The organism is Desulfopila sp. IMCC35008, from assembly GCF_010646885.2.
In the GTDB taxonomy this organism is placed as follows: Bacteria; Desulfobacterota; Desulfobulbia; order Desulfobulbales; family Desulfocapsaceae; genus Desulfopila.
This window is the reverse complement of the sequence record NZ_CP050700.1, coordinates 1,593,527-1,651,197: the sequence shown is the minus strand read 5'-3', so window position 1 is coordinate 1,651,197 and position 57,671 is coordinate 1,593,527. Positions and strand designations below refer to the sequence as shown.

Sequence of the window (57,671 nt, the reverse complement as noted above, 5' to 3'; positions counted from 1 at the left end):
CCGGTGTATGCTTCGGTTATGTATAATACCCTGCAGGATATTCTCGGTCTGACAACAGCCTCCAAGCCCTATACCGCCAGGAAAAAAGATCAGCTTACCGCGCTTAAGAAGATCCGGGGTGCCCGGATACTGTTGGCAGATGACAACAGTATCAACCAGGAAGTGGCCACCGAATTCCTTAAAGACGTCGGCATGGTCGTCACTGTAGTCTCTCATGGTCGCGAATGTTTGAACGCCCTGTCCTGCGGTTCCTATGATCTGGTGTTGATGGATATTCAAATGCCGGTTATGGACGGCCTTGAAGCTACCAGGCGAATCCGTAAGGACTGCCGGTTCAGGGATCTTCCTATCATTGCCATGACGGCACATGCCATGGCGGGCGACCGGGAAAAATGCCTGGATAGCGGAATGAACGGGCACATCACCAAGCCCATAAACCAGGATCTACTCTACCAAACCCTCATGCAATGGGTACCCAAACGGCATCCGGAGAAAATCGGTTTGCAGCACTCTGTGGAGTCAACCACAGCCACAACAGAGGAACAGTCTTTTCCGTCTCTGCCCGGCTTAGACCTCTCATCCTCCCTCGCGGCCTTAGATAATAAGACTGGTCTCTTTCTGAAAATCCTGCAGGACTTCAGAAAATCCTACACCTCGCTTCCGGCTGTCCTACGGGATCTGTCCGGAGCCGGCAACTGGTCTGAGATACAGGTCAAAGCGCATACGGTAAAAGGGGTTGCCGGGTATATCGGCTCTACCTCACTGCAGAAGACTGCATCAACCCTTGAGGATGCTATTGCCAATAATCGACAACAAGAAGCGGTTCCTCTTCTTGCCGATTTTATAGGAGACCTTGAAGAGACCCTCGACTCACTTACAAAACTTCCAGAATGCAAAGATGATCAACAACCAGCGAAGGCAGTCATCACTGGCGATGAAGGCACGACTCCTACTCCTCAGGCCAAAGAATCACTTCGCCTCCTCATCGACCAGCTGCATCGGGGGGAGGTAACCGCGGAAGAGCAGATCGAAAAAGTAAAGGAACATTTGGCAGGAACCGGAGTTGATGGAGAACTCATGAGGATTTCCGGCCTGATTGATGACATAGAATATCTGAAAGCTGCGGAATTTGCGGAAAACCTCTTGACTCATATGAGCTAAAAACGACAGAATTGAGTATGCGTAAAAAAGAAAAAGCACGGATTCTGATCGTTGATGACGAGAAAATCAATCTCAAGATACTCGCCAGTCTCCTAAAAGACGAATACCTGCCGATACTTGCCCGAAACGGTGAGCAGGCATTACAGCATGCTTTCAGCGACTTACCGCCAGACCTGATTCTTCTTGATGTGGTCATGCCGGAGATGGGTGGATATGAAATTATCAAAATACTGAAAGATGATGAGCAAACTAAGAATATACCCGTTATTTTTGTAACCGCTCTCAACTCGATCGAGGACGAAGAGCGAGGTCTGCTGCTGGGAGCGGCAGATTACATTATTAAGCCCTACTCCCCGCCTATTGTCAAAATGCGCCTTCGCAACCAACTGCGCATTGTGCATCAATACAAGCTTCTCGATCAGCTAGCCTATCTTGATGGTTTGACCGAGATATCCAATCGACGACGATTTGAAGAGGTTTTCCAGAAAGAATGGTCACGCTCATCCCGTAACGGCAGCCACTTCTCCCTGGCGATGGCCGACGTTGATTACTTTAAGCAGTATAATGATCATTATGGTCACGCCATGGGTGACACTGGTCTGCAGAAAATTGCCAAGGCCCTGGACGGCGTTCTGCGGCGACCAGGCGACCTGATCGCCCGTTACGGTGGCGAGGAGTTCGTCCTGCTGCTGCCGGAAACGGATATGTATGCCGCACAGGAAGTCGCACAGCGTTGTCTGAAAGAAGTCAACGATCTCAAAATCCCGCACAAATATTCCCTGGTTGCGAATCATATCTCGATCAGTCTCGGGATAGTTACCAAAGACAATGATACTATCACCTCACCCCAGGATTTTGTCATGAACGCCGACAGGAACCTGTACCTCGCCAAGGAAAACGGACGAAACCAGATCGTCGCAAGCATGATCGGTGACAACCGTTTACTTTTTCACTCAGCCTTTGCCGAGAGTGAAGTACCCCACGCTCCGTCACCACCTAAGCAAACCACGGAATAATAGGTGCCGTTCAAACCACATTCCTCTTGCATGTCCCTGCTCAATAGTCTCTTTCTGGTTATCACCGTCATGGAACTGCATACACGGTAGCGGCGAAAGCGTGAATAATCTCAGATCGTCGCGGCTTCCTGCCAATATCTGTCGATAGTTTTCTGAATATTCCCCAGAACGGCCTCTTGTTTTTGCGGCTCAAAAAGGTGTCTGAAACGGCCCTGTTTTTCAAGGTAGGATTCTGCCGGCAGCAACTGCCTGAAGGCCTTGGTATGGCGTACTTTACCGTCGGCGAACTCTTTCAGTGGCCATACTCCGGTACGTACCGCCATCTTGCCGATAGTCATGGTTTCCTTGGGATCGAAATCCCAGCCAGTAGGACAGGGGGCCAGGGTGATAATAAAGCGCGGCCCGGAAATCGACTTGGCTTTTTCTATTTTCTGTGCCAGGTCGAGCGGTTCAGAACCTATGGCCGTTGCGACATAGGCGGCACCGTTGGCTGCCAGGATCGAAAACAGATCCTTTTTGAACCCCTTGTGTCCGTATGTGCATCTGCTCGTTGCGGTCCTGGCGGCGTGAGGCGTTGCCGCTGAGTACTGTTGGCCTGTGTTGCCATAGCCTTCGTTGTCGTAAATAATGTAGAGGTAATCGAGACACCGGTCTATGGTGCCGGAGGTGGCGGAAATGCCCATGCCGTAGCCGCTGCCGTCACCTGTGAGAACTACCACGTCGAGGTCTTCGGCGACCTTGATTCTGCCTTTGTCCATAAGAATATCCAGTGCGTCCCGTACTCCCTGTGCACCTGCCGGGGCCGCGCCCATGGCGGTGTAGAGCCAGGAACCGGGGAATGGCGTGAACGGGTAGACCGACAGCAGAGTCATACAGCCAGCGGCGTTGACAAAAATTGTATTTTCGCCGAGGACATCATAAGCGATATGGATCGCCTCCAAACCGCCGCATCCGGCGCACATCGGCGTGCCGGCGCTGAGCAGGTGGCTTTTGGGAAGGTCTTTCAGGCGTTGAAATGCAGTTTCAGTCATGATGCACCTCCTCAAAAGGAATGCGGACTCCGGCTATTGCCTGGAGCTTGCGCATCTCCATCATCTCTGTTTCGGTGTAGAGCAGCCGGGGTGGTGGTGTGACGCCATTGGCCGCGCTGTCCCTCAGCGTTTTGGCAATTTCAAAGAGCTCCTCAAACGGCAGATCCCGGCCCCCCAGGCCTCCGATAAAGCTGGCCAGGACCGGTGGAGCTCCTGGTTTCCCATAAAGAGCGGAAGCGAGTTCGGTGTACAGGACACCGCCCTTGCCCATGGAGATGTTCTGGTCGATGACCGCGATCGCTCTCTTGTTCCTGGTTAGCGCATAAATCCGCTCAGCGGGAAACGGACGCAACATATGGGGGCGAATGAGTCCGATCTTCCAGCCCGCTTCACGTAAACTGTTCACCGCTTCTTTCCCCTTGGTGGCAAAAGAACCGATCATAAGAAAGAGATATTCGGCATCTTCGTGGCAGTATCCTTCAACAGCATCGTAACACCTGCCAAAGGTTCGGGCAAATTCACCGGCAATCTCTTTGTAGACTTGCAGTCCTCGCTGTGCAGCCAGGTGCTGGCTGTAGCGGAAATAGGAATACGTGGAGCCGCCAAGCACGGCCGAGGCATGACTCAGTGGTGCACCGGCCTTGAAATTGATTGATCCGGAGTCAAATTCACCCACAAAGGCACGGCTCGCTTCACTATCAGGAATGGCCACCGATTCCCGGGTATAGGAGAGGTAAAAACCATCGAGGTTGACAATAACCGGCAGCCTGATTTCCGGATGTTCCGCCAGCCGGTAGGCCATGAGGATTGAGTCGAGCACTTCCTGGCACGTGGCGCAGTGCAGCTGCAGACAGCCGGAATCCCGAGCGGCCATGATGTCGTTATGGTCTGATTCCAGGGTAAGTGGCGCGGCAAGCCCTCTGGAAACGTTGGCCATGACAAAAGGCACACGCCAGCCCGCCACCGTATAGATGATCTCCATGCCATGCAGCAGTCCCTGGCTTGAGGTGGCGGTGAAAGTACGGACGCCGGTTGCTGCGGAGCTCCCTGCCGCGGTCATCATGGAATGTTCCGATTCGAGCGTAACAAGCCTGGCGTCAAGGTCACCGTTGTCTATCCAGTATGCCAGGGTCTCCAGGATTTCGGTCTGCGGAGTAATGGGAAAGGCCGGAATATAATCGATAGCGGCAAGCCGCGCACCCCAGGCCGCCGCACCATTGCCGGTTAACAGAGTTCGTTTCATGACGGCACCTCCTGTAGTGTAACCTTATCCGCGTCCTTCTCCGCTATGGCAAGAATAGCATGCGAAGGGCACTGCATCACACAGACCATGCAGCCCTTACAATGGTCGTAATCAATCGTAGTATAGCGGTTCTCGGTGACCGAGATGGCGCTGTCCGGGCAGAAGGTGGAACAGATCCACCAGCATTGACGGCATTTGTCATATTGAATGACGGGCCGCATAGTTCGCCAGAGCCCGGTCTTGACCTTGTGACTGGTGCCGCCACCGTATATGGCCGGGGCACTGATCGCTGCCGGTTCAGCAACCAGTTCGAGCCATTTTGGTGGCTGATACTCCATGGCCCTAAACGGGGTGCCTTCCTCTACAATAATGTCATGTTTCGCCAGCAGGGAAAAGCTGGCGCCCGCGTGATCGATATTGGTGGAGATAGTAAGAGATGAGCGGTCCGCCATTTCCTCTTCAATCGCTGTTTTCAGGGTGGCCTGGTCAATGATGCCCGTCAACCGGGCCGCTCCACCCACGCAGCTCACCCCGGCGTACCGGCGCTGCAGCGGATCGGCCGCCTGTTTGTCAACGGGGATGGTGAGCAATCTGTTTTCAAGGTTCAGCCTGTGCTGCCAGCTCTTTTCGTCGGTGTCTGAGTATAACAGGAAAATGGTCCGATCCGTTATTCCTGCCAACACTCCTGCCGATGGCAGGCTGATAAGGCTGTCGTCAGCGACGACCACGAGGTCCGGGTGCTGGATAATGCCCCGTTCGTTGATCGCTGTTCGTGCCGCCCGGACATAGGCGAAGATAGGGGCACCGCGGCGTTCCGCGCCATAGCGTGGAGCATCCTGCACCTCGTATCCTGCAAGAAAAAAAGCCCGGCCAAGAATGCGGCTGGCAGTTTTCAGGCCTTGGCCCCCCCGTCCATGAAAACGAATGCGATACATAATCACACCTCCCCATGTTGGTAGGATTCGGAACCGTGGGTAACTTCTGCCGGAGGTCTCCGGGTTCCGGTACTCGGTCCCGTATCAATCTGTAAAGACGTTCCACGACTCGCTCTGTTCAGATGCTCCCAGTATTTTTATTATACCATTTTTGTCCAGGTAATAGGAAATGCAGGCTTGTACTCTTGAATTATTCAAGAACGTTGCGTCGATCTCGACCAAAGCCGCTGGGTATAAGATGATAACTACCCGGCATTTCGAGCATAAAACCACCCTGTCTGATGATAAATCCTGGCTAATCCTGCTTGTGCGGAAAATCAAAAACACCACTACCCAGAATTATCATCTCTATCTCTTCGGTAATCTCTTCCTGACGCAATGATCTGGCCCGGGAGTTCAGAATGGTCAGCCTTTCATCAAGCCGCCGTATGGCTCCACCCAGATGCTGGGTGCGGTACCTGTTTTCCACCATTAGAGAATCTGAAATCAACTGGGTCAGCCCCAGGAAAAGATAGTGCTGCAGGAATTTACTGAAAAATGTCTCAGGATCCAGATATAAGAGAGGAGGAAAAGTTCTCTTTGTTGATACACGAACACCTTCAGGCGGCAGTAATTGCCGACATATCATCTTACGATGTTCATCACTATGGTAGAGAACTCTTAGTGTTACAGAGTTGTGGTGCATAAGCTGCTTTTTAGCTGCACGTACCACCCGTGACAGAAGAGACGTGATCTCCTCACTGGCGCAGGCACCAGCTATACCTTCATGGCCGGGCAGCATCTCATCGAGGCGACGACAAAGTTTATGCCCCACTGCCAGGACTCGCTGCTGTTTATCAACACATTCCGGCCACTCATGGAACAAACGGTCAACCAGCAACTCATTGAATCCCCCACATAATCCTCGCTCAGAGCCTACAAGAAGCCATATTGTATTGTCTTTTTCGGTTGGCGGCCTTGGGAAATAAGTGAGAAAATCGATTACTGTTTGCTCAAGCACTTCCACCATACCACTATGGCTCCGTGTCAACCGGGAGAGTTTACGCAATTCCAGTTGTGAGAGAGTCTTCATTGAGGTGATGATCGACTGGAGTTCCCTCAGTTGACTCAGATGCAGTTCAACCTTGCGATATCGGCTCATTTAGCTGCTCATCGTGTTCACTCTCACTTTTCACTGTAATCCATGACCGGAGGTGTGAAAGCCATTTTTCTCTATCATCCTCAAGACGCAAACCGCTCAATTGCACCTGCTGTTGCAAATGCTGCATAATTCCGGAGAGTACATTGAGCTCTGCAGAATCAAAAAGCCCAGAATTGTAGGCCACCAGCCAGGCCATCTGAAATTCAATCGGCAGCGGATGCAGTTGTTCCTGTTTTAAGATTTCACGAAGTATCCGCCCCCGATATATTGCTTTTTCCATTGATGGTTCAAGTCTGGTACCAAAACGGGTGAACACCTCCAACTCCAGAAATTGCAGATAGTCCAGTTTCATTTTGCCGGCTTCAGCCTTGATTTTTGGGTGCTGGGCCTGTCCTCCGATTCGGGATACTGATCTGGCTATGTCTATAGCTGGACGTAATCCCGACGCAAACAGGTTCTGATCCAGATAAATCTGCCCATCCGTTATGGAAATCAGATTGGTGGGGATATAACTTGCGATCTCTCCCTGCTCGGTCTCAACTATAGGTAACGCGGTCATTGAGCCGCCACCATGCTCTAAGCTCAGAGTCGTGGATCGCTCAAGTAATCGTGCCTGGATGGAAAAAATATCTCCGGGATATGCTTCACGGCCCGGAGGATGTCGAAGCAGCAACGACAACTCGCGATATATTTTGGCGTGCGTACTCAGGTCATCATAGATTACCAGTGTATCACTCCCCTTGTACATCCACTCTTCAGCCATGGCGCAACCGGAAAAAGGTGCCAGATACTGCATTCCCGGCAAAGAACTGGCTATAGCCACCACGACAGCTGTATACTCCAGAGCACCATACCGGCGAAGCGTGTTAATGGTGTTGATAACCGTGGAGCGCTTCTGGCCGACGAGAACATAGATGCATTTAACCGACCCACCGCGCTGGTTGAGAACAGTATCAATAGCCAGGGCGCTTCGGCCGACTCCTTCATCTCCAATCAGCAACTGACGCTGTCCCTTGCCTATTGGAATAAGGGTATCGATTGCTTTAATGCCGCTATAGAGAGGTTTTTGCACAAAATCTCGTGCAATTATCGGCGGAGATTTCTGCTCAATAGCCCGATACCTGATATCAACCAGATCGCCCTGACCATCAAGAGGTCGCCCCAGCGAATCCACCACGCGACCTGTCACCCCCTTACCGCAAGGCACGCATAGTTGTTCATGCGCAAGAAATACCGGCATCCCTGACGTCAGGGTATTACTCTCGTCTAACAATACCGCTCCCACCTTATTATGTGCCAGGTCAAATACCATTGCCCTGCTGCCATCAGCAAAAACCACCAAGCCGTTCATCCGGGCAGATGGCAGTCCGGAAACCCAGGCGATACCGTCACCTACGGAGACCAACTGTCCCTGCTCGGTAAATCGCATCCTATAGGCATAGGTATCGAGCCATGCCTCCTGCTTGTCTAAAATGCTTGTAAAAGAAGATTTACCTTTCATGGACGATGGAAGCAAAGGTCTTGAGTTCATCATACAGGTTGGCGTGAATAACCCAGGGACCGACAGTTATACGTAACCCGGCAAGCAATGTTCGGTCAGTTGCATACTCATACATGAGTGAGTACGCCAGGAGCGAGTCCAAATAGTTTTGCAGAGTTTGCTGCTCCTGTTCATCTAAAGGATAAGCACTTAATACCTTAACTATTATATCCCTTCCATTTTCCGTCATGGCCAGCAACGCTTCTTCACGATCAACCGGCAGCTGCTGCAGCTCAACCATCAGAAATTCGACTAACCTCTTTTGCATTTCCCTGGAGGCAACACTACTCAACAGTTTGGCTGAAAATCTTGCTCCGATTTCCAAAGCCCTGTCTTCACTTTGCCGCTGCTGTTCTTCCGCCTGTCGTGCCATCAGAACCTTATTCTTTATTCTTTCAGCATCCAGCTCCTGCTGCAGCCCGTCCATCAACTGCAGTCGTTCCTGCTCAATCTCATGCTGCAGTTGTGTTCTCGCACTCCGACGTTCGTCCTCCCAGTCGATAAGGCGGTTTTCATATTTCTCGCGGAGCACCTCAGCTTCCTGCTGCATATTTCCGGCCATCTGCAATTGTTCTTCAATGCCCTGTTGACGTTGTTTGATAATATCCTTCACAGGTTGATAGAAGAAGCGTTTGAGCAGCCACACCAGCACCAGAAAATTGACAATTTCCAGCACAAATGTTGTCCAGTTCAGTTCCAAAGCAACTCTCCAGCTCACATGCCGATAAGATATTCAAGCAGCGGATTTCGGAACAACACAATAAGTACGACAACCAGAACATATATTGCCAGCGATTCGATCATTGCCAGCCCAATGAACAGCGAACGCATAATTGCTTTTTCAGCTTCCGGCTGACGAGACAGGGCCTCAAGCGCGCTGGCAATGGCCTTGCCCATCGCAAGGGCAGGCATCTGCACTCCGATGGCAAGGCCGATAATCGCTCCGAGTGTCGATACGAGTACAATTACATTCATGTCAGACATGCTGTTCTCCTTATACTGTCTGTCGCTCTTCCTGTGATTGAATGCCACCCGCTACATAAATAAGTGCCAGCATCCCAAATATATACGCCTGTACCAACGCTTCAACGATATGCAGCATCATTAGAGGTATTGGTACCAGAAAACCTGCCACCATAAGAACCAGCAGTGCAGCCATTTCCAGGCTCATCAGGTTTCCGAAAAGACGTAGTGCCAGCGCCACAGTACGCGTGACCTCACTTATAAGATGAAACGGCAGCAAGATCGGGTTTGGAGTCAGGTAGTGGGCCAGATATCGGCGGAGTCCTTGCGTCCTGATACCAAACCAGTGTACCGATAAAAATACTGTGATTGCCAGGGCGGTGGTCACCGACAGGTCGCGTGTGGGCGAATCAAGTCCCGGTACCAGCCCCAGCAGGTTGGCAAAGACCAAAAATATCCAAAGACTTGCAATAAAAGGCATAATACGTTGCGTATGATGACCGGCAACCTGGGCAACAGCCTCTTCAAGAACTGAAACAATTGCTTCAACCATCGCCTGCAAGGTAGATGGTGATCGACTCAGATTTCTGGTCAACAGCCACCCCACAGCACTGACAATTATAGTTAAGCAGATACTGGTCACCAGGCTGATACTGATATGCAATGGTCCCAGTACCGCTATATTTTCAACACCCAGACCGACATCGTTCATCTACTTCTCTCTTATAAGTAGATAGGCATTAACCCCGCCAACAATAACTCCAAGAAACAACAGGCTTAATGTCCACCGAATCGAATACCCTTCAACCAGACCGTCAAGCCAACGCCCAAGATAAGCCCCTGCTACGACAGGGAGGACGAACACCAGGCCCAGAGTCCCAAGAAATATGGTTTGGGCGAGCACAGTCGGTCTCTCCTTCTCGGCCTTTTTCATTCGTTTGACCTGTCGCTCAACATCCTTTTTTAACAGCTGCCGATCATTCATGATAACGTTATCCCCTGCCGCCGTATTTTCCACATTCGCTTGAGCAACGCCTCCTCCATCCTCTTGAGACTCTGACGAACTTCACGAAGTTGTTCCTCCTCCGCAAGCAACTCTTCTGAAAGCAGTCTCGATATATGATCGTAATTTTCATCAATCATGCAGTGCCTGCAAACCAGGTTCAATATATTGTCAGAAAAATAAAGTACTGCTCCGGGCATTGCTAAATACTGCCGCAGTTTTTTCCCACACCGAAAGCTGGCCAGGCCCAGCACCAGCACAGTCATAAACCGGGCGTGACCGGGCAGAATACCGAAACTGCCGCTTTCATCTTCTCCCACAAAAGAGGTGACTCCTTGTATCTGTATGTCTTTCTGGCTGTCAAAGACCTGCAGAGTAAAGCTGTTCATGGTCGAATCTCTTTCATTGTTCCTCGGAAGTAGCATTCCTTTTCCGGTATATCGTCATAATCACCTTTTAAAAATCCCTGGCAATCGTCAAGGGTATCAGACAGGCAGACCGACTTTCCTTCCATCCCGGTAAAGGCGGCAGTTACGGCGAACGGCTGGGTAAGATACCGCTGCAGTTTACGTGCTCGCATGACTATCAGCCGATCCTTTTCAGTAAGTTCTTCAATACCCAGCATAGTTATTATATCCTCAAGCTCAGTATAACGCGCCATTGCCTCGCGAACCCCTTCTGCAATCGTATAATGAAAATCCCCCAGAGTATGGCGATCCATCAATTTGCTGGTGGAACACAACGGGTCGACAGCAGGATAGACCCCTTTGGCGGCCTGTTGTCGTGAAAGAATAACCGTGGTATCGAGATGTTTGAGAATAGCGTTCACTGCTGGGTCACTCATGTCATCAGCAGGCACATACACAGCTTGAACCGACGTTATTGATCCTTTCCGGGTAGAAAGTATTCGATCCTGCAATTCAGCAACTTCAGTGTGCAGAGTTGGCTGATAGCCTACCGTTGCGGGCATTCGCCCAAGCAGGCTTGAAATTTCGCTACCAGCCTGAACAAAACGGAAAATGTTGTCCATTACGAACAACACCTCTTTCTGCATAGTATCACGTAAATACTCAGCGTAGGTAAGAGCCGACAGCCCGACCCGAAAACGCACCCCCGGCGATTCATCCATTTGACCAAACAGCATCACCGTCTGCGGCATAACACCGGCCTTACGCATCTCATGCCATAACTCATGCCCTTCGCGAATGCGTTCGCCAACTCCTGCAAAAACAGAAACCCCGTGATGAATTGCAGAGATTGCATGCATAAATTCCATCACCAACACGGTTTTGCCAACTCCGGCACCGCCAAACAAACCGGTTTTTCCTCCGGCGGCAAATGGACAGAGCAAATCAATCACCTTAATACCTGTTTCCAGGATTCCGCTGGTCTCAAGTGTATCAGAAAGCCCCGGTGGGGGGGCGTGGATGTTTCTAAATAGTTCAGCAGAGAGTGGCGTACCGCCATCAAGCGGTTCACCAAAGATATTGACCAGACGTCCCAGGCAATCTGATGTGACCGGTACGTGAAGAGATGCACCACTGTCGTATACCATCATGCCACGGTAGAGCCCGCTGGTCTCATGCAGGGTAATTGCACGGATATGATGCTGATCTATATGCTGATGCACCTCAAACATATAGATTTCACCATCTAATTCTGCACTCAGGGCCTGACGCAGCGGCGGCAATCGGCAACAATTCACCTCAACCACCGGCCCATGCACTTCAGATATAGTGCCAATGGCAGTTGTTAAATCAGGTGTATCTTCGACGTAATTCATTTCCACGATGACTCCTGTTCAGAGAAATTAGGAAATCGGGAAAATGCGAATTGAATGTTTTTATGTGTCAGAAAAACAGACTACGTTTTATTTTATCATTATGATGTAAAAAAAGAAAAGGATGAGCCCTTTCTCATCCATATACCGACATACATATCCAGCAGATTTGACACACCAGCCTGCTCCATTTGCCAGTCGTTCCCGACATGTGATAAAATAAAAATGACAAGAGATGTTCATCTGCCACCGCATAAATACTACCACCTTAACACATTATGTAAGGAGGGATTATGCAAGATCTCGCACTCATTGTTGTCCCTGTTGACCTGGACCAGCACACTCAAAAACTAGTAGACTTTGCCATAGACATGGCTAAAAAACTAAATTGCAAAATAGCTTTTTTCCATTGTGTTGAATCTGTTACATCTGTCCCCATGGGGGCAATGGCAATGGCACAATTCAAACATGAAGATTATGATTCAGCACATGTAAAGAAAGCTGAAGAAGTCCTTGATGGGATCATCAAGAAAGCTGCTGGAAAGTGTGATACATGTCGAGGCAAGGTCGTCGTAGGCGATCCTGTCGACAAAATTCTTACATATGCTGAAGGCCAAAATGCCGATATGATCATTATCGGAACCCATGGAAAAAGCGGACTTACAAAGATCCTGCTTGGCAGTGTCGCTCACCGGGTACTCAAGCGAGCCCACTGCCCAGTTCTGGTGATGAATCCATATCGGTAAGGTGCTGACAACCAACACCTTACCGATACTTCTATCACATGGGCGGGCCAGAACCAGAGTAAAGATGCCGGTCTGACTCTATTGCTGGGATGTATGCAGCCGAAGCTACTCAGCTGTCATTTTGTCAGGACAAAGATATCCAAACGCACTTCACGCAGATTTCCATATTGCCTGCACAAGGTGGAAAACTCCGTGGCAATGGATAAGTCACTGTTTCAAAAAATGATTCACGACTGTCGCCCAAATGACGTACGTATACTCACAGCCGCGGGTCGATATTGCCCGGCCCGCCGCAATCCGGAGTGTAGCATGTGATATTTTTAAAATCACACTCCTGCCCGCACTCGGGACAAATCTCGGGTGGGTTTGGTGAGGTGATGATAAAGCTGCAACTACTGCACCTCCAATAGGTTAAGCCACACTGCGGGCAAATATCCCCTACAAATTTTCCTGAAGCCGTGTAACCGCAGAGTACACATTCCATAGCGTTCTTTTTCTGATCCATTTCTTTATCTCCTCAGTAAATCTTTATGTATCTCTCTGAATATAATAGGAGTAATTTTCACTCCAGGCCTGTATTCAGATTTCACGAGGTAAACTGCAAGATGGATGTTTGTATGGTGAATATTTTGGAAGATGTCTGCAAACATTGGATTGAAACCCTTCACCGCATCATTAACGATTCAACCCTCCCTCTTCTGATCTTATTCTATCACCCCAAGGGCGTCTAAATCAATGGAGCTATGTGGCACAGCAAGTGGTAGGCATTAATGCGGGTACCTTGAGAGGCTGGATAAGATACTTTTAATTGGAGAAATACATCTCGAGTACTTATGGAAAAATGATGCTGATTTATTCATTCCATTTGAGCCGGTATTAATTGTACCGGTAACAGGGTACTTATGAGCAGGTAATACTACTCATCGCAACATAGAAATTTAAATGTTATATTTTATTCCGATATTCAGTCAGATAGAGACACTACTGGCAAACCAAAATCTATTATCATTTTACCCCTAAGCTCATCAAGAAATTAGGCTCCAAAACGGTTGATATTATCATTACTCAGCCTGCTATCAGTTGTTACAGCCTGCGCCAACAGTAACAGGGAAGATCGGGGGCGCGGAGGACAACAAGGACCGCCACCAGAGGCGATCGCAGCCTGTGAAGGAAAGGCAGAGGGTGACAGCGTAACCTTCAAGGGAAGGAGAGGGGAATCAATGAAAGCCACATGTGAAGTAATCAATGATCAACTCGCAGCCGTCCCTGAAAAACACAAACGCGACTGATCCTGATTACCTGGAGGCTAAACGGGGTTTTCATCAGTTCAGGTGGTGCCGTTTTCAAGGTGTGTGGCAGTAAGTAATATGAGACTATCTCTGCCACCAAAACACTTTCGAAGACGGCACCGGCTGAACTGACCTTTTATGAACATTCTGCACGATTTAGTTACATATACCAAAAAACTGATAGCGATATCATGCGACGACCAGCACCATATTGGTACAGTGATTATAAAATAACAGGGCTAACCTGTCTCTGGATACACCACCGGCATAACATTTTATAGGCGTAACACATCGAACAACTGGTTGAAGTAATACAATAACAACGACTTCACTAACCACTTAAAAACACTGTACTAATTAAATAATGGTGAAATATTTGGCATCTATACTGGCCTTGGGAGTAAAGACAGGTTGACTCAATTTTCGGTTCAATCATCCTTGCTGTATCTATTTAAGAATTCTTCTTGTCAAACTACTAATCTGCACTTGTGTTAGATAAGCTTTGTTTTTTCTATATTATCCATTATAATACCAGGCAAACGTCCGAAACGTATACCCACCGCATAGGCCTCAAACCCTTACCTTTGCAGTAGAGATTCCTTTTTCGATTTCGGCATTAAGAAAGTCTGTACACTGATAAACTAATTTATCTGGACATTCAGACTTCAAGTCGATGTGTCACATGATGCCTCGACACTATAACAAAACGGTTCCCAAGGGACCAAAGTACACAGGAGTATTTCACGATGGCTGAAGGCACAGTAAAATGGTTTAACGATGCTAAAGGTTTTGGTTTTATCGAGATGGATGGTGGCAAAGATGTATTTGTTCATCATTCTGCAATTCAAGCAGAAGGTTTTAAGTCCCTCACAGAAGGTGCACGGGTAACCTTCGATGTTGTAGACGGCCCCAAAGGACCTGCTGCTGAGAACGTTGTACAACAGTAAGCAGACCTTGATATAGACCCTTGTAAAGACCTCGCATTATGCGAGGTCTTTTTCGTAGTAAAACACGCAGTAAAGAGAAAGAGCATAATCTTGGCCAGAACAAACTATTCATTTGAAAAACGCCAGAAGGAATTGGCAAAGAAAAAAAAGAAAGAGGAAAAAAGGCAGAAGAAGCTCGAAAAAAATAATAAAGACGCTGCCGCTGAAGCAGACAATCCTCCTCCTCAAGACGATTAGCAACCCAACTTATTATCATTAAACTCAGTCCGATAAGGGCGCTCATTCATTTCGAATTTGCCTGACATCATGTCTTCGGTACTAATGTAGTCTTCTATCACATCAGCACATTATAGCAAAAACCGGCTTATGAAAGCCATTGTTCAGATACCTGCCTGCATTTGCAGGCCGAATCACATCCATATAATTATAGGTGCTTTTTTGCAAACAACAGTCAAAAAATGGTTCCGTGACAAGGACACCGGATTTCTCGATAATGGTAATGGCCCGGACATCAGGGTGAGTAAGGCGGACCTTACTAACTGTCAATTCTTAAAAGTCGGTGCAACTGTTGAGTTTGAATGTCACATAAATAAGCAGAAACTCACCGCGAAGAAGGTCAAACTCATCGGCCAGAATAAATTCAAGAACTCAAAGAACAGGAATCAGGGCGGTCAAAATTTTCCTTTCGGAGTAATGACGTAAGTTGACTCAAACAATAACTCCTGAGACCATTCCCCTACGAGAATATACTTCCTGATTTTATTCGGGATGCTGCGGCATGGTGTTCCCCCCGCGAGGACCTCAGCAAATATCAAATTTGCACTGGTGCACCTGATACTTTCAAACCCCGAAAAAACCATTTAGCTGCAACGCAGTCTCTTAATACTATTCCAGGGTCAGGACGAGAATTATTGCATCAAAAGCCCTATCCTGATATATCTTATCCTGCCCTAATCATTTCCACCTTTACTTGTCAGGATTAAAGGGTTCTGGAAAGTTCTTCGGTGATCAGGTAGTATCAGTACCGTTTGCTGCGATCTGAATACCGGAAGCAATGGTAAGACCTCTGGCAAGTGCCGTTTCAACATAATTCATGACAAGATAATACAGAATAGTGAGGGATGATTATGGATATAGGTGCGCTGGGGATCACACTTAATGGATCCTACACCAGGTTTTCTCTATATATTGGTCTTGCTATCTGTGTTTCGATACTGGTCGGATTCATCACCATCCTTACCAGAATGAGTAGAATCCGTAGAGAATGCCGGGAAACACTCGCCGTACGATATGACTCCGGTGATATTGTGTGCCATGACAACCTGGCACATTATCTCGGTATAGATTCGGTGCAAGGCAAACAAATCAGGGCAAAAGGTGTGCTTGTCTTAGCCCAGAATGAACTGTTTTTTCTCCGCCTGCACCCTCGGCTAGAACTTTGTATTCCCCTTAAAAAAATAAAGCGCATAGTAAATCCGACTCATTTCCTGGACATTTCAGCCTCCACCCCTCTGTTGCAGATAGATTTCCAGGAAGATGAAGGTACCCTCAGCTCAGTGGCCTGGAAGATACGGGATATCGCCTCGTTTACGGAATCACTAAGGGCCCAGCGAAAAAAGATCCAACCGAAAAAAAAGAAGTAATGGTGCGAGCACACTACAAAAGAGAATATAAACCGAGAGACCTATAAAAATTCCATGTGAAAGGAGACAGCTATGGCTACGATATGGCATCCAGGTGAACTGCTGAGTACCTCCAGCGCCTACTGGCGCGGTTGCACCTTGCAGGCTTCAGTCAGGCTCCGGATCTATTCAAAACTTGCCGATGGACCATTAACCGGAACGAAACTCGCGGCAGAAATTGGGAGTGACACCAGGGCAACCCTTCTCCTGCTCGATGCCCTCTCTGCCATGGGGTTATTGATAAAAAAGGACGACACCTACGAGAACAGTCAGGCATCCGGGAATTTTCTTGTTGAATCATCTCAGAACTACATGGGACACATCATTCTTCATCACCACCATCTGCTTGATGGTTGGGCACAACTCGGTCACGCAGTTCAGACCGGCGAGCCGGTGTCCAGGCGCTCCTATGGCCAGGAGGTTGAAAGGGAAAGCTTTCTCATGGGGATGTTTAACCTGGCTTCGCAAATTGCCCCCCAGATAGCAGCTCAAATAGACCTGTCCGGCTATCATCGTCTTCTTGACCTGGGAGGCGGACCTGGCACATTTGCCATACATTTTTGCAAGGAAAACAAGGATCTCGAGGCAGTTATTTTTGACAGACCCACAACCGAGGTATTTGCCCGAAATACAATATCGAAGTTTGATCTCGCTGATCGCATCGAGTTTTTAGCCGGAGACTTCCTGACAGACCCTCTTTCAGGTGGTCCATATGATGTCGCCTGGCTCTCCCATGTGCTGCACAGCAATACTCTCGAACAATGCCGACAGTTAATTGGGAAATGCGTTGAATCCATGAAAAAAGGGGGCCTGATCTTAATTCATGACTTCATCCTCGATGACGCCAAAGATGGACCCGAATTTCCGGCCCTGTTTTCACTCAATATGTTACTGGCTAACAATGGCGGCCGTTCGTATTCTCAAAAGGAGATATGTGACATGCTGCGGGATGCGGGAGTTCCCCACCCTGAACGCCACTCGTTCAGGGCCAAAAACGACTCCTCCATTATTTATGGCACTGTTGGTTAGCCAATAACCAGGAGCGTGTCGGAGAAAACCCTTTTGACCCATCTCTTCGTTATTTGCAGAAAATTTTATGCTCGCAGGTAGCGCAGACTCCGATATCAACCATATGGCGGTACTGAATTTTCTGCAATTGCCTCGATCTGAGCCCAAATGGCAATTCCCGGACAACCTCTTAGAGGCGTGAAAAATCACGGGTAACACAACAAATGCGGTGACGGCTTCCAACGATTGTTTATTTCCTATACCATCCGGGCTAGGGCGTTTCTGGCATCCCGATAGTAATCCGTAAAAATACCATCAACCCCTGCACGCGCCCATTTCTGGACCAGGTTCATATCGTTGATGGTGAAAATATTGACGAGAAATCCCCGTTGCTGGACTTTACTCATGAACTCCTCAGTGAGAGAGCGATGCCAGAGATTCACTGCGACAGCTCCCATTTCTTCGGCAGCATCAAGTAACTTCTCATCATAGAAATCGCCGCTTAATGCGCGATGAACTATCTCATAGAGGACCTCTTTTTCCCGAGTGTCTGAATAAGCCTTGTCGATCAACTTTTTGTTTTCTTCATAGCTACTTTCTTTCGGCAGGATATAGTCTTCTTCCGGGTAGGCAAATATTCTATAAAATTTCCCCGGCCCACAGGGGAGCTTCTCTAACAATTTATCTCTGAGGATGGCACCTGAAAGCACGGCAATCTGCAGTTCCGGACAATACTCTTTCAGGTCCCTCAACTCCTGCCAGTTAAAAGAGCTGATAAGGAAATCCTTTTCCTTAAGCTTTCCATTATCCAGCCATTGCCGGAGAATTTCACCGCAAGGCGTGCCGCTCCCCCGCCCTTTCAACTCCAAATGCATGACCGTTCTTTTGTCAGCCGGTAGTGCAGCGACAAGCTCAAGCACCTCAAGCAATTCAGGAATTCGATCTTTTCCCCTGCCGGGATCTCCTGCATAAAGCTGAGAGATCGCATCCCAGTTCGTCCTGAAAACAGGTCCCGAACCTGTAGACACCTCGCTCAGGTCCAGATTATGAACAACGATAGGTCTTTTATCGGCTGTAAGCTGCACATCAAATTCAATGGCAGATATTCCTTCATCAATAACTTTTTTGAATGCACGTATGGTATTCTGGTTATAGTCCGGATACCCGCACCCCCTGTGACCGATAAGTAAACACTTTGTGTCTTCCGCCATCCCTGCTTCCTTTAAATGCTGATCAATAAACGAGTCAATGACATTAGTAATTATTCGTTACCATCCAGCAGGTAGCGAACCCCTTCTTCTGCAAGATCAAACGGGCTGTGTTCCAGATACTCTGTATGGTACCCGAGAACTTTTCCCTGAATTGCCTGTTGCAGCAATTCTACCTGCTTCCAGTGGCTATGTACACTGTCCGGATTATCGAACTCAATCTCGTGAAACACAAGATCACAGTGGGCAAACCATGCGGCAGTGAGTTCTTCCCGTTTGAGGACATTATTAATCACCTCATCATATTTGGTATCTCCCGAATAGCCGAAACACCTGCCCCCCGCTGATATCTTGAGGCCGATTGTCCCATATGGCAAGATATGATGATTCCAGCGGCTTTCAATTGTTACAGGGCCCAGCTCAAAAGGAATCCCAGGCACTAACGACTGCACAACCACGAGATCTTTCAGGTCAGGGAACAGCGGAGAGTACACCTTGTCAAGAAGACGGAACACACTGTCTGCCGCGAGAATACGCAAACGGCGTCGGTGCTTTCGTGCACGTTGCAGACAGGCAGTGAATCCCTGAATATGGTCTTCATGATTGTGCGTAAACAGAAAGTGGGTAATGTCGTCCCAATGGATGTCATGCTCTGCGAGGGTATGGGCCGGATAGCCGCACGGATCTATCCAGATAACATATTTATCAAACCGGACAAGGGTGTTGGCCACTATGCCATTAAAACCGTTACCACAGCCGATGGGCGTGATTTCCAGACAATCACGTGGTGCCTGATCGCGTGGCACAGTTGCCAGCAACGCTTCGATATCATCATCAGTACCAACAGGAGTAAACTCTGACCTGTCATAAACGACCCGCCCTTTATCCAAAACAATGATCTCCCCCTTGTCGCATCGCACCTCAAGATCCCGTTTACGATAATGCGGTTGGGCGATATTTACCCGGCACCAATTATCAAGCCACCTCTTCCTGACAATCGAAAGACGTTTTGCGTCGAAAAAGTAGGGGAAGATACGGCCAAGGTGGTAGTGGAGCTGTTCGACGTTACGCCTCTGCCCCACATACTCCTTTACCAGACCGCCCTTCGTTTGTGCAAACCAGAGAACAAACTCTTCACCGGTGCGGTTGTCACCGGCAAGGGACACTTCCCAATCAGGTACAACCACGATTTCTTCCCGAAAACCGTGTTCGACCAGGAATTTTGCTATATCCGGCATGCTCCCGATACGTACCGTGCCACTTGAGGTTGCAACCAGATCGACATGCATCCCACCACAGTCGATTCGGTGTACCCGCTCAGTTAAATTTGTTACTCTACTGCACCTCATCCACGCGTCCCAAGTTTGAATGTATATGTTTACATTGCCATAATAATATCTGATAGAAATTTTCACATCAAGATCTTAACCATTAAACGATAATAATCATATTTTAACGGTATATTAATAATTAATTTCAACTACAATAAATTCATTGACACGCTCAAAGCTCCACTGTTATAGAAATGTAAGCGTTTACATTTGAAGGGGAGATTCGTGAGTACAATTCTTGATGTTGCACGACTTGCGGGAGTATCAACAGCCACGGTGTCGAGGGTTATTAATTCCCCGGATTCCGTGCGTGAAGAGACCAGGGAGAAAGTGTACCTGGCAATGGCGAAGTGCAACTACAAGTATAATGCCCTCGCCCGTGGATTTGTTACCAAAAGGTCAAATACCATCGGCCTCATTATCCCGACCATCAATAACCCTGTTTTTGCAGACTCAACCCTTGGCGTCCAGGAATATGGAGATGCCAATAACATCAGGGTTATCCTCGGTAACTCTTACTACAAGTACTCCCAGGAGGAAAACCTGGTAAAGGTTCTTCGCGAGAGCCAGGTGGACGGACTCATCCTCACTACCACGAATCTCAAGGGAGATGTCCTTAAATCCCTTATTGACGAAAAATTCCCTTTTGTGCTCCTGTTCAGTACAGTCAAGGGTGGTCCCTTCTCTGCGGTCGGGATAGACAACTACCGTGGCGGCTATCTTGCCACCGAACACCTGGTGTCGCTCGGGCACAAACGTATCGGTATGGTGGCTGGCAATTTTTCCATGACCGACAGGAGCTACCACCGCTGGCACGGCTATAAGAGCTGCCTCAGAAACAACAAAATTTCTTATGACAAAGAGTTGCTGGTCCAGACTGACTACTCCCTCTCGGGTGGGCGGGACTCCATCAAGAAATTACTTGGTCTGCCCTCCCCTCCCACCGCGGTTTTCTGTTCCAATGATTATATCGCTCTCGGAGCGATCAAGGGCGCGAGGGAAACGGGTCTTATCCTGCCCGAGGAATTGTCAATTGTCGGTTTTGACGATATGCAAACCGCCTCCTATATGGTTCCGGCACTGACAACCATCCGTCAACCGGCATATGAGATGGGCCGGCGTGCTGCCGAGCTGCTCTTGAGCCAGATAGAACAACCTTCAAAACCAATACAAGACATGATGGATATTGCGCTGGTTGTACGGGAATCGTCCACCGCTGTCCGTGAGACAACCCATAAAGAAGAGTAACATCCGGATTCAGACCAGAAAAACAGGCTGCTGCAAATGTTGCGGCAACTACAACCTAAAAGCAAAACAACACAACAAGGAGAGCAGTATGAACATCAGGAAAACCTTTTCTGTCCTTTTTGCAGGCGCCATCCTGTCCATGGGTACCCAGAGCATGGCAGCCGACGACTTCAAACTGAAACTGCGCTTAAGCCACGTGTTCAGTCCGGCAGAGCAACTCACCAAATCCATGGATATGGTTGCAGAGTCTATCCTGGAGAAGACTGGTGGAGCAATCAACATCCAGACGTTCCCCCAGGCACAGCTTCCCGCCTATAAGGAAGGGGTTGAGCAGGTTGTGCGCGGGGCCAATTTCATCTCGGTTGAAGATCCTTCTTTCATCGGCGATTATGTACCGGACTTTAAAGCACTCTATGCACCGATGCTGTATCGCAGCTTCGATGAGTATGTTGCCCTCACCAAAACACAGCTTGTCAAAGATATGCAGGCCAAGGCCGAGGAACAGGGTATAAAGATCCTCGCACTTGATTATATCTATGGTTTCAGGAACCTGATCACCCAGAAGGTCATCACCACTCCCGCCGACCTCAAAGGTATGAAGATCAGAACCCCCGGCTCAAAGTCCTATATCGACACCCTGTCCGCCATGGGTGCGGTTGCAACTCCACTGCCTTGGGGTGAAACCCTTTCCGCCGTTCAACAGGGTGTTGTAGATGGGCTCGAAGGCTCTGAATTCACCAATATCGGAACCAAGGTTTATGAAGGACCGACTAAAAATGTTGCTAACACCCGCCACATCCTCGGTACCTGTGGCGTGTATATCTCCACCAAAGTCTGGGATTCAATTCCACCGAAATACCAGGCAATTGTCCAGGAGGAGTTCACGAAGGGAGCAAACCACATGGTAGAACTCCTCAAGTCCCAGCATGGTGGTGTTGTGAAGGAGCTTGAGTCCTACGGCGTGAAATTCAACGAGGTGGACGGTGACGCTTTCCGCAGCGCTTTGGCACCGCTTTACGGCGAGCAGGAAGGTATGACTCCAGGCATTTTTCAGGCGATTTTCAAAGAACTTGACGCCATGAGATAAAAAGATCTACCGATACACGGAAGGGGCTCCCCTTCCGTGTATCTTCCTAAATGAACGATGTCTACTACACCTAAACAAATACTCAGCAACCTTGACCTGGTTATCAGCGGATTTTTCCTCTGTATCACCGTTCTTGTTGTTATCGTCAACGTAACACTCAGATATGCTTTTCACGGTGGAATCTACTGGGCTGAAGAAGTGTCAACAACCAGTTTCATCTGGAGTGTTTTCGTCGGTTCCGCTGCGGCATACCGGTATAAAATGCATATCGGTATCGATTTTATAACACGAATTGGCCCGACACCCTTGCGAGCACTCATTGCTGTGTTAATCGATTGCCTGATGCTTGCTATCAACGGATATATCGTCTATCTCAGCATCCTGTTTATCCAGGCAAACCGTTTAAAACGAACCCCGGTACTTGATATTCCGGCACTCTACGTCAATCTGGCCTTAACCGTTGGTTTCACCCTGATGACCGTGTATGCCCTCTACTTCCTTTACCGGGATTTTCGAAAACTAGTCGGTTGGCAAAAACAAGAGCAAACCGGCATCGATTTTATATAGCCAGAAGGCCTCACAACTTACTTAAATAAAGCCATGTCAACATTCCCCGTTATCATCGTAATGGTGCTTTATTTCACCAGTATCCCTATTGCTTTTGCCCTTTTGGCTGCTGCTCTTGCCTATTTCACATTCGGCGATGTCGGCACCCCGCCGGATCTGATACTACAGAAATTTATCACCTCAACCTCCTCTTTTCCGCTGCTGGCTGTGCCGTTCTTCATAATGGCCGGTGAAATCATGAACTACTCCGGGATAAGCAAAAATCTCATGAAAATGGCTGACGTGCTGACCGGCCATCTACGTGGTGGGCTTGCCCAGGTTAATGTCCTGCTCTCCACCTTAATGGGAGGCATTTCAGGTTCGGCCAATGCCGATGCGGCAATGCAATCAAAGATTCTGGTACCCCAGATGACGAAGCATGGCTACAGCGCCCCCTTTGCAACTGCCATTACAGCTGCCTCTTCAGCCATTGCACCGGTTATTCCACCGGGCATCAACCTCATTATTTATGCCTTGATTGCCCAGGTATCAGTGGCAAAGATGTTTATCGGCGGATATACACCGGGAATTCTGATGTGTTTTGGCTTAATGATGACCGTTCATCTCATCGCCAAGAAAAGGGATTATCGACCTTCACGAGATAAAATGGCCTCGCCAGGCGAGATTTTCAAACAGCTCAAAGAGTCGATTTGGGGCCTGCTCCTGCCTTTTGGAATCATCTTCGGCATTCGGTTCGGTATTTTTACTCCTACTGAAGCCGGTGCCATGGCGGTATTGTTCTGTATAATCATCGGGGTATTTCTCTATAAAGAACTTAAATGGGAGCACCTGCCCATCATCTTAAAGAATACCGTTCTGTCCACCAGTTCGGTTATGCTGATAATAATTGCGGCCTCCGTCTTTGGCCAGTACATGAGCTGGGAACGCATCCCACATCAGCTGACCAGGAGTATCCTCGCTATTTCAGATTCACCGTGGATTATCCTGGTGGTTATCAATCTCCTTCTGCTCGTCCTCGGTATGTTTCTTGAGGGGGGAGCGCTGCTGATTATTGTTGCGCCTCTTCTGGTACCGCTGATGAAGGTCATGGGAATAGACCTGATTCACTTTGGCCTGATCATGATTGTCAACATCATGATCGGCGGGATAACACCACCTTTTGGCTCCATGATGTTTACCACTTGCGCCATAACAGGGGTGAGGGTTGGACAATTTGTCCTGGAAATCTGGCCGTTCATCGTGGCCTTATTGATTGTCCTCGTTGTGGTAACCTATATGCCTTCAGTGGTGATGTTTTTACCGAACCTTTTATAGAACCGGATGACTCATTTCTGACAGAGAGGGACGACGATCTCCTCCCGTCCTTCCGCCCCAAGTTGCATGGTGCATGCATCGCTTCCATCGGCCGGTATTTTTGACTTAAATATCCGTTGAATTGGGGTCGATATTGGACTGGCTACAAATTTTATTGCCGTACCGACGATCTGTCCGCCTCCCAGCCCGAATTTAATATCGGAAAACGATCCATGAACCTCAAGAGGTGTGGCCAGGCTAAAAAACTCTGGCCTTTTTGCCCTCGGTTTCACGTTTACATCTATTCGTTCATTTTTAAAGTTAACAGCCCCATCAGCACAGATCCTTATCTTATCTGTATCAATGAAAAATGCATCTGACTGAAGAAGCCCATCTGTTGCAGACCATCTACCTACAGCACAATTGAGTCGGGATTTTTTCTTTTCTGCATTCGAAACAATTGCAGCAACCAGATTTACGGCCCAGAGATCGATTATTCCCGCTTCAAAATTTTCAAGTTCACCTGAAAAGTCAAAATACCCGTTCCCGTTTTCAAGGAGTTCGTTCATGGTGGCTGCATTAGAATGAAGATCGATATCAAGATTGATCAAGCCACCCATTTTCGAATCCGGCTTTACCCGATGTGCCAGAATTCCGATGTTAAAGTTTTTCATGAGCACTTTCAAGTCTGCGTCAGACTTTTCTATACCTGGTTTGATTGATGCCATCATCTCGATTTTCCCTCCCGGCAATCGGAACATGAGAGGGTCAACTTTTAGTCGACCATCATGAACCAAAGCCCTTAAAAGGCCTCCACCGAGGTCATCATCCCCTGATACAACCTTGTCGGCTTCAATGAGGAGAGAACACTCATATTGGGTCAGGAAATCTCTTATCAGACTTTCGTTATACGTCGAAATTGGAGGCTCTTTCGTTTTTCTATTTTCTTTTATTTTTGAGAAGTCGACGGTTTCCTCTTCATCAACTTTGACAGTATCCACCGGTTCCCCCAGCCAACTCCAGTTATCGAACACAAAATCGTCAATCTGAACCAGCGGGGAATGCAGTTGAACATCAATTGAAGTTGTATCAGGGGAAACCAGTATCCTGGCAGTTCCTTCAAGACTGCTTTCCCCTGTTTGAATATGCAATCGGTGCAACTCATAATCATCAGGACGTAGTTGCACGCCGGTATCAAGTCTGTACCTAGCGAAAGGTGGAAGGTCAATTTGCAAAAGGTCATTGAGACTTGCGAGATTATCTCCCTGCACAGTTGTCTGCAGAAACAGGGATTTGGTGGCCGTGGCTAAATCTACATTACTGGTGAAGTTTAGGGTGGTTTCGGCAATTTCCACCTGCATTTCCATCCATGAGGTGTTGTGAAGAAGCAACTCCTCAAGTGAGCCTACGGTAATATTCATGGAGTAATCAAAACCGAGGGAAGTTCCATCAATATCCAGATGCAAGGGGTTACCCGGGAGCATCTTACCGAGGCAGTGCTCCAGTTGAAAACGTGCCGGTTTTTCTAAATCAGGATGGTGGAAGCTAACATCAAGATCCTGTAGATCGAGGTTGCGCAACACCAGTGTATCACTGGCGAGTCCTGACCTTCTTTCAGATGAATTGGGCAGATGTGTTAATTCGGGGCCGCTGGATTGTTTCTTTTGTGTTTCGCTGCTGGAACCAGAAATCCAGTTAACATTTCCATCTGCAGTTTCTTCCAGGGTTACATGAAGTCCCTGAACCTGAAACTCACTAATGTGAATTTTCCTTTTTAATAAGGGTAACAGGTCAAGCTGGATTCTAATGAGATCCATGGACAGGAAGTTCGCTGTTTGAAACCCTTCAGGATTTTCAATGAGTACTCCTTTGACAGTAAAATAGGGGGAAAGCGATGTTGAGACGGTAACACTATCCTCGATTTTTACAGTACGGTTAATAGCTTGACTGAGAGCTATTTCCACCGGTTCCCTGAAAGGTGTCAGATCAAGTGGGATCTTCAGGAAAATCACTACAGCTACTGCCAGGACTATGAGGAATAAAAGGCTTACAACCATTTTAATAAGCCAGCGTAATAGTGTCCTCATGAAGGTCTCCGTAAAGTAGAAAGAAAGCGAACTAACTTCGACAAGATGGATTTCAAGTGCCTCGAAAGACGACTCTGAATGCAATTATTTACCAAGCGTACCGGCGAGTAGTTTTTTGTAGAGTTTTTGCAGGCTCCATGTGCGCGGTCGGGAAAACCTCTCAATGACTACCAGGGCAGCGAGAGTAAAGATTCCTGCAAACAGAACCTGGGTTATACGTACATAAAAATTTGTGGTGGCGAGCTTGTCGACGCCGGTCGAACTGCCGAGCAACACAAGGAAGGTGGTAAACCCGGAACTAAAAGCAGCGGCAGAAGCGGATCCACTATAGATTTTACCGGTGAACAAGAGGGAATACAAAAACACAAGGGCTATGAGAAAAGGATAGGCAGGCACCGCAACAAGCAGATTAAAAGCGATGATTATAGCGATCCCTCCGATGCAGGTCGCTGTCGCATTGGCCTTCATGACCACCAGTGATGCATTGGTGGTTGGTGTTCCAGCCATAAAACAGATATAGATCATTGCGAGGGCATGCTGTGCTAGGTTAAAGGCAAAGAAAAGAAGTACCGCACTCAAAGCCACGACCGTACTCACCAAGGCCAGTCGGACCCTCTCGGCCTCCTCAACGGCTGGTGGTATAGGTTTTGTAGAAGGCGTACAGGTTTCTGAGTAGGCTGCCAGACTATCCGGGAGGAGATTGTGGAACAACCAGGCGAAGACAAGACCGAGTCCCATATTCACCAGGAGGTAAAAAGCCACCACATGGGCCATCGCAATACCTGAAAAACTCATAATCGGAATCATAGTGATGGCCAGGGTCATGAACAAAACGGCCATGGGAGGCGCTGCAGGGGTGTCGTGATAATAGATATAGAAAAACAGCACGCCGTAGAGGGGTATACACAGTAACGGGTACTGCAGGAAAAACTCAGCTATTACAATGCCGACCAGCAGTGAAAACCCAAGCCGCAGCAGGAGTTGCACAGCCATTTTCCCACCGATCCATACCGGCATCACCAGAAATATAAATGTAATAATCGGTGTTATGAAAAAGAGCATCCAGGCGTATCCGTAACTTACAGCCACGGCCACGGTAACGCCTGTACTCAGACGGAGTATGCGAATCAACTGAGTAGTCATTTTCCTGCTATCAATAGAGGTGGGATAGCAGGCTGATTATCCGTATCCATAACCTGCCGAGACTATTAAGCAGCACGTTGTCACCCGTATAGATAATCACGTTCGCCTGACCACCGACGCGTTTGAACGACCTGGACGCATCATCGGTAAAGCGAACGAGGACCGGAATATGCTGGGCCTGACGAAGCCAGCCCTGTGTCGGTTGGACGGTTGTCAGCCCTCCAAGGGTGTTCCCCACATTATCAGAAACACCGTAGCCGACGCTGAGCACTTCTCCATTAAACACACGCCCGGGAGCGGCATCCAAAACGATCTCAACCCTATTACCCTGACGAATATTTACGAGACAGTTTTCCCGCAAGTCGGCCTGAATCCAGACAGACCTGGTTGAAATAAAGGTCATCAGGGGAGAACCCGCCGTCGCATAATGCCCGACATCGATAGTCAGGTTGGTGATAATCCCGTCTGAAGGGGCACGAATGGAACTCCTGGTCAGATCCAGCTGAGCTGATTCAAGTGCGGCAAACGCAGACTTTATCTTTGCATTCTCCTCTCCGACCTGACCGAGTTGGCTCCTGGCTTTCTCAAGTTCTGAACGGGCACTGGCCAGTTTTGCCTGGCTGGCTGCAATTTTGGACCGTGCATCATCTGCACGGGATACCGATGCCGCCCCCTTCTTAGAGAGCTTGATGATACGCTCACCTTTAATCTTGGCATTCTGAAGGTTTGCCTCGGCTTCCGTTACCTTAGCCTGGGCAGTTGTGACAGAAGAGACATCAGCCTTTGAGGTCTGCGTAGCCATCTGAAGATCGGCCTGGGCACGTTTAACCCCCAATTCATATTTGGTTGAATCAACAACAGCCAGGACCTGGTTATTCGACACTATCTGGTTATTTTCAACATTTACCTCGGTAAGCGGACCGGATACCTGAGATACAATCGGGACAACATAGGCCTCGATACGTCCGTTACTGGTATAGGGTGTAAATTTATCAGCAAGCAGGTGGCCAACGAAAATGACCAGACACAAAACCACAACCAGGCCTGTCCATTTTTTTACAGGATTCCCCCCGAGTCCCATACTATTTACTGCTGTTGCACCCTGCCTTTCAGGTTTCTGATCCGGCTCATGCTGCATTTTGTTCTGAGCTGACATTACTCTTCTCCGCCTGGTTTTTCTGAGGTAGGGAGCAACCCTCCCCAATCGGTTCGCTGCGACATCTGTTCACGGGTTATGGCTGGCAGGTATGGTTGTTTCAGATACGTTTTCCAACCACCACCAAAGGCCTTGTACAGCCCAATGGCTGAGGTGGCTATTTGGCCTTTGATCTGGGCGTATTGATCCTCTCTCAGCGTAAGAGACCTGGTCGAGTCGAGAACCCTCAGATAATCTGCAAGCCCTTCCTCATACTGCAGCAGAGACAGTTCTGTTGACTTTTTCGAAGTCGCAACGGCCTGGCGCACCAATTCCGCCTCCTGAAAGGTTCGCGAAAAAGTCTGGATGGCGTCTTCCACCTCCCTCGCAGCGTTTAATACACTGTTTTGATAATTGAGGATAGTTTGTTGATATCTGGCATCCTGCACACGAACCTGATTTTTCAAGCGACCGTAATTTAAAACGTTCCATGTGAAAGCAGGCCCAAAACTATAGGAAAAACTGTTTGAATCGAAAATATCACCGAGACTGTTTTCGCCGATATCTGTCGCACTCCAGCCAACCGAGCCGAAAAGGGTAAAACTGGGAAACAGTTCTGACCTGGAAATACCTATCTGTGCGCTCTGGGCAGCTGCCTGCATCTCTGCACGACGCACATCCGGACGACGGCGAAGCAGCTCAGCTGGCATTGCCATTGCAATAGATGAGCCCATTTCAGGGATAGCACCACCGGTTTGAAGATCTGGTTCAATTTCTTCGGGTAACTTCCCGAGTAGAACAGCCAAACTATTTTTATAGGTTGAGAGGGCTGCCTGTAAATTGGGAATAGTCGCCAGTGTACTTGAAAGTAATGTTTTGGCCTGGAGAACATCCAGCTCTGTAACAACGCCTGCCTCAAACTGCAGTATCACGAGTTGTAACGTATTTTGCTGCAGCTCCGTATTCTTTTGGGCCAGAGCTATTCGTTCCTGCAGGGTACGGATAGTGACATAGCTCCTGGCAACTTCCGCAGTCAGGCTGACCAGCACATCGTCGTAATCATAGATTGATGCTAACAGGTTTGCATCTGCCGACTCGACTGAGCGACGGAACTTCCCCCAAAAATCCATTTCCCAGCCGACATCAAAACCAACCAAGGCCGCATTGTAGTAACGATCAGCAGCCGGAGCTGTGCTACCAATGGTAAAGAGATCACCACTCATCGTTTGTGACTGCGGGTAGAGGTTTCCCTTTACTGTTGCCAGTTGTGCCCTGGCTTCAACTATACGGAGTCCGGCACTCTGGAGGGTGAGGTTTTCCCTGTAAGCGATAAGTATGAGCTCGTCAAGTACAGGATCATTGAACTGTTTCCACCACTCCAGGGATTCCTCCAGTGAGGGCTTATGGAAAAGCCGAGAATCTGTATCACCCCACTCTTTGGGTATTTTAGCTTCAGGAGTCGTAAAGTCGGGACCGAGTTTTGTGCATCCATTCAATCCAAACATGCAGATAATGAGCATGCTTGGAAACAGTGTTTTTATAACCTGTATTATTTTACCCATAAATCCTGTGAGCTATTTATTGATCGGCTATGGACACATCTGCTTCCCCCTCCTCCACCAACGACATGAAAAGAGTGTAGCGGACTGCCACGATGACTGCACCTAAAAAATACCATCATTAATGCATCAACACTACGCCTATAAGAAGTGATTTCAAGATTCTGTCACACAGCCACAACCAGTGAGTACCAGGTCAGAAACAGAATCGTGGGGAGGGAATCAGCAAAACTCATTACCCAAAAAATAACAGGAGCAGGATTACTCTACCCTCCCGAGTATTTCTTTAACAATGCGGTCCAACTCTCCTGAGGTTCTCAGCTCTTTGATCCTCATCTCCGCATCCTCTTTATTTTCAGGAGCTACACCAACGGTGAGAGTGACGGGTTCTGTTCTTAAGTGGGCGTTATCAACTACCTCGAGCCCATTGGCTGTTATGATGTTTTTCAGGGTGGAAACGTACTCTTCTCCTTTTTCTGAGTAGTTCAGAAGAGTCTCACACAACTCAAGCCCCCTAGGTTCTTTCCCCTGCTTTTTGAAAGATGCACGTTTATCCCGAAGGGGTTTATAGGCACTGTGAGTATTAAGGTTATACATATAGCTTCTGACTGAATCGAAAGGCCATTTATACGAAGCTACACCATAGTTCCCCTTAGAGGCCCGCTGCTCTTTAGGCTTCATTCCCTGTCCTGAATAGGTCCACTGACCGAAAAGAGCGTTCCCCTCTCGTGCAAAACGTGACGTGCCATAACCACTTTCATATGCTGCCTGCCCGAGGGCAAGTGCCGGCGGTATCGTGTCAACTCTTTCCATGAGCTGCACCACCACATCTTTTAGATTTTCTTCCTCAACGCCGTAACGTTCTGCCAGGTCTGATACCCGTTGCTGTTGCTTTTCGTTCACCTCAGCGCCTGCTTCCAACAGCGCCCCTGCTTCCTCAACGTCTGCTCTCTCTTTCAAAATCAATTCGTTGGACAACAAAACCATTGGTACAATGCTTCGGTAAAACAGTTCTTTTTTCAACCCCACATCAATGCTTTTAGATTCTGTTGCCCAGCGGCCGCTGGCTACAGCTAGTATTATCCTCGGAACCTCAAGATCCTGGGCATGGCTGGATTCTCCCCAGAATTTTCTACTCTTAAAATGCTCGATAATTTCCGTTATCCCTCCTTCATGTATAAGAATTTCATACCCTTCCCCCTTATCGGATATGCCGGACGAAACACGAGGAAAAAAGAAACTACCGAGAAATAGAACAGTAAAAAGCGTAAGAAACCGGAAACCACTGAATCGTAAAAGTGTCATATCCTGCCTCATTAACATTATGGTTGAGCAGGTCGAATCCACTGATGACTGAACCAGTAATATCGACTGTTTTCGGTACTTGGTGCTGTACAGTTATATCGGGACCTGCCGGCTGGGAGGTCCTCGGGTGCCTGGATGGTGAACTTTCGGCCCGCTTCTTTCCAGGCAACAGTCACTGGTTGGCCGTTATAGAAGCACCTCAGCTGATCGAGTTCCATATCTACCGGTTTGAGGATTAACGTCAACCCTGGTCTTCTTTCAACGGTTTGCGGATCAACTGGATCCTGCTGAACAACCGGCATAGGAAGGGCTAACGCCTTCACCTTGAATGCGGACATATCAGCAAAGGCTTCAGCGACAGGAAAACGTGGCAAAGCCTCTCTGTCAGCTAAAGGCCCAACCACCCCGGAGTGTTGACCAAAAGCGGTAAACCCCAGCTCCTTTACGATAGCCATCAACTCAAGATTATATTCACCATATGGATATGCAAAAAAGGGAGGTGCCTCATCAAGCTCCTCAATTAGCCTTTTTTGCGCCTCTTCGAGGTCCCATCTTATCCTTTCTGCCCAGACCAGTGCGGTCTCCCCATCCTTTTTCCTGACCAGGTAATCATGGTTCAGACTATGATTTGCAAAGGTGACGCCATTATCATGCATCTCCCTTATTTGAGGCCAGTCCATATACGCCTTCACTCCACGGTCTATATCTCCTGGGCAAATAAAGACAGTAAAAGGATACCCCCTCGACTGAAGTCGTGGATAAGCAACATCATAAACCGATTGATACGCATCATCTATGGTAATCGCTATTGCTTTGTCAGGCAGGATGGTACCGTTATCCAGAGCATGGATTATGGCCTCAAGCGGTACAACCTTAAACTCATTTTCTTCTATGAAACGAAGTTGCTCTTCAAACTGATCAATTCTGATGTTGGTACTGGGATACTTGCCTTCCCCAAAACGATGATACATAAAGACGGCTGCGTGGGGTGAGGTGCTTTGCACTCTTGACTCAGCTATACAGCAAAGCGGGTGAAATAACAGTGCTGTGATCAAAACCGTCAAAAGGCGTACCATATGCATCACTCATTTATTTTCTGGCGGGGGGAAAATTGGCAGCAAGTTCCAATCTCAGGCGTACTTGTATTAAACCTTATTCTTCAAAAAAATATAAGTGGCGTTCCTGGTGCAATCGTTTTTCTGTTCATATCCAGGAACAAATCTATCATGAGACAGACAAAAGAACCGCCCCCTACAGCAGAGAAACAAAACTCATAATAACAAAACATTAGCATAGCATGCCTACATTCCAAGCTATTGAATGAGCCCCCAGGAAACTGGAAAAAAATAGACCAGCCCAAAGATCATCACAGCACACTCTTGTAAAATCACTTATGATGGGTATCTTGAGAATCAATTTTAAATTATATTCCGGTTTAGAAAATATGAATCCAATTTGTATTGTAGACGATCAACCTCATATCTGCTCCACGGTTTCCGGCATCCTGACAGACGAAGGATATAAGGCCATTGTATTTCAGGATGCAGAAAGTTTCTGGCAGAGCCTCGACTCTATGGAGCCGTCTCTGGTATTACTCGACATATGGCTCCCTGGAGTAGACGGGTTGGAACTTCTCAAGCGGCTGCATGGCCGATTTCCCAAACTCCCTGTCATCATGATGAGCGGACATGCAGGTATTGAGACCGCAGTTACCGCTATCAAGGCCGGAGCCTACGATTTCATGGAAAAACCACTTCACCTGGAAGTGTTACTTGAGAAAGTGGAATCCGTGGTGAAGCACCCACCTGTACGTAACGGCTTGATCTTTCCTGCTGCCCTGGGACCAGAAACCGCCGATCATGAATCATTACGTCTCGCTGATACGGTAGAAGTCGTCGAATCTTCTGAACCTCAACGTACCATTGGAGAGAATATCGTTCTCAACGGCTTTGGGCTATTGAGTGGTCGGAACACAGGTATTATATTATGCCCTCTCGGGGCGAATGAAGGTATCGTTTTTCAAACCCTTGATGGTAAAACCATCCCCGGGCATATCACCTCCCTCGAGAATTTTTCTCAAATCGACCCGTCGAAAATATTTTCTGCAAATTCAACCACTCTGCAAAACGGCAGACAACAGGTCCGTACTGTTGAACACCTTATGGCAACCTTTTCCATACACGGCATAACCAATATCCTCATAAAGGTTGATGATGAGATACCGAACATAGACGGTTCGGCCAAGGATTTTAATGACCTTATAACCAAAGTCGGCATAGTGGAACAGAGGGCACCCGCAAAAATAGCTGCTATCAGGAAGAAAATAGGCGTTGGCAAGGAAGAGAATAGTGAAAAACATCTCTATGCAGAGCCGTTTGAAGGATTCGAGATAGTAATGAGGGTGGATTATCCCGAGCCTATAGGTGTACAGGTTTTCACTTTCAATCCTGAGACTGACTCTTTTGCAGAGGAAATAGCCCCTGCCCGATCATTTAACACCTTTGAAAATATTGAAATAGCCCAGAGGCTTGGCAAGGTTGGCAGTGGCTACCTCAATTCCCATATCATCATGCACGAAGGCAAGGTCATCAATACAGAGCTCCGTTATCCAGATGAATTCGTACGCCACAAGATACTGGATTTAATCGGTGACCTCTACTTGCTAGGCTTCCCCATCAGGGGGCGAATTACCGCCAATATGACGTCCCATGGTTATAACCAGGCCCTGGTCGAACGCCTGCACCAGGCAATCCAGTGCAATTTTGTTTAATTTAATCAAGTCAAATTCGTGTGAATAACTCTGATCCGGTGATTGAGCAAAGCGTTCAAATTACTTGCGGATTTCCTTGCAATCCTGATGAGTTCAGTGATGCAATTCGAAAGCGAGCGGCATTTGAAAGTCACAGGTGTCCCCAGGAAAAGAGATTTTCACAAAATCCCTGCGAGTCAAAATTGGCTGAGTCTGAAGCCACCTGTTAGTATACGTTAGAAGAAGGTTATGCCGCTATATCTTACCATTGGCTCTCATGGCCGAGAGCACAACCTTTTGCAGTATCTTTTCCTTTCCGAGTTTAGGCTTATCAAGTTGCATTCTTCTCAAATACGATTTTGCGCACTGTGGGACAGGTTTAAAAAGCTCTGTAATGAGGTCCTTGATGATTGCTGCTTTATTCTTTACAGCCAAGAGTTTTAATGAGCCGCCAATAGCTATCTCATCTGCTGTCAGATCTGTTCCAAAGGGAAAAGGCGTAAAGTGACCATCGTCTTTGAATGGCTTAAGCAGCGATTCAATTTTCTGAGGATAGTTTTGTTTATACTCCGGGGCGAGTTCAAAATCGGGAGCCAGTTTTCCATGACGCTTAGCTTCCCGTATTAGCTCATTCTGAAAACGTGAATCTGTAATTTTTAACATTTCCTCAATGACTTTTGAGTCCGGCTTTCCCCTGACATCGGCAATACCATACTCTGTCACGATTATGTCCCTGAGGTGTTTCGGAATTGATGTATGTCCATAGGAATACACAATATTGGATTTAACCTTTTTACCGCACATTCTCGTACTACGTATCATCATTACCAGCCTGGCATCGGGCAGGGCATGGGCCATTGAAACAAAATTATATTGCCCGCCTATACCGCTAACCACCCGCCCGCACTCGAGAGTATCTGAGGTAATGGCGCCGAAAACATTGGCCATCATTCCGGCATTCACAAAACGCCCGTCTTTTCTTTGCAGTGAGCGGAGTTCTTCATCGCCGTAGAGCTGGTTAACTTTTTCTACACCGGACATGCCAAACAGCTTTCTCTCTTCTTCACTCATGGAGTTCAGCGCTTCATAGAAAGCACGGGGACCTATGAAAAACGCACCGAGTATAACCCTGCCCTCTTTTAGTTCATTACCGAGAAGGGTCTTTATTACCGTAAGATTTTCCGGACGGGTGAAATCTGTAGATATTTTAGTCGTGCCATCAATGATAAAACCATCTTTAAACTGCAACCCTTCTTTTAAAATACCGAACTCAGACAGCATCGTAAAATCCTTGGCTGTCAGACGGGGTTGTATCCCCTCGATTTCTATCAGGAGTTCGATAATATCTGACGGTATTTCCTCGGGAGTGAGTTTCCCTGCATTCATCAACTTCATAAGAGGTATACTGTCATAAACTTTACGTTTCAGTACACCGCTTTTATAGAGCTGATAAAAGGCGTCGACAAACATTTCCGACGAACCATAAAGCCCTTGACCAAATGTTCCGGTCCCCCCGATTTTATCTATCAGGTTGCTATATTTACCGCTTATTCCAACAGCTCCTAACGCCCTGTTATAACTTTCATTTTCCCGCTGACGCATGTTCAATCCTGCGGCAATGGCATCCCCGAGAGCACCGATTCCAACCTGAAGCGTTCCGCCATCTTTGACCAGGGCGCTGACATGAAGACCAATGGCATAGTCCTTCAGGGATACAGAATCTTTTGGAGGGCCAAACAGGGGATAGTTGAATTCCGCGCCCTGAAGGATCAGGTCATACTGGTCCTCCTGAATTATCGCATCACCATACATAAACGGCAGCTGTGTATTCGCCTCGCCAATAATCGCAACTTTTTTGCCTTTTTGCCTCTGTTTATGCAGCTCCTTTATAGCGTCGATGCAAATATCGGTGTTACAGCCCATGGAGTACGCCATCTTGCCGTCTACTTCACGACACGAGATAAGCTGGCCAAATACATTGCAGCCAAAATCAAGAGCATCGCGGATCACATGGGTATAATTTGAACTCAGGTGGTTTCTCTGCGCTTCCGGAGTGCCCATATACCCTCCGGCTTTACTGAAAAACTCATAAACTTTTACATTTTCCGGGAGATTGCCTGATCTGAAATCATGCATATAATCAAACTCTGGTGTCCCTTCGAATATTCGCTCGACAAGAGGTTCCATAAATCGTTTTTCAATCTCGTTTTTGACCCTTGGTCTTTCCAGGGCAAGGGCTGTCACGATGTTCAACCTGATTGTCGAGTCCTCTTTTGCTCTTTTGTACAACTCATTGATGAAGAGAACCGGCTTCCCGAGTGCCAGGGTCATGGCAAAACTGATATCTTTCCCCATATAGTCCAACACATCATCAACACTTTTCTGCACATCCTTATAGATAATACCGGTTTTTCCGTTCATCGCTGCTCTCCTGCCACTTATGCTATTGTCATATGATTCATATATTTATCGGAATATTGAGACCTCAGGAAGCACTCTATTCGTTGTGGTATTTATTGATTAAAGGAAGATAAGAGTCCTCTCGTTTGAACGAGGAGTCTGGTGTAAATGAATTCTCCCTTCCGGGTTTTGGACTTACGGGACGAAACGGAAACCTGGTTTCCAAATGCAGCCGAGCAAAATCGCCTATGTAGATGCTGAGTAGCGCAGGCATCGGCAGATGAGAGTTGTTTTTTGTTGCTGAATTCCATAATGAGACCCTTCTTGCTGAATAAGATCATTTTGAAAATCGAGTTGAGCAATACTAATCCAAGTGAAGCCGTCGTTCAAGGTTAATGTTTACGTAAACATCAACCGACAAACATTGCACGTTTTCCATCCCAGCACTAATAATATAATTGCCAGCACGCAAATGTACGGCTTGAACATCCACCACTCAAACATGATTGTTTGCATGAAAAGTCGTATATATCGATCTCTCCTCCTGCCAAAACACTATGAGAGCACGTCCATATAGCACAACAACAGGGTTTTATAGACTTCAACAAGTATACAACACTTATTCTTTCAACCTTCGTTACTAAGCACTCCACAAATCATCTTCAGATCAAGGTGGTAAGCACAAAAACTCGTAGTTGTCCCTTAGCAATTATGGTAAGAATATATTCATAACGCATACGTTAACGTGAATTAAAATCATACCAAGGAGCTTAAAATGGAAATCGTTCGATGGGAAAAACAAAAAAATATAGCCGTGGTAACGATGTGCAACGGGGCCAATCGACAAAATCTGGAATTTGCCGGGCAGATGAATCAATGCCTAGACCAAATCCTCATGGAAGAGTCTCTTCAATCCATCGTGTTGACGTCTTCTGATGAAAAGAACTTTTCCCAGGGGATTGATGTAGAATGGTTGACCGAGCGATTTGCAAAACAGGATTTCAACACTATCAAAACCTTCATGTATGAAATGAACACGGTTTTTAAACGCCTTCTTCTTATGCCATTGCCGGTCGTTGCAGCTATCAATGGTCACGCTTTTGGAAATGGAGCAATTATATCATGTGCCTGTGATTTTCGATTCATGACAAAAGATAAAGGGTTTTTCTGCTTTCCGGAAGTTGATGTCAACATCCCTTTCCTACCTGGCATGATTGCCTTTGTTGAAAAAGCAGTCCCTGAACCTCTTTTTAACGAAATGCTGCTTTCAGGAAAACGGGTAACCGCACCGGAACTTGAACATCATAATGTGATTGTCAGTGCCAGTGAGAATCGGGCAGAACTTTTGGCACAAGCCATGGAATATGCCGGAACCTTTACCAAGCCACGTCCGATATTCGGTGAATTAAAAAAACGTAAACACAAGGAGATCATTCGAGTCATTGAAGAAGAAGATCCTGAATTTATCGAACCACTCAATCTAATGATGAAATAGAAGCATACAAGATACAAAGTTTATTCATCTTTTTTACTGCTTAAATTACAAGTTACTGCCTGCCCCCGGAGTATTGGGTACAAATGTGTTGTATCCTGTGTTACGACCATAGCCTTTGGAAATGAACACCCTCCCGCGCATGGGAAAAGGCAACGATTATTTCAGATTTCGTCACGTTTGCATATCATACATTTATCACATTGCCTAAATAGTAAGAGATAGTGTAAATATAACCGCCTTATGAGAAATTAATGATCTGAAAGTCAAAGTTTGCTGCTCCTGGGCGATGATGGCGCATGGAGCCAATAACCGTTATTGATCAGCAACGATACGCATCTGAGATCAGAGTATAATCACTATTCGTAACTTGCTTTTTCTATGACCACTCTCTTAATTGCCGAGAAACCTTCTGTTGCCCGGGATCTTGCCAAATATCTTGGTATTACCCGTCAGGGAGACGGCTTTATCAACTGTAAACAGGACGTCGTCTGCACCTGGTGCGTCGGTCACATCCTCGAACAGGCCCAGCCACATGTTTATGACGAGAAATATAGACAATGGCGGGCGGAGGATTTACCCATAATTCCGGATAAATGGATAAAGGAACCCATTGCACGAACACAAAAGCAGTTAATCATTATCCGCAACCTGCTCAAAAATGCTACAGACGTCATCAATGCCGGTGATCCCGAAAGAGAGGGGCAACTGATCGTCGATGAGGTCCTCGATTTCCTTGAATACACCGGACCTGCCAAACGACTTTGGATATCGGCTCTCGATGAACGGACCATTGCAAAAGGATTTCAGAAGTTGCGAAATAACCAGGAATTCCTCAATATCAAAAATGCGGCTATTTGCAGGGCAAATGCGGACTGGCTTGTAGGCCTGAACGTTACCCGGGGACTCACCCTCGCCGCCGGAACCAGGGGCACGGTTCTCTCAGCGGGGAGAGTACAGACACCGACACTTTCCCTGGTCGTCGATCGAGACCGGGAGATTGAGGATTTTGTCAAAAAACCGTATTGGCTACTCAAAGCAACGATTAACCATCAGAACGGGAATTTTATCGCGACCTGGGAACCCGGAGAACTTGCACGGGGAGTTGACCCGGAAGGACGCCTCGTCGACGAAAAAACAGCAAACGACCTTATAGAACGCCTGACAGGCAACTCCGGAATTATCAAAAGTCGGAAACAGACTCTAAAGAAAAAGAGCCCTCCGCTTCCTTTTATGCTTTCTGACCTACAGAAAAAAGCTGAAGATAAATTTGGGTATTCCCCGAAGCGCACCCTGGAAATTGGTCAGGGGCTGTATGAAAAAAAGAAGTGTCTCACGTACATGAGAACCGAGTGCCGATACCTGCCGGATGAGATGCACGAGGATGCTCCGCGAGTTCTGGCCACCCTTGTCAAACAAGGTTTTGCCGGTGCCGACAAAGCCGACCCGTCGCTGTGCTCACCTGCATGGAACACTAAAAAGCAGGGGGCGGAAGCTCATCATGGCATTATTCCCACAGAAGTGGTCCCACGGGACCTAACTGAGGACGAACAAAATATCTACAAACTGGTAGCCAACCGGTTTTTAAAGCAGTTTTTCCCTGACTATCAATATTACTCGACCAATATACTGGTCGAATGTCTTGATGAACATTGGCAGGCCAAGGGGATTACGGTCAAAGATCCCGGCTGGATGGAACTCAATGACCAGCAGACAAAAGATAAACCCTTACCCGAGGTTAAAAAAGGTGATCCAGCGACAATAGAGAAAATAGATAAAGATCAGAAATTCACCAAACCGCCATCACGCTTTACTGAAGCATCCCTGCAAGTGGCCATGACCGAAGTCCATAAATATGTTGATGATCCGGTCATCAAGGCCAGATTAAAAGAAAATTCAGGAATAGGCACCCCTGCGACCAGGACCAATATTATCGCTGAATTACAGAGACGAGAGTATCTCTATAAAAAGGGGAAAGCCCTCATTTCCACCGAGCGGGGTCGAGAGCTAATCGACAAAATGCATCCTACCCTGAAATCTCCAGGTATGACTGCAATCTGGGAGGACGCCCTGGACAGGGTGTGTGAAGGCGATCTTGGTAAAAATGACTTTTTGGAGGAACTCACAAGGCGCATGGCCAAAATGGTTCAATATGCCTTAGCAACCCGGTTCTCAGAGATCATCACCGGCAAACGCTACCCCTGTCCTCTCTGCAAGGGCTACCTCTTTCGGATGGAATCCAAAAAAGCCAAAGGAAAATTTTTCTGGGTCTGTTCCAACGGCAGAGAAACAGATTGCCCTCCCAGATCAGACAATAATGGCGCTCCGGGTGCCGCATTTTCAGAGCGTCCTACCTCCGGTCCGCCCTGCCCAGAATGCAAGGATGGCTTTCTGATGCGATTGGAAAGTAACAATAGACCCGGTTATTATTTCTGGGCCTGCTCAACAGGAAAGGAGAAAGGTTGCCCACTCCTGCTTGATGAGAACGGTAAACCGGGAAGACCCATGATCGATCCGAACGCGCCCAAAGCGCCTTGCCCTCACGAGGATTGCAAGGAACAGATTACACGCATTCAATCGATGAAAAATCCCTCTTTCTTTTACTGGAAATGCCCAAATCAAAAGCACAAGCTGTTACAGGATGATAACGGAAAACCCGGGAGAGAATTAGAGTTTAGAAAATGATCTGACAGCCCCATGGCAAGAATGAAGCATAGTTAGACCGGCAGAGAACAGGCAGACCAGACACTATCAGACAACCTTTATCAAGACCATCGTCAGGTCATCCTGAATAATTGCCTGTGCCATAAACTCCTCATGCTCAGTCATTATTTCGTGAAGTATCTGTTCTGCACTGTTAGCTGCAGCCCGGCGAATTATATGTTGCATGCGCTCCTTCCCAAACATCTCGCCTTGATCATTTACTGACTCCCATATTCCATCCGTCGCTAAGGCGATGATCTGGCCGCGAACCAAGCCATTGGAGAGCTGCGTCCTGTATACATAATCCCGATCAATCCCCAGGGCCAGACCAGGCCCTTTAAGCTCTGAAAATGTGTCACAAGCCGGGTCGTATAGAATGGCAGGGTCATGACCGGCCCGTACCCACTCAAGAGTATGGGTTTCCCTCTTGATTATGAGATAGAACATACTCATAAATCTCCCGGAATCGTACATGTCTGACACCAGGTGTTGATTCAGAGAGGTTATAATCTCCTCTGGAGTCTCTGCTTGTGCGGCACAAACCTTCAGATAGCTCCTGGCACTCGACATCAATAGTGCAGAGTCCACCCCGTGACCTGTAATATCCCCTATGGCTACAGCAACACCCTGTTCGGAAGCCGCAACCGGGAAATAATCATAGTAATCCCCTCCCACTTCGTCACACGATATGCTTGTACCCGAAATATCCAGCCCTTTAACGACGGGAGCCGCCAAAGGCAGTAATCCTTTCTGCACCTCTGCTGCCAGCTTCAGCGCCCTCTTCTGGGAGGAGAGATCGCTAACAAAAGCCGTTATCCCCAGAAACTCACCCTGACCGGATAGTAACGGACTGGCATGGACCAGCAGCGGTATACGTTGCCCGTCTTCCTTCTTCAGCTCGCATTCAAACTCCTGCTGGGTGTAGGCTCCCGCGTTCACATCGCCCTTATCGCTGCAATAGACCCGATAAAGCGATACAATTTCTTCCGGTATACGTCCCAGAAGAAAGTTCCTATGACTCCCCACAAGTCGCTCGTAGGCGACATTGAGATCCACAATCACAAAAGAACTATCCAGAAGAAGAAAACCTTCAGCCGCAGTTTCCACGATCAGCCGGTGTTTCTCCTCACTTTTCTTCAGTTTCTCCTCAATGAGCTTTTTCTCGTGGACATCAATGACAATGCCTTGATGGTACCTTAGACCCGTTACCTTATCTTCATACACAGAGGTACGATCTTCGATCCAGCGCACCTCTCCTTTTTTGGTGACGATACGATAGTACTGATTATAGGTATCGATGCCCTGATTTGTATAATCCTGAATCTCTTTCAGTGTTCGTGGCGAGTCTTCGGGATAAACAAGATCCCGAAACATAACCTTGCTGTTAAGAAAATCTTCCGCCTGATAGCCAAATCGGGAGATGTTGGGTGAAACATAGGTCATTTTGCGCTGCTTGGGATCATCAGCTGCCAGGCGACGAAACATAATCGCATCGCTGTTTCCAATGATCAGCTCTGCCAATTGAAGTGTCTGCAGGCTATCCGGTACACCCCGGCACTGTTTAAGCTGCTCTCTAAGCAGTGATAGTTCACCTTCCAGAGCCTCAATTCTCTGCTGCTGACCTAAATGCTTTTTCACCCACACCCTCCCACTGTTATCTACAATTTCAGGTTGATGGCTCGATATTCTGGTTCATTTGAAAAAGATTTTCAGGATCATATCTATCCTTCACCTCTACCAGCCTGCTCCAGACCTCCTCGGAGTACGCATCACGCACCCTTCCCTTGCCCTCATCACTGAGAAAATTCACATAGACACCGTGGGCATAACGATTGGTGGCATCATGAAAGTTACGAGCCCAGGCCATGCACCTTTCATCATCACCTTTCTCCTGCCATCGTGTATGTATATTCAGGACAAAAGGTGTTGATCGGTGCACAAAAGCCGTTTTATCAGCAGCAACCCGGCTCGGAGCCCCTTCCATATGGGGGATGAATATCTCGCATTCATCAGTGGGTAAACGCTCTGCGTAATGCAGGATCTCTTTAATACAATCCGGGGAGAGTGATTTCAGGTGATGTGATTTCCAGTAATTCCTTGCCCCATGGGATACCAGGCCGTCGAATCCGGACTGCCATGCTGTCCACGGTGACATGCCATAAAACATCCCGTGTGATTCCGTTGCCTCAATAATCGGTTGAAGCAGTTTCTCGCCTTGACCTTGGTCACCGAGATAGACAAACGGTACAAGCACCACCAATTGACCATGCACGTCCTCTGGTAAAAACGGAAGAGGTGGCGCTTTACGCAACACCATCCACACAGTCATTTCGTCAGGCATCGTGCGAACGTATTCCTGATGAAAGGTGAGATACTCTTCAGCATTTTCAAACTTTTTGGCAATAATCCCCGAGAACACCTCCTGGCCGATGGGGGCGCATCGAAACAGAAACGATGTAACGATGCCAAAATTACCGCCGCCCCCCCTGACGCCCCAAAAGAGATCCGGGTTTTCTGTTTCACTGGCCACCACCAACTCCCCATTAGCAGTTACAACTTCAGCAGAAAGTAAATTATCAACAGATAACCCGTATTTTCTGCTAATCCAGCCAAACCCGCCACCTAAGGCGAGCCCTCCGACACCGGTATGTGAGACGATTCCAGCCGATACTGCCAGTCCGTAAAGTTGGGTCTCATAATCGACATCACCAAGCAGTGCGCCTCCATCGACCCTCGCTGTATTATTCTCTTTATCAACATTCACCCTCCGCATAAGAGAGAGATCGATGATAATTCCACCGTCACACGTCGCTTTACCCGCCGAATTATGTCCTCCTCCTTTCACCGCAACAAGCAGTTTATTCTCCCGACTAAAATTAACTGCCTCTATGATGTCACTGGTGGCAACACAACGCGCTATTACAAGCGGTCGTTTGTCGAACATCCCATTCCAGACCTGACGGGCCTCTTCATAACCGTCATCACCTTCCACTAAAACCACGCCACGGAAACGTTCTCGTAACAGATCTATCTGAGCAAGCTTATTATCAGCCATACTTCACCTCCGATATCCAGAAAACCACTGGATCAGGTTAAACAACAGGTCTCGCACGACCGGTTGACCCATACGGCTAAAAGAAGAGCCGGGCCCCCATTTATAGATGGCAACCCGGCTATCTTATAATAAGACCCGTAGCTTTCCGTCCCTGTTTCACAGCAGGTTTGGTTTTCAACATCATGTATCGTGCATATGTTATGCATTGGAAAAAGTATACCACGTTGTAGCACCTGGCAAGGTGACGCTCTCCATAAATGATAATTTTGCGTGTCACCTGTTTTGCTGACAGGCAAGGTGGGAGAAATACGTGCTCACCCAAAAGGTATTATTCACGGCTCACCAACCTGCCCCTGAAATAGTTGGGACTTTCGACGCAAAAAAAGGTAGATTGCCGACGCCCTGCACGTGCATCACTGTAAAACCAACCAGCACCCAACCGTCCATCGGGAGTAAGATGAAAAAGACCAGACCACGAACCCGCCCTAAAAAGAAAGCAACAAATCCAGACACATTTACTGTGGATCAAGAAGGTCCTTTGCTGGAAAAGATCATAGCTGCCTTTCCCCACAAAAGCCGTAAACTACTGAAGGCCGTTTTACGCGACCAGCAGGTACAGGTGAACAGGAAAACGGTAACACAGTTTGATCATCTGCTTAAACCCGGCCAAGTGGTAGAAGTGAGCTGGGATAAATCATCTCCGAAGAAACGCCCACACGGACTCAATATAATCTTTGAAGACGATGATATTATAATTATCAACAAACCGGCGGGACTCCTCACCGTTGCCACAGATAAGGAAAAACGGAAAACGGCATACGCCCTGTTAAGTGAGTATGTGAAGCTTGAAAATCCGGAAAACAAGATTTTCATTGTTCACCGGATCGACCGGGAGACCTCAGGGCTTCTTCTCTTTGCCAAAAATGAAAAGATTAAGCACACAATTCAGGAAACATGGCTCACAACAATACGGGAACGCACCTATATTGCCGCTGTAGAAGGCGAAATTAAACAAGAAAGCGGAACCATCAGCTCCTACCTGAATGAAAGCAAGGCCTTTATCGTCTACTCTTCACAAAACCCCAAAGCAGGCAAAAAAGCGATCACCCACTATAAGACGTTGAAAAGCAACAAGGACTTTTCCCTGCTTCAGGTAAATCTGGAAACCGGCAGGAAACACCAAATCCGGGTACATATGCAGGATATCGGGCACCCTGTCGTCGGCGACACCAAATATGGTTCAAAACTAAAACCCATCGGCCGTCTTGGTCTGCATGCCCAGGGGCTGGTATTCACCCATCCGAAGACCGGGGAGTTATGTAGCTTCAAGACAGGCATCCCGGCAAAAATCACTCAACTCTTCGACCAGGATCAGGAATAGCGCGTTCACGACCGCTCTTTGGTTTGGCTTAAAACTATGTCATTTTCATCATTCGGCTTATCCGAACCTCTGCTGCGTGCGATTGAGGCAAAAGGATACACAACGCCATACCCAATTCAGACCCAGGCGATTCCTGCTGTTCTTTCCGGGAAAGACATCATGGCTGCGGCCCAAACCGGTACCGGCAAAACAGCCAGTTTTGCCCTGCCACTGTTACAACGGCTGAGCAGCGGTCCTGCCGTACGGTCAAACCATGTTCGAGCATTAGTGCTGGTCCCGACACGGGAGTTGGCCGTGCAGGTTGCAGAAGCATTTGCCACCTACGGTACATTTCTGCCGCTGAATTCGGCTGTTGTGTATGGTGGCGTTAAAATAAATCCACAGATGATGCAATTGCGGCGCGGGATAGATATTCTTGTCGCCACCCCTGGAAGGTTACTCGATCTGTACCACCAAAATGCGGTGAGATTTGAGCAGATTCAAACGCTGATTCTCGATGAAGCGGACAAAATGCTGAATCTAGGGTTTCAGGAAGAGATTAACGAACTACTTGGATTGCTTCCTCGAAAACGTCAGAATTTGCTTTTTTCAGCAACCTTTTCTCGTAAAATTCGTACACTCGCAAACTCCCTTTTGCAACATCCGGTACAAATAGAGGTGAATCCGCAGAATTTGACTGCAAAGGGCGTTAAACAGTGGCTCATTGAGGTCGACAAGAGTAAAAAAACCGATCTGCTCTGTCATCTCTTACGCCACAATGATTGGCAGCAGGTCCTGGTCTTTAGCCGCACCAAAAAAGGCGCTGACCAGTTGGTTAAAAAACTTAACGGCAAAGGTATCTCAGCCCTGGCAATCCATGGTGATAAAAGTCAGGGTGCACGTTCACTGGCGCTGTCTGAGTTTAAGTCCGGATCAATCCGGGTTCTGGTTGCAACGGATCTAGCATCGAGGGGAATTGATATCTCAGAACTCAGTTGCGTTATCAATGTTGACCTCCCCAAAGTGGCTGAAGATTATGTTCATCGGATCGGTCGAACCGGTCGTGCCGGCATGAAAGGCGTCGCAATATCTCTTGTAAGCGCCGATGAAGTTCAGCTTCTTACGGCCATCGAGACCCTTACCCGACAACTTCTGGTCCGGGAGGTTGAAACAGGCTATGTTCCCCGCCATGGGGTACCCCTTACCCGGTTGCAGAAGCCGCGCCCTAAAAGACCGAAAAAGCCGAAGAAACCTAAAACGACGAATCAGCCCCAGACCCGGCAGGATAGTGGCAAAACGCAGAATAGTGGCAGAACCGATGGTGCCGGGAAAACCGGTTCCGATACAAGACCGTTGCGACGAGGAAACAGGTCACCATCTGCTGAGAGTCCACAGACCAAATCAGGAAACAGTAGAAACCGAAAAAACGCTGATGACAAGGGAAGAGGCAGAGCGGGCAAGAACCCTTCACGTACAAACAGGACAAACCGAAAAAAACGTTGATGGTTGGGCGTTACCAGCAAAAATACTATGAAACCCTGGAAAGAAGTCGACAGAGCACCGATCCCAGACGAGGATGGTGAACTTATCTTGCGAAGACGTGATACGGAATATTCAATCCGAACCACAACCACAGAGCTTATGAACAGTCGCCTTCATGGTTCTGAAGACGCTCTTGCTGAGCTGACGTGTGCGCGCCTGCACCATCACTCCGACCTCAACATTCTAATCGGGGGGCTCGGCATGGGCTATACGCTGGGCGCAGCTCTTCGGAATTCAGGTCCGGACACCCGGATAACCGTTTCAGAACTGGTCCCTGCAGTGATAAAATGGAACCATGAGTATATAGGACACCTTGCAGGATTCCCCCTGGATGATCCGCGTGTGTCTGTCCAACAGGGAGATGTTGCAATAACAATAACAAGTAAGAAGAAAACCTGGGATGCAATTCTCTTGGATATCGACAACGGTCCTGACGGATTGACCAGGGAAGCCAACAATCAACTGTATAACATGCAGGGTCTGCGTGGTTCCTTCTCGGCTCTCAAACCCGGAGGCATCCTGGCTGTCTGGTCCTATACACCAGATAAAAGCTTCACCCAGCGTCTTACCAAATGCGGCTTTCACACTAAAGTAGTCACAGTCAGAGCCCATAAACCCGGTAAGGGAAGCAGGCACACTATCTGGGTTGCTACGAAACCGATGTGATGATTTCAGAGAACTGTCCCTCCCGTTTCGGATACCACTAGACCATACGACATTGGTCACACCTATTTGCGATGAACATCTTGTCGAGTCAGCAGTACCACTTGCCATTCATAATCCTTTATAAAGTCTGTAACAGCTTATTTTACTTTCTTTAAGGAGACAAATTATGTACGCAACTCAACGTTATTACTTTAACGAAAGCCATTTCCGTACTTACTTTCAGAAAACCAAGTGCTATATTGTAACCGTGCTTGATAGTTTTCTAAGAGGCGTGGAGGCAGCAAAACTTGCCGAGAAAAACCCAACAGATAAGGATGCCATCATGCGTATCCTATCAGATAAATAAACATCGAGAGGCCTATGCAGAGTTTCGATATTGTTACATTACGGGTTTTTTTGGCCGTTTCCCGGCTAGGGAGTATCGGTGCCGCGGCCAAGAGCGAGTATATCGCAGCATCTGCAGTTTCGAGACGCATCAGTGATCTCGAACATGACCTGGATACTGTTCTGATAACACGGACACCTGCCGGTGCGAGTCTGACCTCTGCGGGTAAGGCTTTTGCTGTACATTGTGAGCAACTACTCAACAAGTACGCAGCTGTTCGCGCTGATTTAAAACGTTTTGCCGATGGTGAGGCCGGCGATTTCAGGATAGCCGGAACTCCCCGAGCCGTTGATGGTACTCTCCCTTTTGTTGTTGCCCGTTTCAAAGAAGACAATCCTGCTGTCCGGGTGACGATGCAGGAAGTATTTTCCCGGCAAGGTATCCGCTTTTTACGGGAAGACTTAGCCGACCTGGCCATTATCTATGACTCTGTTGACCTGAAAGGTTTTGAGGTCATGCCCTATAAACAGGATCCTATATGGATAGTCGGCCAGAAGGATCATCCGCTCTTTTTGAATCACAATCCAGGTGAGCCGATGTTCTTTAAAGAGACTCTTTCTTACGCTCATATCTCTTTTCATGAAGGTGGCGTACTTGATGAACTTATCGTGGAGGCACGACGTAAAGAGGGCCGGAGTTTTAAAGCCGAAATAAAGGTCTTGCGCGTTAACTCGCTGCTGAAATGTGTCGAAGCCGGATTGGGTCTCGGCGTCATTGGGGAAAGAGACCTGCAACCCCATCTACAAAACAGCAACTTGCGAAGCGTACAATTAGCCGATAAGTGGGCTGCCCGTAAACTGGTATGCGTCTACCCGAAAGGACAGGCTGCCTCACCTACCGTTCGGAAATTTTTAGAGTATCTTGCTGATGGAGACGAGTAGAATCCACCCTGCGTTTTGCCGGAACCCTTATTTTCCTTATGATACCGCTCTATGCCAGTGTGGTGCTGATGGGCGGTGCGAAATTCGTCGCTGAGATCCTGAGCATTAATTACAACGCAGCCCTTTTTATCCTGACGGATCACAATTGCGGTCTACGTCGTCATGGGTGGTTTAAAGGGTTTGATGTATCCCGATGCGGCGTTTCAGGGCTCGATCATGTTTTTCGGCATGTCAAACGTCACGATCCCCACTCCAACCACCAGGCAGGTTGCCCTTACCTACGTTCTTTAAGTAAACTTGAACGAAAACCTTTGAGCCCGGTCATTTCACAAAATGTTCTCATCACGACTTTATTATTATCGCAGGTCATGCCGTTAACAAAAAAAGCTCCTGTACAGAGGCAAAGTACACTTTGCCCAGAGAGGTTTCGAGTGCTTTCATTGTGGATTTTCCTCCTCCATACGAGCCTACATAGCCAGTCATCCTTCGTTGCAACATGTAATTGCCTAACCGAGCAGTTCATTTCACTGTGCATTTTAGGTAACATCTGATCCCGACTCGTGAAATACCCGTATTATCGCCGTATAAAGAGTATAAAGTGCATGACACTAATCGTTTATCTGCATTATAGTGTATCACGTATGATTAGCCAGAATATCTGCACTAAAGGGTAAGTGAATGAATACTTCCAGCACAACACGTTCATCTGATATTTCACCTATTGATAAAAAATCACATTCCCCATGGGGTCTTTATTTTACAATTGGTGGCATGGGTGTAATGATTTTACTGGCAATGGGATTCGGTTTCTATCTTGGAAATTATATGGTCACCAAATACACACCTTTAGTGGATGCAGCGATGGAGATTAAACTGGAAGCTACCACGGCCCATCTCTGGCTCGAGGAAATGAGCAGTGGTGACCGTTATCGGGATATTGAATCAGTACATAGACACCTGGATGAGGCCCAGTGGTATGCCCGGGCCATGTTAGAGGGAGGCAAAAATGCAGAGGGAACATATACAGCTCTTCGTAATCCGGTTTTACGGTCTGAGGTTGAACGGGTTTCTGAAAAATTAAAGGTGTTCAAAGAGATTACCAATAAGAAATATAACACTCTGGAAGAAACAGGAGGTGGAACCTTCGTTGATCAGAAATTCGATGCAATATTTAATGATTTCGTAAGTCAGGCAGACAGGGTTGAGAGCGAGCTGCAGGCTTTAATAGACAAGAACATGGAATTATTCAGAATTACTCACATATTTCTCATCATTATGAGTTTCATCTTTATTTGTTTTGTTTTGTTTCGTTTTAACCGTTTTGAGCGACGTCGTGTTTCAGATATGAATTTGATTAATAATACGAATAAACAACTACGAATAGCCCTCAATGAAGTGAAAACCCTTCAGGGGATAATTCCAATATGTAGTTATTGTAAAAAAATTAGAGATAGTGAAGGTTTATGGAATCAGTTAGAACTATATATACATCAGCATTCTGCAGCTCAATTCAGTCATGGTATCTGTCCAGAGTGTTATAAGGTGCAGATTGAAGAAGCCCGGCAAGATGATTGAATTCCGTCCCACTATAGAACCAGATATCAGCTTGAGACGGTTCCAGTTGCTGGAACGTAAACGGGTATGAAGTTCAGCCAAGACATATCTCTCAGGCATTACGGGAACAGTGGCCAGAATATAGGAATAGTCAGCATCAACACCACCAGGATCAGTACAGTTAGTGGTACCCCCACCTTCACGTAATCCATAAAACGATACCCACCAGGCCCCATGACCAGGACATTTGCCGGATGGGAGATAGGAGAAGTGAAACTCGAGGATGCGGCCATGGCAATCCCCATCATCAGGGGAAAAGGTGAAATCCCGAGACCGGCAGAGGTCTGTAGAGCTATGGGCACCATGAGTACCACCAGAGCTGCGGTAGGAATGATGCTGGTGGCAATGAATGTGATAACCAATAGCCCAAACAGGATAGCATATGGGCCATAGGTGCCAAGGATATCAATTATAGTTCCTGCTGCCAAGGCGGCGGCACCGGAGGTGTCCAAGGCCATTCCTAACGGCAGCATGCCGGCAATGAGGAAGACCGCCTTCCACTCGATATAACGGTAGGCCTCCTCCATCGTCAGGCATTTGGTAAGAACCATAAACGCCGCGCCCAGCACTACAGCGATATAAATCGGCACCCAGCCGACAATCACCGGCAGCAGTACCGCCATCATGATGGCTAATGCCGTTTTTGCCTTCTCCTCCCTGGCTGCTTCCTGCATATTCTCTGTCAAAACAAGGAAATCCGGTTCCTGCCCGAGGAGTGTCAACCGTTTCCAGTTACCAAACAGAAGCAGGGCATCTCCCAGCTGAAGCGGCAGGTCACGTAGTCCTGAACGAATGGCCTGTCCTTTTCGCCAGACCGCCAGCACCGTTAAGCCATACTTTTCCCGAAAGCCAAGGTCTTGCAGGGTCTGCCCGTGGTGGGTCGAATGCGGCGAGAGAAGAACTTCCACAAGTCCTACCTTTTCATTCTCGAGGATCGATATATCTTCACTGTCCTCATCATCTTTCACAAAAACACCCTCAAGCCCCCGCATCAGGAAGACAGCAACCATATCCGAGATTCCTGTGACGATCAATTTGTCTCCCGGCTCAAAATGCATATCCGAAGTAGGTACCATGCTCGCACCATTCTCTCGGACAATACAGAGAATCTGCACATCAAGAGCATCTCCCAGGCAACTTTCACTGATTGTCTGGCCAAGGAGCTTGGAGCCATACGGCACACTGAAAATGCGCATCTTCTTACCGAAACGATATTCACTTCGTACTTCGGACTCTCCCATAATCGTTGGTTTTCCTACGCTAACTGCCTTCCCGAACCTTTCAATTGAGGCAACCGGACCACACACTACCAGGGAATCACCCTCCTGGAGTGGGCGAGCTTTGACATTTTCCATAATTCTTAAAGAATTCCGTTGTATAGCGAGTACGTTGAGTCCGTATTGATTGCGTAAGCCGATGGCGGAGATTGTCTTTCCCAAAATTTCACTACCGCTGTCAAGCTCTACATTGGCAACCCGCATGCCATACTCCAGCAAACTCGAATTTTCATTTACCTGGGTCTCACTCAGGAGTTGCCCCCAGTTATTCATTTCTTGAATCCGGTCAAGCCTGCCTTCGACAATGAGTTCATCCCCTGCCCGAAGAACTTCTGTTATCTCCGGTGCCAGATCCGTTTTTCTACCACGGTTGACACCGATCACATTCAGGCCAAGGCGTGACCCGAAGTGGCTTCCTGCCAGGGTTTTGCCAATCAAGGCGGAATGTTCCGGAATTTTAATACGAAAGATCCGCTCCTGCAGTCGGTACTGGGTAAGAAATCTTTTGTTCGTCAAATCATCCGGGCTGATGGCGTCACTGCCCTTTGGCAGCAAATGCCTGCCGATAAAGGTTACAAACACCATCCCGGTAACCATGACAATCAGCCCTACAGGTGAAAAATCAAAGATTGTGAAAGGCTCCAGACCATTGGTCCGCAATGCTTCACTGACGAGGATATTGGGAGGTGTTCCGATCATGGTAGTCAGTCCCCCTAGTAACGTCCCATAGGCCAAGGGCAGCAGTAACAACGACGGAGAGCGTCGCGTTTTTTTTGCCATATCCATCACAACCGGCAGCATCAGTGCCGCCACCGCGACATTGTTCATAAAAGCAGATAGAATAGCGGCAATCACCATGATCACAAATACCATTTGTGATTCCCGAGTGCCCGCCATCTTCAGAAGATACCTGCCAAGGATATTTGCTACTCCGGTTCGAGTAAGACCGCCACTGAGGATAAAGACAGCCCAGATGGTTACCACTGCCGGATTGCTGAAGCCGGCCAATGCTTCAAGAGGACTCACCAAACCGGTCAGGGCAAGCACTCCAAGGACAAGAAAAGCCAGGATTTCAAGAGGTATCCACTCAGTGATCAGGATAACAATAACCACCGCCAGAATCGCCAAAACCAAGGTGATCTCTGGTGTCATTAGTTCAGGTCTCCTCTCATCCAAGGTGCAGATAAAACTACTATGCTACTCACCTGTGACCTCTACTCGCAGAAGAACAAGTACCAATAATCGTCTACTCTACCAGCATATCATAATTCCATTCATATTTTCTTCTGGTTAGAGGACTTCTCCTCTCACATCATTTCTCAATGAAACCTTTCTCCACCACTCATTGCCTCTATAACGGTATCATTGAGCTGTGGGCAGTAGAGTTTCTTTTGAGCAGCATCGTTGATGATTTTCTCCCACTGACGGAATGAATCTACGTTTTTTAATGTGTGGTCAGTACATTTGGGATTCCCTTTCTCAGCAATCTCCCTGATGCCCTCAAACGCATGGTCGTCGCGAGGAAAGTACAGAGGCATAACGCCGACATTCTTGGAACACGTTTTAAAGATCTTCCTGGAATAACGTTCACGTTCGCAATCTTCTAAAAACTTTTCCATGCTGAAAAAGTTAAGACTGCCAAGAGCCCCCATGGCATGCCGCAAAATATGCACCCCATACTTGCGCAAAGAGTTGCGGCTCAATTCCGACTCGAAAACTGCGTGAGGAGTTACATCTATCAGGCTGGTACTTCCTCCTGTCTGAGCGGAAGGGAACCCGGTAATCCAGGTGTTGACGCGTGCCAAGGCTGCATTGATAAATGTTTGATGGGGTGAGCTGTAAGAAAGGTTGCCACCTGCCTCGGTAACACTGGGAATGCCTCCATGCACGCACAGAATTCCCGGGTTTACGGTCTGGGCGATAATCATCATGAAAATCACCTGGGCATGGTTCTGCGTCAGAAGTGACTCCGGGCTGCCAGCTCCGGATACACCGGCAATCGTCTGGTCAATCAGCAGAAGATTGTTACCGGTGCGTGCGCTTCGTAAAAACGGCTCTACCATGTTGTTCATGGGAGCCAAAGATGTAATAAGGCTGGTACCATCAATCCAGTCCTCTTTTTCCTGTAAAAAAGTCATCTCGTCAGCAGTCATGGAATTTGTGGTGATCATCTTCAGCCCTGGATAAGCTTTCTCCATAAGCTGAGCAACCTCGAAGAGAGAGATACTCTTGTCGCAGCCTACCGGAAGGCTGAAAATATTCACCACATCTTGCTGTTCCGCCACCAGGCATGTGATTTGCTCATACTCTTTACGATTGGCGGGGCGTAGTTCTTCTTCGCCAGCCCGTTTCAGAAAAGGTGAGGTTGCACCGGTGCCAAAAGTGTTCATTCCTGGATCTCCTGGCATTTCACGGGGAACCTGCTCAAGGCAATGATCTATGTAACTCCTCTTCAAGGGGATAAACAGTGCTGTTTCATTGTCGAAATTAATGGCACCAGCTTCCAGGAGGATATCCATGAGAACCTGGTTGTCGGCTATGTTCATACCGATCTCCGTCAACACCCGCTTAGCATTTTCGTCAATCCGCTGGTAAACCGCCTTCTCAGCGATAAGGTCATCCATATCGTCTAACCGTAATCTTACTTCATCAAGAATAGTTTCATCAGTTACATGAAGCAGGAGGTCCTCATATAGGTCTTGGGCCTGTTTGAAATGAGTATCCTTTTCCAGGAGGATGCCTTTCTTAAAGATTGTTCCCGCATTCTGGCACATAGTAATCTTCCTTATTTCAGGGCGCTGAAGAACTTATTAAAGATGAACCCACTATCATCTTTTACTATATTACACCTGGAAAACGACCCCAGAGACAAGGTTTTATTCGATCAACAACAAAAAAATATACTGGATAGTTTGATGAGAACGAAAAGACTATATCGTCCGGTCTATTGCATGTTAAAGATTGGTCTTGCCATTTCCCATATAAAGCATAAAAATAATGCTCTGAATATCATACATATGCCTGCGCTTATTTTCATGAAATACCTTGATCTGAGAAAAAAAGTCTATTCTCGGACAACCTCCCAGTACCTGCATTATTGGCTCTGATCTTTTACAATGTTAGGCCACCAGGTGTTGACCGATATATTTCTAAACAAGACTCTCTAAGGCAGGTTTACATGAAAGATGCTTATTCACGCGGCGGTTTTTCAGTAAAATACTCCGCAACAGCTGGTCTGGAATCACATCACATCCACTTCCCTCAATAACACTTTAGATTGGCGACGCAACCTACAGTTTCTTTGTAGACCGCCGCTTACCGTCTTCCTTTTCTGCCTAGATCTCAAGGTCGTCATATCTGGACAGAGAACATATTGCCTCAGTAATTTATTATTGTTTTTCATCAGAACCGGCATAGTTTATGATATCCCAAATTTCTGTGTCTGACATATCTTTTCCGAAAGAAGGCATTTCACCTCGACCTGTTCTTATCTTCCAAAAAAAGTCACCGTCACTATGACTTGAAAGACGTTTTTTAAAATCCGGTGTATTTTTGCTCAGCCCGGTTTCCTCAGCAGTTTTCCCTCTAAGGTCTTCACCATGGCACGAGGCACAATGCTCATTGTATAAGACAGTTCCACAATCAATAGATGATGTCGTTGCTGGTGGTTCCGGCAGTATTTTACCTGTGGAGAAAACACTCCATATAGACGTTTCAGGGTAATATAGAATCCAAATCCCTCCCTGTTCCTCCGCTGAAGAATAAGCTGAGCAATAGGGGGGATCTGGTATATGTTTTATGCAAATGACTGGACATTAACAGCTTCTGGCCAGGTATCAGGTAAATATATCGCTTTCATCCCGCACTCGATATTCCATAACGTTTTGAAATCGTGATACCAGCAAATAATGGTAGACCTTTATCTTAAACAAGGCAGTTGTTGGAGCGCTCAGAAATTTCCCCAGATAGGGATGCCTGCTGAGATACAGTTGCCGGTAGTCTGATTGTTCCGCACCTTCTATGAGCTCAGCCTTTCCGACTACGGTAAGGGCCATGGCGGCGTGAAAATCGTCTTCGCTGTTAGAGCGATTGTCAATGAGAAGAGACACCCGCGAGTCCTGAACTATATTCTGATGTTTTCTCGTCGATTTACCTGTGGCAACAACGATATTTTGCAAATCTGCAGAGTAGGCGAAAGCCATTAGACTGGAATATGGCTGCCCATCTCGCTGGGTTGATAACACTGCTAGTTGCTGACTCTCCAGCAGGGCATTTATTTTGTCCTGCACCTCTTTTTCAGTTGCGCTCATGAAGCCTCCTGATGAAGCAATGTTTTTGGTGAATCGTCGTTTTACTCTCCCGATATAGCCTTAACCAACTCTTCCCCCGCCATACGCCCCGACATAAGAGCCCACTGCAAACCAGGCAGACTCTGATATTCACCACAGACCCTGATAGTTGCGCTTAACGGTTCAGGAATATGGTATGGATTGGCCGTCGGGGGGGATTGATCAGGCAGGGCATGCTCAATTACCCTGGTCTGGATATGTTCCCACTTACTCACGATGTCCCCAAACCATTGCCGACACTGATTTCGGACCTCGTGCTCAAGGTCACTTCTCTGGATAGAGTGATCATCCAGCACAACAACTGCAATAAGGGTTTTTCCCGAAGGTGCATAGTTTTGAGCGACCAGGCTCGGGAAAGCTATATTGTTTACGGGTCCATGCCCTTCGCCGTTCAGTACCAGCAAAGGTTCCTTAAAAGGAGGCGTCCAATCTGCAGTATAGTAGAGACAACTCTCTGCTACGGAGCGACACTCACTCTGTATTTGCAACAATTCCTCCATAGCAGGCCGTGACGTCGCCAAGACTATCTGTCTGCCCAAAACCGTTCTTCCATCTTCGAGCTTGACCGAATTATCATGTACCTGCAGCACTTTACTTTTAAGCTGTAATGCATCAGGGGACAGGGACCTGGCCATATGGTGCGGAATTTCGCCCATCCCCTTCGCGGGTAATGTTGCATCGCCGTTGGCAAAAATTCTCAGGAGGTACATCAGCACCCTGCTTGATACGTTAATATCTTTATCCAGACAGGCACCAGCCAAAAACGGCACAAAAAAGCTTTTGATAAACTTTTCGGTAAATCCGTAACGTTGTAAAAAGCGCATTGCAAATTCTTCAGGCTGGTCAAAGATATCTGTAAAAGGACCACGGCATACCTGGTTGGCGAGCCGCAACAAAGCGATTCTGTCACGCAGTCCCCCCAGAGGGGATGCTAAAGTGGACAAGAGGTATCTAGGGTGGTGACGGGGATCGGCAATAATGTGAAAACGATTTTTAAACCGTACAGCAACCCCGGCAGGAAATTTCTGAAGATCCAACTCCTTGAGATTGAGATAGTGGCTCAAGTCCGGATAACCTGTCTGTAATACCTGAAAGCCATGATCAAGTGTAAAACCGTCCACGTTATCGGTTCGGATTCTGCCACCAACCTGATCACTGGACTCGAGCAGGGTGTAAGAAAGCTGGTTCTCCTCTAAGACTCTGGCACAGGCCAGTCCCGCCACTCCAGCTCCGACAATAACAGCATCATATTGCATCGCCTGCCTCCCTCGTTGTGTTTGGTTGAAGTGCTTGGCAGAATGGCACGTTCAATCCTGCCCTGCCAGAAGCCTCTCAACTTCTTTCCCTATCTCAGAAGGAGGTGTATTGGGTGCAAAACGTGCGACAACCATCCCAGCTTGATCAACGAGAAATTTTGTGAAATTCCATTTTATCCGTCTGCTGCCGAGTAAACCTGGACGTTCGCTTTTCAAATACTCAAAAAGAGGGTGCGCGTTTCCCCCGTTCACCTCAACTTTGGCAAACATCGGAAAGGTAACTCCGTAATTGAGACGACAAAATTCCTTGATCTCCTGCTCAGACCCAGGTTCCTGTTGACCAAACTGATTGCAAGGAAACCCAAGAACTACAAGTCCGTTCTGAGAGAATTTTCTATAGAGTTCCTCCAACCCGTCATATTGGGGAGTAAATCCGCACTTGCTTGCAACATTAACTATTATGAGAACCTTACCTTTATATTCGCTCAGGTTGG

The 57,671-nt window shown here is 47.6% G+C and carries 51 protein-coding genes and 1 riboswitch (2 of these 52 running past the window's edge); of the genes, 22 read left to right on the top strand and 29 right to left on the bottom strand.

The genetic code is table 11. The features are described from left to right. Both GA520_RS07285 and GA520_RS07280 read left to right on the top strand, forming a co-directional pair. A protein-coding gene (locus GA520_RS07285) for a response regulator (RefSeq protein ID WP_163339477.1) crosses the window boundary here: on the top strand, positions 1-1,161 show its 3' end. The gene continues 1,668 nt to the left of window position 1, outside the view; 1,161 of the gene's 2,829 nt are visible here — the last part of the coding sequence; its start codon lies beyond the left edge, outside the window; it ends in the stop codon at positions 1,159-1,161. Between the two features lie 17 nt (positions 1,162-1,178). Continuing rightward, the gene (locus GA520_RS07280; protein WP_163339476.1) at positions 1,179-2,177 is read left to right on the top strand and encodes a diguanylate cyclase domain-containing protein; all 999 of its coding nucleotides are present in this window, start codon (positions 1,179-1,181) and stop codon (positions 2,175-2,177) included. Positions 2,178-2,287: 110 nt separating this feature from the next. On the opposite strand, the gene GA520_RS07275 is transcribed toward GA520_RS07280, so the two are convergent. From GA520_RS07275 to atpD, 11 genes are all read right to left on the bottom strand, one after another. After that, positions 2,288-3,208 (bottom strand): thiamine pyrophosphate-dependent enzyme, encoded by a 921-nt coding sequence (locus tag GA520_RS07275; protein ID WP_163339475.1) that lies wholly within the window; start codon positions 3,206-3,208, stop codon positions 2,288-2,290. After that, positions 3,201-4,451 (bottom strand): pyruvate synthase, encoded by a 1,251-nt coding sequence (locus tag GA520_RS07270; protein WP_163339474.1) that lies wholly within the window; start codon positions 4,449-4,451, stop codon positions 3,201-3,203. Before GA520_RS07270 ends, GA520_RS07275 begins: the two co-directional genes overlap by 8 nt. Continuing rightward, a complete protein-coding gene (locus GA520_RS07265; protein WP_163339473.1) occupies positions 4,448-5,386 on the bottom strand; it encodes a 2-oxoacid:acceptor oxidoreductase family protein in 939 nt (312 codons plus the stop codon). Before GA520_RS07265 ends, GA520_RS07270 begins: the two co-directional genes overlap by 4 nt. A 295-nt stretch (positions 5,387-5,681) precedes the next feature. Then, positions 5,682-6,527 carry a F0F1 ATP synthase subunit gamma gene (locus tag GA520_RS07260; RefSeq protein WP_163339472.1) on the bottom strand — a complete coding sequence of 282 codons (846 nt, stop codon included), beginning with the start codon at positions 6,525-6,527 and terminating at the stop codon, positions 5,682-5,684. Beyond that, on the bottom strand, positions 6,505-8,028 hold the full coding sequence (locus tag GA520_RS07255) for a F0F1 ATP synthase subunit alpha (protein ID WP_163339471.1): 1,524 nt from the start codon (positions 8,026-8,028) through the stop codon (positions 6,505-6,507). Before GA520_RS07255 ends, GA520_RS07260 begins: the two co-directional genes overlap by 23 nt. Beyond that, a complete protein-coding gene (locus tag GA520_RS07250; protein WP_163339470.1) occupies positions 8,018-8,767 on the bottom strand; it encodes a F0F1 ATP synthase subunit delta in 750 nt (249 codons plus the stop codon). The genes GA520_RS07255 and GA520_RS07250 overlap by 11 nt, the downstream gene beginning before the upstream one ends. A gap of 14 nt (positions 8,768-8,781) precedes the next feature. Beyond that, positions 8,782-9,051 carry an ATP F0F1 synthase subunit C gene (locus tag GA520_RS07245; protein WP_163339469.1) on the bottom strand — a complete coding sequence of 90 codons (270 nt, stop codon included), beginning with the start codon at positions 9,049-9,051 and terminating at the stop codon, positions 8,782-8,784. 10 nt (positions 9,052-9,061) lie between these two features. After that, positions 9,062-9,742, bottom strand: a complete 681-nt coding sequence (locus tag GA520_RS07240; RefSeq protein WP_163339468.1) for a F0F1 ATP synthase subunit A — start codon at positions 9,740-9,742, stop codon at positions 9,062-9,064. After that, positions 9,743-10,015 carry an AtpZ/AtpI family protein gene (locus tag GA520_RS07235; protein WP_163339467.1) on the bottom strand — a complete coding sequence of 91 codons (273 nt, stop codon included), beginning with the start codon at positions 10,013-10,015 and terminating at the stop codon, positions 9,743-9,745. After that, positions 10,012-10,422 carry a F0F1 ATP synthase subunit epsilon gene (locus GA520_RS07230; RefSeq protein ID WP_163339466.1) on the bottom strand — a complete coding sequence of 137 codons (411 nt, stop codon included), beginning with the start codon at positions 10,420-10,422 and terminating at the stop codon, positions 10,012-10,014. The genes GA520_RS07235 and GA520_RS07230 overlap by 4 nt, the downstream gene beginning before the upstream one ends. Continuing rightward, a complete protein-coding gene (gene atpD, locus GA520_RS07225) occupies positions 10,419-11,816 on the bottom strand; it encodes a F0F1 ATP synthase subunit beta (protein ID WP_163339465.1) in 1,398 nt (465 codons plus the stop codon). The genes GA520_RS07230 and atpD overlap by 4 nt, the downstream gene beginning before the upstream one ends. A 290-nt stretch (positions 11,817-12,106) precedes the next feature. Between atpD and GA520_RS07220 the strand changes: the two genes are divergently transcribed. Continuing rightward, positions 12,107-12,559 (top strand): universal stress protein, encoded by a 453-nt coding sequence (locus GA520_RS07220; protein ID WP_163339464.1) that lies wholly within the window; start codon positions 12,107-12,109, stop codon positions 12,557-12,559. 259 nt (positions 12,560-12,818) lie between these two features. Here the strand turns inward: GA520_RS07220 and GA520_RS07215 are convergent, their stop codons facing one another. Next, positions 12,819-13,064, bottom strand: a complete 246-nt coding sequence (locus tag GA520_RS07215; RefSeq protein ID WP_163339388.1) for a rubredoxin-like domain-containing protein — start codon at positions 13,062-13,064, stop codon at positions 12,819-12,821. A 544-nt stretch (positions 13,065-13,608) separates the two neighbouring features. Between GA520_RS07215 and GA520_RS07210 the strand changes: the two genes are divergently transcribed. From GA520_RS07210 to GA520_RS07185, 6 genes are all read left to right on the top strand, one after another. Next, on the top strand, positions 13,609-13,848 hold the full coding sequence (locus GA520_RS07210) for a hypothetical protein (protein WP_163339463.1): 240 nt from the start codon (positions 13,609-13,611) through the stop codon (positions 13,846-13,848). A 746-nt stretch (positions 13,849-14,594) separates the two neighbouring features. Beyond that, on the top strand, positions 14,595-14,795 hold the full coding sequence (locus tag GA520_RS07205) for a cold-shock protein (protein ID WP_163339462.1): 201 nt from the start codon (positions 14,595-14,597) through the stop codon (positions 14,793-14,795). 90 nt (positions 14,796-14,885) lie between these two features. Next, the gene (locus GA520_RS07200) at positions 14,886-15,032 is read left to right on the top strand and encodes a hypothetical protein (protein WP_167528820.1); all 147 of its coding nucleotides are present in this window, start codon (positions 14,886-14,888) and stop codon (positions 15,030-15,032) included. A gap of 201 nt (positions 15,033-15,233) precedes the next feature. Further along, positions 15,234-15,497, top strand: coding sequence for a cold shock domain-containing protein (locus GA520_RS07195; protein ID WP_163339461.1), 264 nt, complete (start codon positions 15,234-15,236; stop codon positions 15,495-15,497). A gap of 425 nt (positions 15,498-15,922) precedes the next feature. Next, positions 15,923-16,438 carry a hypothetical protein gene (locus tag GA520_RS07190; protein ID WP_163339460.1) on the top strand — a complete coding sequence of 172 codons (516 nt, stop codon included), beginning with the start codon at positions 15,923-15,925 and terminating at the stop codon, positions 16,436-16,438. A 72-nt stretch (positions 16,439-16,510) separates the two neighbouring features. Further along, on the top strand, positions 16,511-17,506 hold the full coding sequence (locus GA520_RS07185) for a methyltransferase (RefSeq protein ID WP_163339459.1): 996 nt from the start codon (positions 16,511-16,513) through the stop codon (positions 17,504-17,506). A 236-nt stretch (positions 17,507-17,742) separates the two neighbouring features. Here the strand turns inward: GA520_RS07185 and GA520_RS07180 are convergent, their stop codons facing one another. Together GA520_RS07180 and GA520_RS07175 are read right to left on the bottom strand one after the other, a co-directional pair. Continuing rightward, positions 17,743-18,696: a glycerophosphodiester phosphodiesterase family protein gene (locus GA520_RS07180; RefSeq protein ID WP_163339458.1), complete on the bottom strand. Its 954-nt coding sequence runs from the start codon at positions 18,694-18,696 to the stop codon at positions 17,743-17,745. Between the two features lie 50 nt (positions 18,697-18,746). Continuing rightward, positions 18,747-20,042 carry an MBL fold metallo-hydrolase gene (locus GA520_RS07175; protein WP_163339457.1) on the bottom strand — a complete coding sequence of 432 codons (1,296 nt, stop codon included), beginning with the start codon at positions 20,040-20,042 and terminating at the stop codon, positions 18,747-18,749. A gap of 207 nt (positions 20,043-20,249) precedes the next feature. Here GA520_RS07175 and GA520_RS07170 point away from each other — a divergent pair, with 207 nt between their 5' ends. The 4 genes from GA520_RS07170 (at position 20,250) to GA520_RS07155 (ending at position 24,240) form a co-directional block, all read left to right on the top strand. After that, complete coding sequence (locus tag GA520_RS07170; RefSeq protein WP_163339456.1) at positions 20,250-21,272, top strand: LacI family DNA-binding transcriptional regulator; 1,023 nt, start codon at positions 20,250-20,252, stop codon at positions 21,270-21,272. Positions 21,273-21,360: 88 nt separating this feature from the next. Next, a complete protein-coding gene (locus GA520_RS07165) occupies positions 21,361-22,359 on the top strand; it encodes a C4-dicarboxylate TRAP transporter substrate-binding protein (RefSeq protein WP_163339455.1) in 999 nt (332 codons plus the stop codon). 57 nt (positions 22,360-22,416) lie between these two features. Beyond that, positions 22,417-22,926: a TRAP transporter small permease gene (locus tag GA520_RS07160; protein ID WP_163339454.1), complete on the top strand. Its 510-nt coding sequence runs from the start codon at positions 22,417-22,419 to the stop codon at positions 22,924-22,926. Positions 22,927-22,959: 33 nt separating this feature from the next. Further along, the gene (locus GA520_RS07155; protein ID WP_163339453.1) at positions 22,960-24,240 is read left to right on the top strand and encodes a TRAP transporter large permease; all 1,281 of its coding nucleotides are present in this window, start codon (positions 22,960-22,962) and stop codon (positions 24,238-24,240) included. 11 nt (positions 24,241-24,251) lie between these two features. On the opposite strand, the gene GA520_RS07150 is transcribed toward GA520_RS07155, so the two are convergent. The 6 genes from GA520_RS07150 to GA520_RS07125 all read right to left on the bottom strand — a co-directional run bounded on the left by GA520_RS07150 (position 24,252) and on the right by GA520_RS07125 (position 32,452). After that, positions 24,252-26,306 carry an AsmA family protein gene (locus GA520_RS07150; RefSeq protein ID WP_163339452.1) on the bottom strand — a complete coding sequence of 685 codons (2,055 nt, stop codon included), beginning with the start codon at positions 26,304-26,306 and terminating at the stop codon, positions 24,252-24,254. Between the two features lie 84 nt (positions 26,307-26,390). Continuing rightward, positions 26,391-27,449: a DUF2955 domain-containing protein gene (locus GA520_RS07145; RefSeq protein WP_163339451.1), complete on the bottom strand. Its 1,059-nt coding sequence runs from the start codon at positions 27,447-27,449 to the stop codon at positions 26,391-26,393. Between the two features lie 10 nt (positions 27,450-27,459). Beyond that, complete coding sequence (locus GA520_RS07140) at positions 27,460-28,605, bottom strand: HlyD family secretion protein (protein ID WP_163339450.1); 1,146 nt, start codon at positions 28,603-28,605, stop codon at positions 27,460-27,462. Then, positions 28,605-30,146 carry an efflux transporter outer membrane subunit gene (locus tag GA520_RS07135; protein ID WP_205749337.1) on the bottom strand — a complete coding sequence of 514 codons (1,542 nt, stop codon included), beginning with the start codon at positions 30,144-30,146 and terminating at the stop codon, positions 28,605-28,607. The genes GA520_RS07140 and GA520_RS07135 overlap by 1 nt, the downstream gene beginning before the upstream one ends. Positions 30,147-30,404: 258 nt before the next feature. After that, positions 30,405-31,448, bottom strand: coding sequence for a glucosaminidase domain-containing protein (locus GA520_RS07130; RefSeq protein ID WP_163339449.1), 1,044 nt, complete (start codon positions 31,446-31,448; stop codon positions 30,405-30,407). A gap of 17 nt (positions 31,449-31,465) precedes the next feature. Further along, a complete protein-coding gene (locus GA520_RS07125) occupies positions 31,466-32,452 on the bottom strand; it encodes a polysaccharide deacetylase family protein (RefSeq protein WP_163339448.1) in 987 nt (328 codons plus the stop codon). Positions 32,453-32,892: 440 nt separating this feature from the next. Between GA520_RS07125 and lpxC the strand changes: the two genes are divergently transcribed. Then, on the top strand, positions 32,893-34,218 hold the full coding sequence (gene lpxC, locus GA520_RS07120) for a UDP-3-O-acyl-N-acetylglucosamine deacetylase (RefSeq protein WP_163339447.1): 1,326 nt from the start codon (positions 32,893-32,895) through the stop codon (positions 34,216-34,218). Between the two features lie 234 nt (positions 34,219-34,452). Here the strand turns inward: lpxC and GA520_RS07115 are convergent, their stop codons facing one another. Then, on the bottom strand, positions 34,453-36,618 hold the full coding sequence (locus GA520_RS07115; protein WP_163339446.1) for an acetyl-CoA hydrolase/transferase C-terminal domain-containing protein: 2,166 nt from the start codon (positions 36,616-36,618) through the stop codon (positions 34,453-34,455). Between the two features lie 754 nt (positions 36,619-37,372). Here GA520_RS07115 and GA520_RS07110 point away from each other — a divergent pair. Together GA520_RS07110 and GA520_RS07105 are read left to right on the top strand one after the other, a co-directional pair. Then, positions 37,373-38,092, top strand: a complete 720-nt coding sequence (locus GA520_RS07110) for an enoyl-CoA hydratase/isomerase family protein (RefSeq protein ID WP_163339445.1) — start codon at positions 37,373-37,375, stop codon at positions 38,090-38,092. A gap of 378 nt (positions 38,093-38,470) precedes the next feature. Then, positions 38,471-40,774 (top strand): DNA topoisomerase 3, encoded by a 2,304-nt coding sequence (locus tag GA520_RS07105; RefSeq protein WP_163339444.1) that lies wholly within the window; start codon positions 38,471-38,473, stop codon positions 40,772-40,774. A gap of 66 nt (positions 40,775-40,840) precedes the next feature. Here the strand turns inward: GA520_RS07105 and GA520_RS07100 are convergent, their stop codons facing one another. Next, positions 40,841-42,430, bottom strand: coding sequence for a SpoIIE family protein phosphatase (locus GA520_RS07100; protein ID WP_163339443.1), 1,590 nt, complete (start codon positions 42,428-42,430; stop codon positions 40,841-40,843). A 28-nt stretch (positions 42,431-42,458) separates the two neighbouring features. Next, positions 42,459-43,847: an FAD-binding oxidoreductase gene (locus GA520_RS07095; RefSeq protein WP_163339442.1), complete on the bottom strand. Its 1,389-nt coding sequence runs from the start codon at positions 43,845-43,847 to the stop codon at positions 42,459-42,461. Between the two features lie 105 nt (positions 43,848-43,952). Beyond that, a riboswitch (cyclic di-GMP riboswitch) is annotated at positions 43,953-44,029 on the bottom strand. Between the two features lie 275 nt (positions 44,030-44,304). Between GA520_RS07095 and GA520_RS07090 the strand changes: the two genes are divergently transcribed. From GA520_RS07090 to GA520_RS07065, 6 genes are all read left to right on the top strand, one after another. Continuing rightward, positions 44,305-45,228 (top strand): RluA family pseudouridine synthase, encoded by a 924-nt coding sequence (locus GA520_RS07090; protein ID WP_163339441.1) that lies wholly within the window; start codon positions 44,305-44,307, stop codon positions 45,226-45,228. A 36-nt stretch (positions 45,229-45,264) separates the two neighbouring features. Further along, positions 45,265-46,710 (top strand): DEAD/DEAH box helicase, encoded by a 1,446-nt coding sequence (locus tag GA520_RS07085; protein WP_163339440.1) that lies wholly within the window; start codon positions 45,265-45,267, stop codon positions 46,708-46,710. 27 nt (positions 46,711-46,737) lie between these two features. Further along, a complete protein-coding gene (locus GA520_RS07080; protein WP_163339439.1) occupies positions 46,738-47,415 on the top strand; it encodes a hypothetical protein in 678 nt (225 codons plus the stop codon). 166 nt (positions 47,416-47,581) lie between these two features. Beyond that, positions 47,582-47,761, top strand: coding sequence for a hypothetical protein (locus tag GA520_RS07075; protein WP_163339438.1), 180 nt, complete (start codon positions 47,582-47,584; stop codon positions 47,759-47,761). Between the two features lie 14 nt (positions 47,762-47,775). Next, entirely contained in the window at positions 47,776-48,681 is a 906-nt protein-coding gene (locus GA520_RS07070) for a LysR family transcriptional regulator (protein ID WP_163339437.1), read from the top strand. Positions 48,682-49,359: 678 nt separating this feature from the next. Further along, entirely contained in the window at positions 49,360-50,256 is an 897-nt protein-coding gene (locus GA520_RS07065) for a hypothetical protein (protein WP_163339436.1), read from the top strand. 98 nt (positions 50,257-50,354) lie between these two features. Here GA520_RS07065 and GA520_RS07060 read toward each other — a convergent pair whose 3' ends face one another. From GA520_RS07060 to GA520_RS07040, 6 genes are all read right to left on the bottom strand, one after another. Continuing rightward, the gene (locus GA520_RS07060; protein ID WP_163339435.1) at positions 50,355-52,724 is read right to left on the bottom strand and encodes an SLC13 family permease; all 2,370 of its coding nucleotides are present in this window, start codon (positions 52,722-52,724) and stop codon (positions 50,355-50,357) included. 167 nt (positions 52,725-52,891) lie between these two features. Further along, a complete protein-coding gene (locus GA520_RS07055) occupies positions 52,892-54,346 on the bottom strand; it encodes a trimethylamine methyltransferase family protein (RefSeq protein ID WP_163339434.1) in 1,455 nt (484 codons plus the stop codon). 615 nt (positions 54,347-54,961) lie between these two features. Then, positions 54,962-55,219 carry a cytochrome c gene (locus GA520_RS27115; RefSeq protein WP_370362791.1) on the bottom strand — a complete coding sequence of 86 codons (258 nt, stop codon included), beginning with the start codon at positions 55,217-55,219 and terminating at the stop codon, positions 54,962-54,964. A 189-nt stretch (positions 55,220-55,408) separates the two neighbouring features. Then, positions 55,409-55,882 carry a pyridoxamine 5'-phosphate oxidase family protein gene (locus tag GA520_RS07050; RefSeq protein ID WP_163339433.1) on the bottom strand — a complete coding sequence of 158 codons (474 nt, stop codon included), beginning with the start codon at positions 55,880-55,882 and terminating at the stop codon, positions 55,409-55,411. 41 nt (positions 55,883-55,923) lie between these two features. Then, positions 55,924-57,177: an NAD(P)/FAD-dependent oxidoreductase gene (locus GA520_RS07045; RefSeq protein ID WP_163339432.1), complete on the bottom strand. Its 1,254-nt coding sequence runs from the start codon at positions 57,175-57,177 to the stop codon at positions 55,924-55,926. Positions 57,178-57,228: 51 nt separating this feature from the next. Beyond that, on the bottom strand, positions 57,229-57,671 hold the 3' portion of the coding sequence (locus GA520_RS07040; protein ID WP_163339431.1) for a glutathione peroxidase. The gene runs 49 nt beyond the window's last position; the window shows 443 of its 492 coding nt (coding positions 50-492); its start codon lies off the right edge, out of view — the gene reads right to left on this strand; its stop codon occupies positions 57,229-57,231.

Coding starts and splice junctions, on each gene's coding strand:
- GA520_RS07280 (WP_163339476.1), top strand. CDS start 1,179: ATGCGTAAAAAAGAAAAAGCACGGATTCTGATCGTTGATGACGAGAAA.
- GA520_RS07275 (WP_163339475.1), bottom strand. CDS start 3,208: ATGACTGAAACTGCATTTCAACGCCTGAAAGACCTTCCCAAAAGCCAC.
- GA520_RS07270 (WP_163339474.1), bottom strand. CDS start 4,451: ATGAAACGAACTCTGTTAACCGGCAATGGTGCGGCGGCCTGGGGTGCG.
- GA520_RS07265 (WP_163339473.1), bottom strand. CDS start 5,386: ATGTATCGCATTCGTTTTCATGGACGGGGGGGCCAAGGCCTGAAAACT.
- GA520_RS07260 (WP_163339472.1), bottom strand. CDS start 6,527: ATGAGCCGATATCGCAAGGTTGAACTGCATCTGAGTCAACTGAGGGAA.
- GA520_RS07255 (WP_163339471.1), bottom strand. CDS start 8,028: ATGAAAGGTAAATCTTCTTTTACAAGCATTTTAGACAAGCAGGAGGCA.
- GA520_RS07245 (WP_163339469.1), bottom strand. CDS start 9,051: ATGTCTGACATGAATGTAATTGTACTCGTATCGACACTCGGAGCGATT.
- GA520_RS07240 (WP_163339468.1), bottom strand. CDS start 9,742: ATGAACGATGTCGGTCTGGGTGTTGAAAATATAGCGGTACTGGGACCA.
- GA520_RS07235 (WP_163339467.1), bottom strand. CDS start 10,015: ATGAATGATCGGCAGCTGTTAAAAAAGGATGTTGAGCGACAGGTCAAA.
- GA520_RS07230 (WP_163339466.1), bottom strand. CDS start 10,422: ATGAACAGCTTTACTCTGCAGGTCTTTGACAGCCAGAAAGACATACAG.
- atpD (WP_163339465.1), bottom strand. CDS start 11,816: ATGAATTACGTCGAAGATACACCTGATTTAACAACTGCCATTGGCACT.
- GA520_RS07220 (WP_163339464.1), top strand. CDS start 12,107: ATGCAAGATCTCGCACTCATTGTTGTCCCTGTTGACCTGGACCAGCAC.
- GA520_RS07215 (WP_163339388.1), bottom strand. CDS start 13,064: ATGGATCAGAAAAAGAACGCTATGGAATGTGTACTCTGCGGTTACACG.
- GA520_RS07205 (WP_163339462.1), top strand. CDS start 14,595: ATGGCTGAAGGCACAGTAAAATGGTTTAACGATGCTAAAGGTTTTGGT.
- GA520_RS07190 (WP_163339460.1), top strand. CDS start 15,923: ATGGATATAGGTGCGCTGGGGATCACACTTAATGGATCCTACACCAGG.
- GA520_RS07185 (WP_163339459.1), top strand. CDS start 16,511: ATGGCTACGATATGGCATCCAGGTGAACTGCTGAGTACCTCCAGCGCC.
- GA520_RS07180 (WP_163339458.1), bottom strand. CDS start 18,696: ATGGCGGAAGACACAAAGTGTTTACTTATCGGTCACAGGGGGTGCGGG.
- GA520_RS07175 (WP_163339457.1), bottom strand. CDS start 20,042: ATGAGGTGCAGTAGAGTAACAAATTTAACTGAGCGGGTACACCGAATC.
- GA520_RS07165 (WP_163339455.1), top strand. CDS start 21,361: ATGAACATCAGGAAAACCTTTTCTGTCCTTTTTGCAGGCGCCATCCTG.
- GA520_RS07160 (WP_163339454.1), top strand. CDS start 22,417: ATGTCTACTACACCTAAACAAATACTCAGCAACCTTGACCTGGTTATC.
- GA520_RS07155 (WP_163339453.1), top strand. CDS start 22,960: ATGTCAACATTCCCCGTTATCATCGTAATGGTGCTTTATTTCACCAGT.
- GA520_RS07150 (WP_163339452.1), bottom strand. CDS start 26,306: ATGAGGACACTATTACGCTGGCTTATTAAAATGGTTGTAAGCCTTTTA.
- GA520_RS07145 (WP_163339451.1), bottom strand. CDS start 27,449: ATGACTACTCAGTTGATTCGCATACTCCGTCTGAGTACAGGCGTTACC.
- GA520_RS07140 (WP_163339450.1), bottom strand. CDS start 28,605: ATGTCAGCTCAGAACAAAATGCAGCATGAGCCGGATCAGAAACCTGAA.
- GA520_RS07135 (WP_205749337.1), bottom strand. CDS start 30,146: ATGGGTAAAATAATACAGGTTATAAAAACACTGTTTCCAAGCATGCTC.
- GA520_RS07130 (WP_163339449.1), bottom strand. CDS start 31,448: ATGACACTTTTACGATTCAGTGGTTTCCGGTTTCTTACGCTTTTTACT.
- lpxC (WP_163339447.1), top strand. CDS start 32,893: ATGAATCCAATTTGTATTGTAGACGATCAACCTCATATCTGCTCCACG.
- GA520_RS07115 (WP_163339446.1), bottom strand. CDS start 36,618: ATGAACGGAAAAACCGGTATTATCTATAAGGATGTGCAGAAAAGTGTT.
- GA520_RS07110 (WP_163339445.1), top strand. CDS start 37,373: ATGGAAATCGTTCGATGGGAAAAACAAAAAAATATAGCCGTGGTAACG.
- GA520_RS07105 (WP_163339444.1), top strand. CDS start 38,471: ATGACCACTCTCTTAATTGCCGAGAAACCTTCTGTTGCCCGGGATCTT.
- GA520_RS07095 (WP_163339442.1), bottom strand. CDS start 43,847: ATGGCTGATAATAAGCTTGCTCAGATAGATCTGTTACGAGAACGTTTC.
- GA520_RS07090 (WP_163339441.1), top strand. CDS start 44,305: ATGAAAAAGACCAGACCACGAACCCGCCCTAAAAAGAAAGCAACAAAT.
- GA520_RS07085 (WP_163339440.1), top strand. CDS start 45,265: ATGTCATTTTCATCATTCGGCTTATCCGAACCTCTGCTGCGTGCGATT.
- GA520_RS07080 (WP_163339439.1), top strand. CDS start 46,738: ATGAAACCCTGGAAAGAAGTCGACAGAGCACCGATCCCAGACGAGGAT.
- GA520_RS07075 (WP_163339438.1), top strand. CDS start 47,582: ATGTACGCAACTCAACGTTATTACTTTAACGAAAGCCATTTCCGTACT.
- GA520_RS07070 (WP_163339437.1), top strand. CDS start 47,776: ATGCAGAGTTTCGATATTGTTACATTACGGGTTTTTTTGGCCGTTTCC.
- GA520_RS07065 (WP_163339436.1), top strand. CDS start 49,360: ATGAATACTTCCAGCACAACACGTTCATCTGATATTTCACCTATTGAT.
- GA520_RS07060 (WP_163339435.1), bottom strand. CDS start 52,724: ATGACACCAGAGATCACCTTGGTTTTGGCGATTCTGGCGGTGGTTATT.
- GA520_RS07055 (WP_163339434.1), bottom strand. CDS start 54,346: ATGTGCCAGAATGCGGGAACAATCTTTAAGAAAGGCATCCTCCTGGAA.
- GA520_RS07050 (WP_163339433.1), bottom strand. CDS start 55,882: ATGAGCGCAACTGAAAAAGAGGTGCAGGACAAAATAAATGCCCTGCTG.
- GA520_RS07045 (WP_163339432.1), bottom strand. CDS start 57,177: ATGCAATATGATGCTGTTATTGTCGGAGCTGGAGTGGCGGGACTGGCC.